At 37.1% G+C, this 41,962-nt stretch carries 39 protein-coding genes, 4 tRNA genes and 1 pseudogene; 36 read left to right on the top strand and 8 right to left on the bottom strand.

Going from position 1 to position 41,962, the window contains the following annotated elements; translation table 11 throughout:
• Window positions 1-392: 392 nt before the first annotated feature.
• The 8 genes from glmS to CP366_RS04865 all read left to right on the top strand — a co-directional run bounded on the left by glmS (window position 393) and on the right by CP366_RS04865 (window position 9,710).
• Window positions 393-2,204 (top strand): glutamine--fructose-6-phosphate transaminase (isomerizing), encoded by a 1,812-nt coding sequence (glmS, locus tag CP366_RS04830; protein ID WP_089147570.1) that lies wholly within the window; start codon window positions 393-395, stop codon window positions 2,202-2,204.
• A 121-nt stretch (window positions 2,205-2,325) separates the two neighbouring features.
• Window positions 2,326-4,398, top strand: coding sequence for a BglG family transcription antiterminator (locus tag CP366_RS04835; protein WP_089147571.1), 2,073 nt, complete (start codon window positions 2,326-2,328; stop codon window positions 4,396-4,398).
• 121 nt (window positions 4,399-4,519) lie between these two features.
• Window positions 4,520-6,301: a PTS mannitol transporter subunit IICBA gene (locus CP366_RS04840; RefSeq protein WP_089147572.1), complete on the top strand. Its 1,782-nt coding sequence runs from the start codon at window positions 4,520-4,522 to the stop codon at window positions 6,299-6,301.
• 15 nt (window positions 6,302-6,316) lie between these two features.
• A complete protein-coding gene (locus tag CP366_RS04845) occupies window positions 6,317-6,769 on the top strand; it encodes a PTS sugar transporter subunit IIA (RefSeq protein ID WP_005720866.1) in 453 nt (150 codons plus the stop codon).
• A 2-nt stretch (window positions 6,770-6,771) separates the two neighbouring features.
• Window positions 6,772-7,941 (top strand): mannitol-1-phosphate 5-dehydrogenase, encoded by a 1,170-nt coding sequence (locus CP366_RS04850; RefSeq protein ID WP_089147573.1) that lies wholly within the window; start codon window positions 6,772-6,774, stop codon window positions 7,939-7,941.
• Between the two features lie 160 nt (window positions 7,942-8,101).
• Complete coding sequence (locus CP366_RS04855) at window positions 8,102-8,833, top strand: carboxymuconolactone decarboxylase family protein (protein WP_089147574.1); 732 nt, start codon at window positions 8,102-8,104, stop codon at window positions 8,831-8,833.
• 86 nt (window positions 8,834-8,919) lie between these two features.
• The gene (locus tag CP366_RS04860) at window positions 8,920-9,147 is read left to right on the top strand and encodes a hypothetical protein (RefSeq protein ID WP_023487899.1); all 228 of its coding nucleotides are present in this window, start codon (window positions 8,920-8,922) and stop codon (window positions 9,145-9,147) included.
• A gap of 149 nt (window positions 9,148-9,296) precedes the next feature.
• Complete coding sequence (locus CP366_RS04865; protein ID WP_089147575.1) at window positions 9,297-9,710, top strand: bis(5'-nucleosyl)-tetraphosphatase; 414 nt, start codon at window positions 9,297-9,299, stop codon at window positions 9,708-9,710.
• Between the two features lie 145 nt (window positions 9,711-9,855).
• On the opposite strand, the gene CP366_RS04870 is transcribed toward CP366_RS04865, so the two are convergent.
• Window positions 9,856-10,710, bottom strand: a complete 855-nt coding sequence (locus tag CP366_RS04870; protein WP_089147576.1) for an Rgg/GadR/MutR family transcriptional regulator — start codon at window positions 10,708-10,710, stop codon at window positions 9,856-9,858.
• A gap of 161 nt (window positions 10,711-10,871) precedes the next feature.
• Between CP366_RS04870 and CP366_RS10695 the strand changes: the two genes are divergently transcribed.
• Both CP366_RS10695 and CP366_RS04875 read left to right on the top strand, forming a co-directional pair.
• The gene (locus CP366_RS10695; RefSeq protein WP_155634313.1) at window positions 10,872-11,042 is read left to right on the top strand and encodes a hypothetical protein; all 171 of its coding nucleotides are present in this window, start codon (window positions 10,872-10,874) and stop codon (window positions 11,040-11,042) included.
• Window positions 11,043-11,106: 64 nt separating this feature from the next.
• A complete protein-coding gene (locus CP366_RS04875) occupies window positions 11,107-12,726 on the top strand; it encodes an ABC transporter ATP-binding protein (protein WP_089147577.1) in 1,620 nt (539 codons plus the stop codon).
• A gap of 88 nt (window positions 12,727-12,814) precedes the next feature.
• Here the strand turns inward: CP366_RS04875 and CP366_RS04880 are convergent, their stop codons facing one another.
• On the bottom strand, window positions 12,815-14,473 hold the full coding sequence (locus CP366_RS04880) for a phosphoenolpyruvate carboxykinase (ATP) (protein WP_054832632.1): 1,659 nt from the start codon (window positions 14,471-14,473) through the stop codon (window positions 12,815-12,817).
• 214 nt (window positions 14,474-14,687) lie between these two features.
• Here CP366_RS04880 and CP366_RS04885 point away from each other — a divergent pair, with 214 nt between their 5' ends.
• From CP366_RS04885 to CP366_RS04910, 6 genes are all read left to right on the top strand, one after another.
• Window positions 14,688-16,508, top strand: coding sequence for a TerB N-terminal domain-containing protein (locus CP366_RS04885; protein WP_089147578.1), 1,821 nt, complete (start codon window positions 14,688-14,690; stop codon window positions 16,506-16,508).
• 4 nt (window positions 16,509-16,512) lie between these two features.
• A complete protein-coding gene (locus CP366_RS04890; RefSeq protein ID WP_061204485.1) occupies window positions 16,513-17,841 on the top strand; it encodes an ATP-binding protein in 1,329 nt (442 codons plus the stop codon).
• Window positions 17,842-17,850: 9 nt separating this feature from the next.
• A complete protein-coding gene (locus CP366_RS04895) occupies window positions 17,851-20,088 on the top strand; it encodes a DEAD/DEAH box helicase (RefSeq protein WP_089147579.1) in 2,238 nt (745 codons plus the stop codon).
• Window positions 20,089-20,133: 45 nt separating this feature from the next.
• Entirely contained in the window at window positions 20,134-20,505 is a 372-nt protein-coding gene (locus CP366_RS04900) for a hypothetical protein (RefSeq protein ID WP_013085917.1), read from the top strand.
• 124 nt (window positions 20,506-20,629) lie between these two features.
• Window positions 20,630-21,388 (top strand): NADPH-dependent oxidoreductase, encoded by a 759-nt coding sequence (locus CP366_RS04905; protein ID WP_054832636.1) that lies wholly within the window; start codon window positions 20,630-20,632, stop codon window positions 21,386-21,388.
• A 74-nt stretch (window positions 21,389-21,462) separates the two neighbouring features.
• Window positions 21,463-21,535 (top strand) — tRNA-Thr (locus CP366_RS04910).
• A gap of 221 nt (window positions 21,536-21,756) precedes the next feature.
• Here CP366_RS04910 and psiE read toward each other — a convergent pair.
• Window positions 21,757-22,164: a phosphate-starvation-inducible protein PsiE gene (gene psiE, locus CP366_RS04915; RefSeq protein WP_013085919.1), complete on the bottom strand. Its 408-nt coding sequence runs from the start codon at window positions 22,162-22,164 to the stop codon at window positions 21,757-21,759.
• Window positions 22,165-22,304: 140 nt separating this feature from the next.
• Here psiE and CP366_RS04920 point away from each other — a divergent pair, with 140 nt between their 5' ends.
• Entirely contained in the window at window positions 22,305-22,907 is a 603-nt protein-coding gene (locus tag CP366_RS04920) for a sugar O-acetyltransferase (protein WP_023487909.1), read from the top strand.
• A gap of 51 nt (window positions 22,908-22,958) precedes the next feature.
• On the opposite strand, the gene CP366_RS04925 is transcribed toward CP366_RS04920, so the two are convergent.
• Entirely contained in the window at window positions 22,959-23,354 is a 396-nt protein-coding gene (locus tag CP366_RS04925; RefSeq protein ID WP_013085921.1) for an iron-sulfur cluster biosynthesis family protein, read from the bottom strand.
• Between the two features lie 96 nt (window positions 23,355-23,450).
• Between CP366_RS04925 and CP366_RS04930 the strand changes: the two genes are divergently transcribed.
• Window positions 23,451-23,681 (top strand): hypothetical protein, encoded by a 231-nt coding sequence (locus CP366_RS04930; RefSeq protein ID WP_089147580.1) that lies wholly within the window; start codon window positions 23,451-23,453, stop codon window positions 23,679-23,681.
• 46 nt (window positions 23,682-23,727) lie between these two features.
• Here CP366_RS04930 and CP366_RS04935 read toward each other — a convergent pair whose 3' ends face one another.
• Window positions 23,728-23,928, bottom strand: coding sequence for a hypothetical protein (locus CP366_RS04935; RefSeq protein ID WP_005720890.1), 201 nt, complete (start codon window positions 23,926-23,928; stop codon window positions 23,728-23,730).
• 141 nt (window positions 23,929-24,069) lie between these two features.
• Between CP366_RS04935 and CP366_RS04940 the strand changes: the two genes are divergently transcribed.
• From CP366_RS04940 to CP366_RS04990, 10 genes and pseudogenes are all read left to right on the top strand, one after another.
• Window positions 24,070-24,942 (top strand): metallophosphoesterase family protein, encoded by an 873-nt coding sequence (locus CP366_RS04940; protein WP_089147581.1) that lies wholly within the window; start codon window positions 24,070-24,072, stop codon window positions 24,940-24,942.
• A 386-nt stretch (window positions 24,943-25,328) separates the two neighbouring features.
• Window positions 25,329-26,145: pseudogene (locus tag CP366_RS04950) on the top strand (PTS transporter subunit EIIC).
• A gap of 367 nt (window positions 26,146-26,512) precedes the next feature.
• Window positions 26,513-27,184 (top strand): SLAP domain-containing protein, encoded by a 672-nt coding sequence (locus tag CP366_RS04955; protein ID WP_005724342.1) that lies wholly within the window; start codon window positions 26,513-26,515, stop codon window positions 27,182-27,184.
• A gap of 161 nt (window positions 27,185-27,345) precedes the next feature.
• Window positions 27,346-28,410, top strand: coding sequence for an SEC10/PgrA surface exclusion domain-containing protein (locus CP366_RS04960; RefSeq protein ID WP_089143386.1), 1,065 nt, complete (start codon window positions 27,346-27,348; stop codon window positions 28,408-28,410).
• Window positions 28,411-28,485: 75 nt separating this feature from the next.
• Window positions 28,486-29,061: a histidine phosphatase family protein gene (locus CP366_RS04965; protein ID WP_005720898.1), complete on the top strand. Its 576-nt coding sequence runs from the start codon at window positions 28,486-28,488 to the stop codon at window positions 29,059-29,061.
• A gap of 6 nt (window positions 29,062-29,067) precedes the next feature.
• Window positions 29,068-29,658, top strand: coding sequence for a histidine phosphatase family protein (locus CP366_RS04970; RefSeq protein WP_089147582.1), 591 nt, complete (start codon window positions 29,068-29,070; stop codon window positions 29,656-29,658).
• A 68-nt stretch (window positions 29,659-29,726) separates the two neighbouring features.
• Window positions 29,727-30,386, top strand: a complete 660-nt coding sequence (locus CP366_RS04975; RefSeq protein WP_089147583.1) for a putative quinol monooxygenase — start codon at window positions 29,727-29,729, stop codon at window positions 30,384-30,386.
• A gap of 47 nt (window positions 30,387-30,433) precedes the next feature.
• The gene (locus CP366_RS04980) at window positions 30,434-31,120 is read left to right on the top strand and encodes a glycerophosphodiester phosphodiesterase family protein (protein WP_057726149.1); all 687 of its coding nucleotides are present in this window, start codon (window positions 30,434-30,436) and stop codon (window positions 31,118-31,120) included.
• A gap of 196 nt (window positions 31,121-31,316) precedes the next feature.
• Window positions 31,317-31,388 (top strand) — tRNA-Gln (locus CP366_RS04985).
• A gap of 131 nt (window positions 31,389-31,519) precedes the next feature.
• The gene (locus CP366_RS04990; protein WP_089147584.1) at window positions 31,520-32,692 is read left to right on the top strand and encodes an aminotransferase class I/II-fold pyridoxal phosphate-dependent enzyme; all 1,173 of its coding nucleotides are present in this window, start codon (window positions 31,520-31,522) and stop codon (window positions 32,690-32,692) included.
• A 54-nt stretch (window positions 32,693-32,746) separates the two neighbouring features.
• Here CP366_RS04990 and CP366_RS04995 read toward each other — a convergent pair whose 3' ends face one another.
• Together CP366_RS04995 and CP366_RS05000 are read right to left on the bottom strand one after the other, a co-directional pair.
• On the bottom strand, window positions 32,747-33,736 hold the full coding sequence (locus CP366_RS04995) for a Gfo/Idh/MocA family protein (protein ID WP_089147585.1): 990 nt from the start codon (window positions 33,734-33,736) through the stop codon (window positions 32,747-32,749).
• Window positions 33,723-34,406: a ribose-5-phosphate isomerase A gene (locus CP366_RS05000; protein WP_089147586.1), complete on the bottom strand. Its 684-nt coding sequence runs from the start codon at window positions 34,404-34,406 to the stop codon at window positions 33,723-33,725. The genes CP366_RS04995 and CP366_RS05000 overlap by 14 nt, the downstream gene beginning before the upstream one ends.
• Window positions 34,407-34,558: 152 nt before the next feature.
• Between CP366_RS05000 and CP366_RS05005 the strand changes: the two genes are divergently transcribed.
• The 8 genes from CP366_RS05005 to CP366_RS05040 all read left to right on the top strand — a co-directional run bounded on the left by CP366_RS05005 (window position 34,559) and on the right by CP366_RS05040 (window position 40,623).
• A complete protein-coding gene (locus CP366_RS05005; protein ID WP_005720908.1) occupies window positions 34,559-35,392 on the top strand; it encodes a MurR/RpiR family transcriptional regulator in 834 nt (277 codons plus the stop codon).
• Between the two features lie 328 nt (window positions 35,393-35,720).
• Window positions 35,721-37,196 carry an SLAP domain-containing protein gene (locus CP366_RS05010; RefSeq protein WP_005727191.1) on the top strand — a complete coding sequence of 492 codons (1,476 nt, stop codon included), beginning with the start codon at window positions 35,721-35,723 and terminating at the stop codon, window positions 37,194-37,196.
• Between the two features lie 152 nt (window positions 37,197-37,348).
• Window positions 37,349-37,669 carry an Rpn family recombination-promoting nuclease/putative transposase gene (locus CP366_RS05015; protein WP_005724328.1) on the top strand — a complete coding sequence of 107 codons (321 nt, stop codon included), beginning with the start codon at window positions 37,349-37,351 and terminating at the stop codon, window positions 37,667-37,669.
• On the top strand, window positions 37,666-37,914 hold the full coding sequence (locus CP366_RS05020) for a hypothetical protein (RefSeq protein WP_005720911.1): 249 nt from the start codon (window positions 37,666-37,668) through the stop codon (window positions 37,912-37,914). Before CP366_RS05015 ends, CP366_RS05020 begins: the two co-directional genes overlap by 4 nt.
• A 206-nt stretch (window positions 37,915-38,120) precedes the next feature.
• Window positions 38,121-39,488 carry an FAD-dependent oxidoreductase gene (locus tag CP366_RS05025; protein ID WP_089147587.1) on the top strand — a complete coding sequence of 456 codons (1,368 nt, stop codon included), beginning with the start codon at window positions 38,121-38,123 and terminating at the stop codon, window positions 39,486-39,488.
• Window positions 39,489-39,610: 122 nt separating this feature from the next.
• Window positions 39,611-39,692 (top strand) — tRNA-Tyr (locus CP366_RS05030).
• Between the two features lie 34 nt (window positions 39,693-39,726).
• Window positions 39,727-39,798, top strand: a tRNA-Gln gene (locus CP366_RS05035).
• A 453-nt stretch (window positions 39,799-40,251) separates the two neighbouring features.
• Window positions 40,252-40,623 (top strand): hypothetical protein, encoded by a 372-nt coding sequence (locus CP366_RS05040; RefSeq protein WP_089147588.1) that lies wholly within the window; start codon window positions 40,252-40,254, stop codon window positions 40,621-40,623.
• 669 nt (window positions 40,624-41,292) lie between these two features.
• Here CP366_RS05040 and CP366_RS05045 read toward each other — a convergent pair.
• A complete protein-coding gene (locus tag CP366_RS05045) occupies window positions 41,293-41,586 on the bottom strand; it encodes a hypothetical protein (protein ID WP_089147589.1) in 294 nt (97 codons plus the stop codon).
• Window positions 41,587-41,962: the final 376 nt, after the last annotated feature.

The raw sequence follows: 41,962 nt of genomic DNA on the forward strand, positions 1-41,962 counted from the left end.
ATTAAAAAATCAATTTACGAGAAAGATCTATTTACACAAAAGATTTGACAGTTTCCCTTTATTGGCTCTGGCTTTTCTTTTTTAATTAGAGTATTTGATTAAAGTGTCGTCAACAATAAAAGCTAAGCATTGTTTCTTAAAGCGTTTAATTGTATCAACTGGACATTACGAAGGAAAAGGCATTCCAGACAGTGATAGATAATTGATAAATTAATAAGAAATAACTATCAGTTGTTAATAACTGATAGTTATTTTTTTGCCGTAAAAATATTATACCAATTTTGAAATATATCGCTTGACCGCTTTATTAAAAAAGGTTATTATTGCACTTGTAACAATAAATATGAACTAGTCCATTAGATAATTATTGAACTAGACCAAAGGAGAAAAATATGTGCGGAATTGTAGGAGTTGTAGGTAAGCCTGCAAAAGATATTATTTTAAGTGGATTAACTAATTTGGAATACCGTGGCTATGATTCAGCTGGTATTTACTTAAACGATTTAAATGGTCATGAATACTTAACTAAAGCTGTCGGCCGTATTTCAAACTTGAAGGAAAAGTTAACTCCAGATGAAGAAGGACTAGTTGGTATTGGTCATACCCGTTGGGCAACTCACGGCAAGCCAACTGTTGATAACGCTCACCCACATTACGATGAAACTAAGCGCTTCTACTTAGTTCACAATGGTGTTATCGAAAACTATGCTGAATTAAAGGAAAAGTACTTACAAGGTGTTAAGTTCCATTCAGACACTGATACTGAAGTAGTTGTTCAATTAATTAGCAAGATTGCTCGTGATAAAGACTTAGATGCTTTTTCAGCATTCAAGGAAGCTTTGAAGCTTGTTAAGGGTTCATACGCATTCTTATTAATTGATAACACTGAACCAGATCACGTATTTATCGCTAAGAACAAGTCACCAATGATGCTTGGTATTGGTGATGGCTTTAACATTATTGCTTCAGATGCTATTTCAGTTCTTGACCAAACTAAGACTTTCGTTGACTTACAAGACGGTGACGTTGGTGACATTACTAAGGATTCATACACTATTGAAACTGTTGACGGCAAGAAAGTTGACCGTGAACCACACGTTTTGAACATTGATCCAAACGCGGCTTCAAAGGGTACCTACGAATTCTACATGTTAAAGGAAATTGATGAACAACCTGGCGTTATGCGTCACATTTCACAAAACTACTTAAACGAAAATGGTGAACCAAAGGTTGATCAAGATATCGTTGATGCCGTTTCTAAGGCTGACCGTCTTTACATCTTTGCTGCAGGTACTAGTTACCACGCAGGACTTGTTGGGAAGTCTATTTTTGAACATTACACTGGTATTCCTACTGAAGTTGGCTATGCTTCAGAAGCAGGTTACCACTTCCCAATGATGAGCAAGCACCCATTCTTCATCTTCCTTACCCAATCAGGTGAAACTGCTGACTCACGTGTCGTTTTGAAGGAAGCTAACAAGCGCGGTATTCCAAGCTTGACTATGACTAACGTTGAAGGCTCAACTCTTTCTCGTGAAGCAAATTACACTATGCTTTTAGGTGCAGGCCCTGAAATTGCTGTTGCTTCAACCAAGGCTTATACCGCTCAAGTTGCTTTGCAAGCAGTTCTTGCTAAGGCATTGGGTGAAAAGTTAGGCGTTCAAGAAGCAAAGGACTGGAACTTGAAGCATGACTTAGCTATTGCTGCTGAAGGTATCCAACAAATTGTTGATGGTAAGGAAAAGCTTGAAAAGCTTGCTAAGAAATACTTAGTTCCATCAAGAAACGCATTCTACATTGGTCGTGGTATTGATCACGCTGTTGCTCTTGAAGGTGCCTTGAAGTTAAAGGAAGTTTCATACATCCAAACTGAAGGTTTCGCTGCAGCTGAACTTAAGCATGGTACTATTTCATTAATTGAAAAGGGTACTCCAGTTATTGCTTTGATTAATGACCCAGTTACCGCTGATCTTACTCGTGGTAACATTCAAGAAGTTGTTTCTCGTGGCGCAAGTATCATCACTATTGTTGGTAAAGACTTTGCTAAAGATGGCGATGATATTGTCTTACCTGACATTAACTACTACATGTCAGCACTTTTGACTGTTGTTCCAACTCAACTTCTTGCATACTACGCTTCAAAGGATAAGGGCTTAGACGTTGATAAACCACGTAACTTGGCTAAGAGTGTAACTGTTGAATAATAACAATTAAAATTACACATATAATAATTCTTTAGAAGGCAGACTAAGGTCTGTCTTCTTTTTTTGCGTTCAAGTATAATCTACTTAAGAAATAATTTATGGATAGATAAAAGGCGATAGTATGTTTTTAACGCAAAGACAGAAACAGATCCTGCAGATTTTACTTGAGAATCAAACGGGTGTGACGATTAAACAAATTGAGGAAAATTTAGGGATTAGTCGGCGGACAGTTTATCGTGAGTTTGGCGATTTAAAGAAAAATAATTTGGAGATCGTTAACCAAAGGGGTAAGTACTATTTATCAGGCGATGCTAAGCAATTGCAAGAAGTTAAGGAGCTGGTGCGCAGCTCGCATAGTCAATCCGTGATGTCGATTGATAAAAGAGAAAAGACGATTGCGGCTACACTTTTAATTAGTACTGAGCCTTGTAAGATTATCCAGTTTGCGTTGGATTTGAATGTCAGTGAAGCTACGATTCAGAATGATTTGAATTCAGTGGAAAAATCGCTCAATCGCTACCACATTAAGTTAATCCGTAAAAAGGGCGTAGGCTTATTGGTTGAAGCGCCTGAAAAGATACGCCGTCAGGTCTTTGTGGATATCATGCTCAACGAAATTAACGAGTATGATTTCTTCAAATATTTGCACAATGATGTTAAAAGCAAAGATCCATTTTTGAATCTGATCGATAAAAAGTTGTTATTGACGGTTGATTCATGTTTGAAGGACAGCATTTTTAATAACATTAAAATTGATACCGATCAAAAGGTGATCGAACTTATTTTGGTCTTTGCGGCTACGCTTAAACGAACCATGGCGGGATGCAAATTAGACTTTATTCAACCTGCAGAAGATACGCTTAAATATCAGGGCTATGTTTATCGATTTATGGCTTTATTTGCCAAAACAGAAACTAGCAGTATTCAGGTGGATCAAAACGACGTTACATATTTGGCTAATAAATTGCTGTCTCGTGACTATCACAACACATATTTGACTTATAACGACCGTGAATTGGCGATCTCTGTTAAAGTGAAGAATTTTGTGCAATCAGTTTCAGAAGAAGTGCGATGGGATTTTCAAAAAGATCCTAACTTTATGACTAAGTTGACTAAGCACATTATCACTTTGGTGCAACATCGAGTTTCTCTTTTGCCGGATACGCCAATTGAGATCCTAGCTGGTTTAAGTCAAAAGTTTGATAAATTGTATGCGGCCATTCAAAGATATTGGAATGTAGAATTTCCTGATAACCATTTGACGGATTCAGAAATGCAGTTGATTTTACTGTATTTTGCCAATGAGTATACCAGTCAAAACAATAGCCGTAATCTTTCAGCACTGGTTATTTGTGAAAACGGGATCGGAACTTCAGCTATTTTAAGTGCCCGTCTTAAAAAAGAATTCTCTGAGATCAAGCAGATCAAAGTTAGCCGGGTTTCGACCTTAAATCAAATCGATCTTTCGCAATACAACTTGATTTTTTCAACTTTAAAGTTAAAGGGCTTTTCAAGAGACTATCAGTTAGTTAGTCCATTACTTTTAGATAATGAAATTGATCGCATCCGAAATTATCTTAAGGATTATGAACAAAAGTATCCGCTTGATGCCGATACACAACCGATGGTCGAAAGTAGCCACAAGCATTCTGCTGCTCGTTTATCTAAATTGTCGATCAGTATGCTATTTTGCTCAGAACTTGTAAATGGCATTACGATTCAGAATCTGGAATACAATTCGCAGGATTTAATCGCAGTAATTCAAGAATGCTTGGCTCACTCGGACTCTACTTTGATTCGCAAGCAAATGCCCGTAGCCAAAAATTTACTTAAAAGAGTAAGGATGGCACCAGTTGGTATCCCTAACAGCCATATTGCACTGCTGCACACTAGAAGCTCAGAAATTACTCGTTGTTCCTTCACTTTGTTTGATTTGGACAATGAAATCTCGCTTTTATCAATGGACCACAACACAATTCAGGTTAAAAGAATCCTGCTAATGCTGGCACCAGACAATTTATCCGACTCAGAGCAACAACTATTAAGCATGGTTTCCAGCATGATCATCATGAGTGACAGCAACTTAAATTTGTTCACCAATGGTGATCAAGAACAGATCAAAGATGCTCTTGCTAATCTGTTTTTGGGCGAAATCAAAAAATCACTTACATCAAGTAAGAACTTAAAAGCCTAATAGAATAGGCAAACTCAGACTCTGGCACAGTTTTGTGCCAGAGTTCTATTTTTGTGTCATTGTAAACGCTTACTGATTGACTTAGGATAAAAATGTAAGTTAAAGAGAGAGGGAGAAGAAAATGGTACAAGCAAAGAGTAAATCTTCCGTTAAAGTGAAGGTTCAAAAATTTGGTACAGCTTTATCCGGTATGATCATGCCGAATATCGGTGCCATTATCGCTTGGGGACTTACCGCTGCATTCTTTATGTATCCACACGGTTGGTTCCCTAACAAAGAAATTAATAACTTAGTTCAACCAATGCTTCATTACCTGTTGCCACTGTTAATTGGTTATACAGGTGGTCGCATGGTTTATGAAGAACGTGGTGCCGTTGCTGGTGCAATCGGTACATTAGGTGTAATTGTTGGTACTGATCAACCAATGTTCTTAGGTGCCATGATTATGGGTCCGCTTAGTGCATGGTTATTGAAGAAACTAGATCAAGTATTCCAGGACAAGATTAAATCTGGTTTTGAAATGATCTACAATAACTTTTCACTTGGTATTCTAGGTATGATCGCTGCGATTTTCGCCTTCTTTATCATTGGACCGATTATGGAAGTCGGCAGTCAATGGGCTAGTGCAGGAGTAAATGCAATTATTAGAGTTCACTTACTACCATTAGCCAACATCATTATTGAACCTGCCAAAGTTTTGTTCTTGAACAACGCTATTGGTAACGGGATCTTAGTTCCATTAGGTATCCAACAAGCTGCACAAGTTGGTAAGTCAGTTTTGTTCTTAATGGAATCAAACCCAGGTCCAGGACTTGGAATCTTGCTTGCCTTTACTTTATTTGGCAAGGGTAAGTCAAAGAGCTCAGCTCCTGGTGCTGCCATCATTGAATTCTTTGGTGGGGTTCATGAAATTTACTTCCCGTATGTATTAATGAAACCATCATTGATTTTAGCCGCTATTGGTGGTGGTGTTACTGGTACTTTCTTATTCACTACTCTTGGTGGTGGATTAAAAGCAGCTGCTTCACCTGGTTCAATTTTAGCTATCTTGCTTGTTTCCGCAAAGGATGCTTATTTCGGTAATATTGTTGGTGTTCTTGGCGCCGCAGTTGTTTCATTCATTATTGCCGCAATTATTCTTAAAAACGACAAGAGTACTGGTGATGAGTTAGAAGCAAAACAAGCCCAAATGCAAGCCATGAAGGCCCAATCTAAAGGTCAATCAATGCCGGAAGCTGAAGATGCACATGAATCAGTTAAGTCATATGCCAATGTTAAGAAAGTTATCTTTGCTTGTGACGCAGGTATGGGTTCATCTGCTATGGGTGCTTCACTTTTGCGTGATAAATTCAAGAAGGCTGGCATTAAGGTTTCAGTAACCAATACCGCTGTTAGAAACTTGAAAGATGAAGATGGTTTGTTGGTCATCACGCAAGAAGAATTAGCTGACCGCGCTTTACAAAAGACTCCACATGCAATGCACGTGGCGGTTGGCAACTTCTTGAGTAGTCCGAAATATGACACAATCGTAGCTAGCTTCAAAGCTTTAACTCAAGTAGAAGATAAGCCAAAGGTTGAAAAACCAGTTAAGAAGGTTGGTTCACTTGAAGGAATCGACTTCAGTAAAGTTAAAGAAGTGGACTTCATCCGTCACGATCAACACTTAGGTACCGCTACTATGGCAACTAGTTTATTCAATGACGCAATTAAGAAGGCTGGTAAGACTACTCCTGTTAAGGCAGTAAGAATCAACGAATTGACTGATGATCCAAGTCACTTAGTAATTGTTACTCCAGCTGCTAATAAGAACTTGGCTGTCAGATACAGTGATATTCAAACCCTAGTTGTTGATGATTTACTTAAAGATAAAAAGCTTGGCGAAGCTATTCAAAAGTTGAATTAGAAAGGGATGAGCTAAATGGCATTACAATTAGATCCAAAAATGATCAAACTTAATCAAGACGTACCAACGCGGGATCAAGCAATTAGAATGGCCGGTCAATTATTAGTTGATGGCGGCTGTGTCGAACCAGAGTATATTGATTCAATGCTTGCCCGTAATGAAGATGTGTCGACTTATATGGGTAATTTCATCGCCATCCCTCACGGAACTGACGAAGGTAAGAAGCACATTAAAAAAACTGGAATTTCGGTAGTCCAAATTCCAATGGGCGTTGATTTTAGTGACCCTAAGGATGATACCGAGCAATTGGTAACCGTTGTCTTTGGGATTGCTGGTTTGAACAATGAACACTTAAATATTTTGTCACAGATTGCTATTTTCTGTAGTGATGTTTCCAACGTTGCAAAGCTTGCAGACGCACAAACACCAGAAGAAATTATTGATTTATTAAAGAACGTAGGAGATTAAACATGAGAGCAGTACATTTTGGCGCAGGTAATATTGGTCGTGGATTTATTGGTGAAACTTTAGCAGATAATGGTTTTGGCATTGACTTCGTTGATGTTAATGAAACTATTATTGATGAATTAAACAAGCGTGGTGAATATGACATTGAATTAGCCGCACCTGGTAAGAAGAGAATTCATGTTTCAAATGTTGATGGAATTAACAATGCTAAGGATCCAGACAAGGTAGTTGAAGCAATTAAATCAACCGATATGATAACTACCGCCATTGGTCCAAAGATTTTGGCAATCATTGCTCCATTAATTGCCAAAGGATTAACTGCTAGAATTCAATCAGGCAACACTACTCCACTTGATGTGATTGCTTGTGAAAACATGATTGGCGGTTCAGAACACTTAAAAGAAGAAGTTTATAAGCACTTGGACGATGACGTTAAGCCTGAAATAGACAAGTACATTGGCTTCCCTAACGCAGCTGTAGACAGAATTGTTCCTATCCAACATAATGACGATCCATTGTTTGTCTCAGTTGAGGACTTCAAGGAATGGGTTATTGACGAAAGCCAAATGAAGAACAAGGATATCAAGTTAAAGGGCGTTGACTATGCACCAGACCTTGAGCCTTACATCGAAAGAAAGTTATTCTCAGTTAACACGGGACACGCAACTGTTGCTTATACTGGCAAGAGCCTTGGCTATGACACTATTGGGGATGCTATTAAGGATCCATTTGTTTTAAAGCAAGTTAAGCGTGTCTTGAGTGAAACCCGTTCACTTCTTTACCACAAGTGGAACAAGGAATTCACCGAAGAAAGTTTGGAAGAATACCACAACAAGATTTTGAGCAGATTCCAAAACCCATATATTTCAGATGATATTGCTCGTGTTGGTAGAACTCCAATCCGTAAGTTAGGCTACAATGAAAGATTTATCCGTCCAATCCGTGAATTGAAGGACAGAGGTTTGGACTACAGTGCCTTAATGGAAACTGTTGGTAGAATTTATCACTTTGATGAACCTAACGACAAGGAAAGTGTTAAGTTGATGCAAATGCTTAAGGATGAAGACTTGAAGGATGTCATTGTTGAGACTACTGGTTTAAATGATGACCCAGAATTAGTTGAAGAAATCGTTAAGTCATACCATGATGCTGAAGAAGATGCTAAAAATTAAATAGCCTAAATCAGAAATACCCTGAAGACAAAATGCCCTCAGGGTATTTTCTATAATGATAAGTTATTTATCGAGATAAATAATAGATATTTTTCTTTTGAACTTAATCGTATTTAAATAGAAGTTGAAGATAAACGTTTAGACTTATAAAGGAAAAAATATGTCAATTAAAGAAGATGCTCAAAGAGCTCATGCAAACTTATTAAAGGTGACCGATCCTGAAGCTTTGGAAAGAATTAATCATTTTGCTTTTGACGAAGTGCAGGCAGACGTTGATTTACCTGATCGTACCAAGATGTTGTCAACTTTAGCTTACTTCTTGGGGATGCAAGGAAAAGAAGAATATGAAGTAATGCTTCCAGTCGCATTGGACAATGGTGTTAGCCCAGTTGAAGCTAAGGAAATTTTATATCAAGCGGTTGATTATTTAGGTTTGGGTAGAGTTTTCCCATTTTTCAAGATTACTAATGATGTTTTAACTAAGCGCGGCGTTGAATTACCTCTTGCGGGTCAAGCAACTACTACACTAGACAATCGCCTTGAAAAAGGTGAGGAAACTCAAATGCGCTTGTTTGGTCCACAAATGAAGGACTTTTCTAAGAAGGGTACTATTAACAAGTGGCTTGTAGATAATTGTTTTGGCGATTACTACACCAGAAAAGGCTTAGATGACAATGATCGCGAAATGATTACTTTCTGTTATATTGCTGCACAATGTGGTTGTGAACCTCAATTAATGGCTCATACTCAAGCAAATATCAAATTAGGCAATGACAAGGAATTCTTGATGAAGGTCATTGAACAAAACGTACCATTCATTGGTTATCCTCGTTCACTTAATGCGGTTAGTGTAGTGAATAAGGCTGATGAAGCAGTTAATGGCAAAAATTAGAATTTAAATAAAAAAGGCTCTTTTTGTTAACAGTTGTCTCTAATAAAACTACAATATACCTGTTATCAGAAAGGAAGCTTTTTATTATGGCAGATGCAAAAGAAATTGAAGAAACTGCATTAATTGATAGAAATATGGATCAAGTTTTTGATTGGGCTAAGGGTAATGAAATGCCTATTCGTGACGCTATTTGGGACCACGAAATGGAAGCAAATGGTCGTGACACGATGAAGACCGAAGAAGCTGTTGAATGGATTCTTAAGGCCGATGATGACAAGGTTAAGGATTACTGCGAAAAGAACTTGAAGAAGTAACTAAAATATTCTATCAATAGACTTAACAATTTCGTCTGCGAGTAAAATGACTAGATCGCCAAAGATCTGGCCATTTTTTTAATTTCAATCGCTTGACCTGCATTAATAAATATTTAATAATTGTTCAATATAAAGGTTGGGTGACAAAAATGAAGATGGAACATTCTGCAGGTGCAGTTATTTACAGAAAGCGTAGAGACGGCGAACTGGAATATTTGATCGTGCAGAGCGTCGTAAATTATAATTGGGGCTTTCCAAAAGGGCATTTGGAAAATGATGAGAATGCTGAAGAAGCTGCTAAAAGAGAAGTTTTTGAGGAAGTTGGCCTAAAGCCGGAATTTGATTTTAACTTTAAGGAAAAGGTCAAATATCAATTAACAGAGAATAAAGAAAAAACGGTTGTCTACTTTATAGCCAAATATCTTGCAGGACAAGAAGTCAAAACGCAAAAAGAGGAAATCTTAGCTAGCAAGTGGGTGAGTCTGGTCGAGGCCCAAAAGTATTTGACTGAGCATGGAAAGATGGATGTTTTAACTAAGGCGCAAAATTACATTGAGCAATAAAAAAGACGCATAAAAGACCTATTAAATCAGGGTTTGTAAACACCTAGATTTAATAGGCTTTTTTATTCTTGCTAAAAATAATTTTGCATATTTGCAAAGAAAAATCAATTAGATAAAAATGAGGGTAATATAATAGGCAAATGAATTAGGAAAGAGGTGAACGATCATTTTTTATACGGTTAAAGAAGAAAGTTAAGTCTTTTGCAATATCTGTTAATCCTAACCACTTTAAATTTTCTAGCTTAATTGAGATAAGCTTTTCATCTGTTTTGCCTAAACGGTAATCTAAAAGATACTTGAGGACATTAGTTCTAATTTTTAAGTAAGAGATTGGTTTAGGAATTGAAACTTTCTCTATTTTAGTTAAAAGCTGTGATGCTAATTTGGGATTTTTGATAATTAGAGCGGTTAGGGCGTTGATGACAGAGGATAAAGCATAAAAATATTCTTGAAAATCATTAAATGTATTAGAATTTAAATTTTTAAGAATTCTGATTGAAATACTATATAGTTCCTTGCTGTCATAGAGAAAAACAGTGTTACCAAAAACATTGATGTACATCTCTGTCCAATATTCAATGTTAGATAAAATGTAGAATAATTTCTTTTGATAGCTCACTGGGAAAACATTGTTATCAGTTAGATCGTAATAACAATTACATGCGATAGCTAGTAGAAGTAAATCAAATTGATTATGTGAATTTTGGTATTCTTTTTTCTTGCTTTGTATTAATTGCAAAATATGACGATCATCGTTGGCTTCATAGTACATAGCCACTTTCGCAACAAATGGATTACTATGATTAATTTTGCAGTAATTAGTAAACTCTTTTAGGTTTATATGAATATTGTCTAAAAGCTTAATAACTAAATTGAAGCGAATATCAATCTTATTATTCTCCCATCTGGATAAAGTCGATGGAGAGATAACTCTGTTAGCAGCTTGCTCTAGTGAAATATGTTGTTGAAGACGAAGTGCTTTAAATTTTTGACCGTACATAATGAATTCCTGGCTTTGAAATTAAAAAATAAGAGAATACTTACTGTTATTATTATAAGCATTTGGGGAATTATGGGAAGCATTGATATCAATCCCATACACAGTAAATTGCAAGTTGAAAATTATGCATTACTTAACGAGAGAAAATAGGATGTATAGTAATGTCTGAAGGTATGAAGAAATTAATTAAGGATCTTTCTGATGGTAAAAATATTTCTTTGGAGAATATTGATGCCTTAGTGAATAAGTATCACTTGTCTCTAGAAGAGCGACAATTGTTAGAAACTAAAGATGAAGATGATTTAAAGCAATTGGGTTTAAAAAGTGTATGAATCATTCTTATAAAAATGATGAAGATTGGCTTGTTGATTATGAGAAATATGTGGGTATTAAACAATGAACACACAACAAATAAATTTTAAATGGGTAGTAAAACATGTTCCAATATATTTACAAATAGTTTTTCTGGTTTTATCGGCCATTTCAGCATTTGAAGGGGTATTAAATGCTGTACTGTTTGGACAATTAACTAATATCAATTTTAGTAACATTGACCACGTTTATAAATTTATTGGCTTAGCCTTTGGCGCATATCTGATAGTCTACATAGCCATGCTCTTGTTTTATTTGGTTCAAAATAGAATTGTGATGCTATTAAATATTGCTTTAAAGCAAGAATATTTTTATTCTAAATTTGCTAATTCAGACATGAAGCAAGCAAGAGGAGCAGATGTAATCAATTCGATTAGTGGTACTGCTAAAGAAATTGAACAAAAATATTTCTTTGGGATAACTGACATAGTTCAGTTTGTATTTAATGTGGTTGCATCGGCAATAGTTGTTGTAGAAACTAATCTGATTTTGGGAATTATTTATTTGCTTCTTTCAGCACTAACCCTGATTCCAAGCTATATTGGCAAGAAGAGGATGAATGAGAAAACCGAAAAATGGAATAAATCTAACTCACAGTTGATTCAGGCAATGAAGGATATATTTGAAGGACGCTTAGAAATACTGAATTTTGGTGTCAGACATCTTTTCTTTAAACGATTTGATCGAATCTTGGTTAATGAGGAAGACAAATATCGTAAGATGAATAATTGTCAATTCCAGGTACAATTCATTGCATGGTTAATCTCTTTAGTTACACTATTGCTACCAATTTTTATTGGCTTGCTTTTTATGCAGAGAGGCTGGTTTAACGTAACGGTAGCGGCCATTATAACTTTAAGTTTGTCAGCTGATAGGGTTGTGGGATATCTAAGAACAATTGCTTTGTATCAGACTCAAATTCATAGCACCGATGCAATTAGAAAAATAAAAAGCTATAATTTTGAAGAAAGTGAAAGTGTTAAACAAGATAATCATGACTCTCAAGCTATTTTGAAAATAAAAGATTTGTCTTTTTCATATAGTGATAAGAAAATTTTAGATGGTATAAATTTAACTTTGCGTGATCATGACAAGATCATTGTTACTGGGGCTTCAGGCATTGGGAAAAGTACATTAATTAATTGTATTGCTAATAATCTGAAGTATAACGGTGAAATCACCTTTGCTGGTCATCAAATTAATCCTGCCGATTTCATCAAGATCTCGCAAAGAATCTGGTTATTCCAAGGTACAGTGAGGGAGAATCTATCACTTCTGCAAAACATACCTGATGATCTAATGCTTCATGAAGCAAAAAAGATGGGACTGATTCATGAGTTTGGCAATGATTTTTTAGATAAATTAATTTCAGATGACGCGAACAATTTATCAGGTGGTCAGGCACAACGACTTGCTTTAGTTAGAGGTCTAATTCGTTCTAAGAAGATATATTTGCTTGATGAGATTTGTTCAAGTTTAGACCCTAAAAATAGTGATGCCATTCATAAGATAATCTACCAATTGCCGGCTATTGTCATTGAAATAGCACATAACTATAATCCACAACTTGCACAAGAGAATAAAGTGCAAGTTTATAAACTGATAGATGCCAAACTACAGAAGCAAAATTACATTGAGCAATAAAAAAGACGGGAGCTTAATCAACTCTCGTCTTTTCGTCATTAAGAAATTAAATTTTAATTGAATGAGACACTAATTTATTTCCTTAATATTAGCTCAATTCCTTGATGATAGCTTCCAAGGTCTTCTTAGCTTCATCTTGGATTGGTGTTTCTGGGTGTTCTTCATCGTACTTGTTGAGCCAGTTCAAACGATCTTGCATTCTCTTAGCTAAGGTCTTTTGGTATTCTGGGTCTTCAAGGTGAACTTCATAACCATCAATAGGTAAGTATGATACACCCTTGAAGTTACCGAATGGCTTGAAGTCGCTATCCTTGATGTTGCCGTTAGCCAAGTCTTCGATTAACTTCTTAGTAACTTCCTTAGGAATATCCTTGCCCATGAATGCATCAGTGTTCAAGCTGTAGCAGCTAGCACCACGCTTAGTGAACAATTCCTTGAAGTCTCTGTAGTCACCTGAAACTGGGTAGGCTCTAAATGGGTCTGCGAATGGTTCGATAACTAAAGTATTCATGTCAAAGCCCTTAGGCAAGTTTTCAGCTGAAGTTCTCTTGGTTGCTAAAGTACAACCCATAGTAGTTGCCAATACTGGGTCATCAATCTTGATAATTGGAGGTAATGAACCGTCCTTCATAATCCAGAACAATGCAGTAATTGGTGACTTTTCGAAGTCTACACGGTGAGGACTAGTGTAGCGGGTCTTGATAACACGACCGTTGTTGTTACGTAAGTCTTCGGTTACGATAACTTTCTTGCCGTCTTTGTCTAAGGTTACATCACAGTTCATAATAGTGGTGTAGTACTTAGTCTCGTGGTGGCCTGCTGGGTAGTCGTGAGTCTTGTCAAAGTATGAAGGCTCTAAGGCTACTGAAGAACCATCTTCACGTGAAATAATGAAGGCATCATCGTGCAAAACAGTGATGTCATATTTACCATCGTACATTTCGTGAGTCAAAGTTGACTTACCTGAACCTGACAAGCCGTAGAAAGCAAAGGTCTTATCATCTTTATCGTCAAAGTGGAATGACTTTTCACCACCGTGACATGCAGTGTAGCCATGACGGTGAGCAATTGCCCAAGCTAAGGTCAAAGTACCTTTCTTAAGTTCACCGAAGTAGCGTAGGTTGAAGACAGCAGCACAGTTATGTGGAGCGTCAAATACGCCTAAGCCCTTAGGGTAATCTTCGTCTTGAACATTTGGATCGAAGTAGAAGTAAATATCTGGTTCATCATAGAATTTTGATTTTTCGTATAATTTTTCAGCTTCATCGTCAAAGAAGTGGAAGTTAAGGATGTATGAAAGAAGGTTAAAGGCTTGATCTTCGGGCATCATGATGTGAGCTTTTACAGTGAATGATGGGTCAAGACCTACTAAAACAGTAGCCTTTAAGTATTTTTGTTCATGTCCCTTGTAAATATCTTCACGTAAGTTGCCGTCTAATGCTTCAGCATCTTCATTAGGATTGTCAACGAAGTGACGAGCACTGGCAGTTCTACCTAAAATCTTGCCGTGGTTGTAAACCAATTGAGTTGCACCATGTGGCAAACCTAATTCCTTAGTGTGTAAGATTGGCAAGTCAGTAACAATAACGCCTGATTGCTTCTTAGCTAAGTTATAAGCTTCTGCAACACTGGTTACTTCGTGGACATTGTTGCCGTAAAATGCACTTTCAATAGTGGCACGAGTGCGGCTAAACATTGGATTATCTTTTCTTAATTCATCTTGAGAATAACGTTCTTTTGTACTCATATTAAGTTTTTGTCCTCTCTAGGAAGCTTTTATAAAAACGCTTTCAATAACTTACATAAACTATAGTAACATAATTGCTTGTTAATAACCACACAAATATAAAAATATAAAATTTATGAAACCTAAAAATATACATGAGGAGCTGACATGCGTGACTTTGGTAAAAAATAAATCGATGATATAATGAACGTACGTGCGAAAAAAAGGAGACAAAATGGATTCAAATCAACTCTTCAAATATGTCTATGCCAAATATGGTTTGAAATTTAAGCCTGCTGTACCAGGTTCCACTAGCGTTTACGTTTTAATGTCACCAGTTGATAGTGGTTATTTTGCGATGTTATCACGTGGGCAAGGTCAGAGTATATTGGACCTGAAATGTGGTGCAATGGCTGCACTAATAAGAGATTTGCCTGGCTTCACTGATCCAATGAAGATCAAGGCGGCAGATTGGGTTGGGGCAATATTAGAAAAAGTTAGTGAAGATTCACTCAAAAAAGCACTTGATTTTGCTTTTAAACTGGCGATGAATGGTGATGAAGTAAATATCGCCCAGAATCAATATTTTTATATTGCACCAGATAAAGTAGATGACCGCTATCAAGCCCAAGCAATTAAACCAAGTGAAAATCTTCGCAAGAAGCATAACAATAGTCTGGTTCCAGATAGAATTAGAAAGATGCTAGAAATTTATGACTACAGCATTTTGCCCAGTCGTGGCCGAGCTAAGAATTTTTATCAACAGGCTAGGATGATGGCCGACTATGATGATGATTATCCTGAATTTTTTGCCTTTAAGCGTTTTTATCCAACTTATCACGATATGAATACTGGGCAGCTTAGAAGTTACTTTACTTGGCGTAGCAAGATTCGCCAGCATGTTTTTGAAAAAAAGAGTACATCTTATGCCTTTGTTTATATTTATGAATTACTGAACAATATTGGTGTTGATGACGCACAAGATGGATATGAAAAGCTGTTAGAATTTGAAGGAAAATATGTGCGACAATTTGACATTAGTATTGATGTATATTTACAAGACTGGCTCAAAGATTATGTTCTTTATTATGATTTAGACGAAAAAATTATTAAGCAGCGCTTTGCATCTGAGATTAAGCGTGATCATGATTATGAGGTTTTACACCATCCAGAAAAATTTACTGCGCAAGAGTTAGCAGCAGTCTTTGCAAAGAAAACGACTTATTGGAATTCATCTAAAGTTATTAATAAGAATGAAAAGTTATTTGTTCAACTGTTGCGTTACGTGTGGCTGGAGCTGCTGGATGCTAAAAAATACGGCATTGCATATTACAGTGCGTTTGTGGGCAAGCCTGATATAATTGAAAAGCCAATCTTTGCAGGCAGTGTTTTTTATCTGCGAAAACAACAAGTAGCTGACCATCAGATTGATGCAGTAAGAAAGTATCATTTTTACCAAGGAAAATGGCAAATTCATTGTGATCAACAAATCAGCCGTCAGCGGGTTAATTTAAATAATTTTCTCCATGAATTAGATAGAGTGGCGCGAACAGAATTTAAACTAGGTCGGTCGATTAAGCCGCGATTTATTGATCAAGCTGTACTTAAGGCAATTAACGCGGGGGTTGCTGAATATCACATTCAAGAAAAAAAGGCGCAGATTGATCAGATTAAGATTAATTTTTCCGATTTGGATCAAATTCGGGCCAATGCTTCGAAGACGCGTGATAGTTTGTTAACGGATGAGGAAAAGCAGCTAGAGCAGGCAGAAGCGCAAGAAGAAGTAGAAAAACAAGCAGATGAAACTGTCAAAGTTGATAATGAATATGGCTTAGATGAAAATGAAATGTTTTTCTTAACTGCATTGCTGATGCAGCAGCCTTGGCAGACCTATTTGAAGCAGCACCACTTAATGGCATCAATTTTGATGGATAATATTAATGAAAAATTATTTGATGAATTCGGTGATGTGGTTTTAGAAAATAACGAACAGGACCAACCACAAGTAATTACCGATTATGTAGATGACTTAAAAGATATGTTTTTGAAGGGATGAAATCATGCCACAAAAAAGAAGAGTACCAAAAAGAATTGCGCAAACTGTCCTTAATTCATTAAAGGGTGGGGTAGTGCCAAGAATAGGGTTACCTTATATTACCGTGGGGAGAAAGGCCGAGATTGAGGCCCTATTACACGATGTGGATGTTATTCAAGAAGGCGGAGCAAGCTTTCGTTTTATCGTGGGTCGTTATGGCTCAGGAAAAAGCTTTTTACTTCAAACGATCCGTAACTATGTGATGGATAAAAATTTTGTTGTTGTAGATGGTGATTTATCACCTGAACGTCGGCTGCAAGGATCAAAAGGACAGGGTTTAGCAACATACCGTGAATTAATTCAGAACTTATCAACTAAGACTAGGCCTGAAGGTGGTGCCTTGACTTTGATTCTAGATCGCTGGATTAATTCAGTGCAGATGCAAGTTTCGCAAGAAACAGGCTTAAATAATGATGATCCTAAATTTGAGCAAGCAGTTGACCAGAAAATCTATGGCGTCATTTCTTCATTAAACGAATTAGTTCATGGTTTTGATTTTGCTAAATTGCTGAACATGTACTATCACGCTTATATGAGTGGTGATGATGAGACTAAGGCTAAAGTAGTCAAGTGGTTCAGAGGAGAATATAGCCATAAGACTGAGGCTAAAAAGGAATTAGGCGTTGATATCATTATTAGTGATAGTGATTGGTATGAATATTTAAAGTTATTTGCGACTTTCTTTAGACAAGCGGGCTATGCTGGTTTAATGATCATGATTGATGAATTGGTTAATATCTATAAAATTCCGAATGCAATTAGCCGCCAGTACAACTATGAAAAGATTTTGACGATGTATAACGATACCTTGCAGGGAAAGGCAAAATACCTGGGAATCATCATGTGTGGTACACCGCAAGCAATCGAGGATCGTCGCCGTGGCGTTTATTCATATGAAGCTTTGCGTAGTAGATTAGCAACTGGAAAATTTGCTCAAGCAGGTGCGCGTGATATGTATGCGCCAGTGATTAAGCTGGAACCACTAACCGCAGAAGAGATGTTGGTTTTAACGGAAAAATTGGCTGACATGCATGCGGGACTTTATGGCTATGAACGGACAATTACGGATGATGATTTAGCGCAATTTATCAAGATTGAATATGCGCGGGTTGGTGCGGATACTAATATTACGCCGCGTGAAATTATTCGTGACTTTATTGAATTGTTAGACATTGTTTGGCAAAATCCACAGACAGATATTCAGACTTTGCTTAATTCAGACCAATTTTCATATGCTAAGTCTGAAGCAGTATCTGATAATCAAGAAAAAGATTACACTGAATTTCAAATTTAAGGATTAATTATGGACTTTTTTTCACATTACGCGCCTTTTATTCAAGACTATATTTATGAACATGGATGGCGTACCTTGCGCCCGATTCAGGTGGCTGCAGCTGAGGAAATTTTTGAAACTGAGGATAATGTATTGCTCTCAGCTTCAACTGCATCAGGAAAAACAGAAGCGGCCTTTTTCCCAATTTTGTCGGATATTTATCAAGAGCCAGAAGATTCTGTTAAGGTGCTGTATATTGCACCATTAAAAGCTTTGATTAATGATCAATATGATCGATTGATCGAGTTGTGCCAGGATGTGGATATCCCTGTTTGGCGCTGGCACGGTGATGTGGCTCAAACGCAGAAGAGAAAGCTGCTCAAACATCCCTCGGGAATTTTGCAGATTACCCCAGAATCACTCGAGAGTTTTATGATTAATAAGCATATGGATATTCCGCATTTATTTGGCGGGTTGAAGTATATCGTGGTTGATGAATTGCATTCGTTTTTAAGAAGTGATCGCGGCGGGCAGACCTTCTGCTTGATTGAACGTTTGAGCAAGTTAGCTGATGTCAATCCTAGAAGAATTGGGCTTTCTGCTACGATTGGCAATTTAAGGGATGCCAGTAATTTTTTAGGTGCCGGATCTAGTCGGGAGACAGTAGCGCCTAAAGTGCAAAATCAGCCGCAAATCTGGCACTTATCGATGGAACATTTTTACCAAACTGATCCACAAGCTAGCAGTAAAGATTTTGATCCAAGTCAAGTTGAACCAAAAACTGACAAAGCACCTGAGTTAGCAGACCCCGGAATTGGTTATATTTTTGAGCATACGCGTGGCAGAAAATGTTTAGTTTTTACCAATAGTCGAGAAGAGTGTGAGGCAGTTTGTCAGGAGTTGCGGGCTTATTGTGCATATAATCATGAGCCTGATCGTTTTATGATTCATCATGGAAATTTGTCGCCAGCCTTGCGTGAAACAGCAGAAGCAGCGATGAAAGATGAGGATGTTTATATGACAACCTGTGCGACAGCAACGCTTGAACTAGGGATCGATATAGGACAATTAGAATCAGCCTTTCAGATTGATGCACCATTTACTGTATCGGGCTTTTTGCAAAGAATGGGGCGGACGGGTCGACGCGGCAATCCACCGGAAATGCACTTTGTCATGCGCGAGGAGCATCCTGAATCGCGGGCAATGTTACCGGAATTGATTCCATGGCCACTGTTGCAAGGGATTGCCTTAGTGCAGCTTTATGCAGAAGAAAAATGGGTTGAACCGCCTGCACCTAACCGACTTCCCTATAGTTTACTCTATCATCAAACTATGAGTACGCTGGCATCAGGCGGGGAAATGACACCAGCAGAATTAGCTTCAAGGGTATTAACTCTATCGTATTTTCATAATGTTTCGCAAGAAGACTATCGCGTCTTATTAAAGCATCTGCTTAAAACTGGTCACATTGAATGGACTGAAAATCATGGCTTAATTGTTGGTCTTGCTGGTGAAAAAGTTGTGAATAACTTTAAATTTTACGCTGTTTTTCAGGAAAATGAGGAATTCAGTGTGCATGCCAGCAGTGAAGAATTAGGAACAATCGTGAAGCCCCCTCCCGTTGGGGATAAGATTGCAATTGCTGGTCGCGTTTGGGTAGTTGAAGATGTTGATCGTAAGCGCCATCAAGTATATTGCCATGAGGTGAAGGGAAGAATTCCTGCTTTCTTTGGGGACGTGCCGGGGGATATTCAGCCGAAAATTTTGCAAAGAATGAAAAAGGTGCTGACTGAAAAGGGGATGTATCCGTATTTAATGCAGAATGCTCAAGCAAGATTAACCCAAGCACGTGACACTGCCGCCTTGGCTGAGTTGCCAAAGAAGAATCTGATCAAATTAGGTGGCAATATGTGGTGTCTTTTTCCTTGGACAGGGACTTACGCATTTTTAGCATTGGAACGGTTAATTAGAATTAAATGCGGTGAAAAACTAAATATTCGTGGCTTTAATTCTTCCCGTCCATATTTCATGTACTTTGCAATGGATGCCGATGAGGATGACTTCTGGCGGATCATTAATGAAGAAGCACAAAAAGACTTTGATCCCTTAGACCTGGTTTATCCTAAGGAAGTTCCTGGAATTGATAAGTATGATCAATATTTGCCAGATGAATTACTTAGAAAAGAATTTGCGCAGAGCGTTTTGGATATTCAAGAAATGAGACGGTGTGTTAAGGCAATGGCAGAGGACTATCAAGAGAATAAGTAGAATTCTGTTATAATAGAAAAAAACTGATTAGAAAAGAGAATAAAAATGGCTTTAAAAATTAATCAATCTGTTTCTAAAGATGCCCAGGCACGTGATTTGCTTAAGGAATTAATCAAGGTGCACCAAGTTCATCAAGCTTATAATGTGCGTGATTTGACTGATGCCGATGAACAGATTTTGGAGAAAGCATTTAACAAAACACGTCAATTAATGCCAAGAATTACTGCTAAGAAAATTAAGTTTGATGATAAGCAATGGGATTCATTGTTCAACTTATTGATGGCAGAACAAATTGCTTTTGCTCGAGTATTGAGTGAAGGCGATGAAAATTTGACGACTTATGCTCAAGCTAAAAATCAAGCTGAGCAAGCTGCAGCCTTAGTTAATGCACAAATGGTTAAATTGGATAAAAAGTAAAGAAATTCCTGCTCAATTTGGCGGGAATTTTTTGTTAGGCTTAATTTTAAATAGTAACTTTACAAAGGAGACCATAATTTTGTACACTACTTATTAAAAAGAAGTAAGTAGAAAGAGGAGCGCAATGCTACATAATTCAACAGTTGATGCACAAATCAATCATAGATCAATTAGAAAATTTAAAGATGAAGTGCTGAATAAGGAACAATTGGAAACTTTATACACAGTTTTTCAACATACTGCAACGAGCATGTTTATGCAAAATGCCAGTTTGCTTCATGTAACTGATCCTGAACAGAAAAAGAAAATCCAAGAGCTTTGCAATCAGAAGTATGTTGGCGCCGAAGGTGACTTATTTATCTTCATTGTTGATTTGTACCGTAATCAACAAATTCGTCAACAACTTGGCAAAGATGATGGCCGTGTTCATACGACTGATATCTTTTTCCAAGCTATGGAAGATACACTGCTTGCTTTTCAGAATGTGGCTAATGCGGTAGAAAGCATGGGATTAGGCTATGTGCCACTTGGTACGGTGAATGATCATCCTTTGGAGATGCTTAAGACTTTAGATTTGCCAAAACTGACTTTTCCAGTGTTGGGGATGCAAGTTGGTGTGCCAGATCAAGAACCACAATTGAAGCCGCGCTTGCCACTTGAATTTACCTGTTTTGAGGGCAGTTATAAGAAGGATTTTGATGTGAAGGATCTTAAGGGATACGATGATGTAGTGACGACTTATTATGATTTGCGGGATGCTAATCGCCGGATTGATTCATTTACCAAGCAGATTACTGGTAAAAAGCTTGATGATCATGAGACCGATCGGGATCAATTGCCGGAAGAATTGCATAAACAAGGCCTTTGTTTAGATTGGAAATAGAATTGCAACAAGAATAATGCTGTGGTGATTGCACCCAGTGAATTGTTTTGGTATAATTCATTTGTTGTGAGGTCGCTGAATTAGCTCAGTTGGTAGAGCATCTCCCTCGTAAAGAGAAGGTCGCCAGTTCGACTCTGGCATTCAGCATCAGAGTATTACTAAAAAGCATTATTTATTTTCAATATTGTTAATAAATGATGCTTTTTTTGGTTGTATGAATTACGTTCAATAATGAAAGGAAACGTAGTATGCAGATATGGCAATGTTTTTTCTAAGAAACAACTTAATGAGTTCATGGTGCAAAGTTAATTAGTAAAACAAAAAACTGTATCACTCCAATGACATTAGCCTAGAGTGATACAGTTTTTTTACATATTACGCAGATTTTTATTGAAAATAATCATTGCGATTACTAGTACTAAAATTGAAGCAGAAGTGGCAAGCGTACTCCAAATGTTACTATGAGAAGTAATCAGACTGCGAATTAGCGCAGTAACACCTAAGCCCAATAGAAAATTGATGCTAGTGTGACCGTGATGACGCAAGGCTGAAATAATCATTGCAGTAAATTCAAAGAAGAGGAAGAAAACGATAATTTCTGACATAATCTCGGAGTTGCTTTCTTCGATCTTAGTTGAAAATAATGATTGGCAAAGTGGAATTAGATCGCGGAATAAGAGTATGATCAGAATAATCCCGAGTAAACCAATTGCGACTACTAGTAGATTCTGTAAAAGGCGAGCAAATTTAGCGGTAAATTTGTTGAAGTTTTTCATGGCTTTAATCCTTTCTTTTTTACCATTATAGAATAAGCAATAAGATTAGGGCTAGGGTGCTAAATATTATGCGTCAAACATGCGAAAGCGCTTTTTCTTTTCTATAATAAAAATAGAAGAACTAATGAAAGGAAAGAATCATGTCGCTTAGAACAAAATTTAATTACATGGCAACTGGTCGTCCTTATAATGATGCGGATCCTCGCCTTGACACCTTGAGAGACCTTGCTACCTTGAAGACCAATAATATTAATAATGAGAATGATCACGCTAAAAAAGAAATATTAATCAAAGAACTCTTTGGTTCAACAGGTGAGCATCCCTTCGTAAACCCTAATTTTCGTTGTGAATTCGGACAAAATATTCATGTTGGGGATAACTTTTATGCCAACTATGATTGCACGATTTTAGATGGCGCGCCTGTTTATATTGGAAACAATGTTTTGTTTGGTCCTAAGGTTGGCTTGTATACCAGCAACCATTTATTTGATCCAGCCGAACGAAAAGCCGGTGGCTGTGTTGCACATTCGATCGGCATTGGTGATAATGTCTGGCTAGGTGCAGGGGTTAGCGTAACTCCAGATACAATTATTGGACGTAATTCAATTATTGGTGCAGGCAGTGTAGTTGTGAATGACATCCCAGATAATGTAATTGCAGCGGGGAATCCATGCAAGGTAATTAGAAAGATTACCGCGACAGATCGTACTGGATTCGATCCTAATAGTGGTCAATTTCTATAGAAAAAAGACAGTAGTTGATTTCAAACTACTGTCTTTTCTGATCATCTTAATCTAGCAACGCCATTCAACGCCGGTCATTTTTACATTCTTTTGAGCTTTAATTAACTCGGCGCCATTGCCGATATCAACGCCGCCATCAAGCAATCCTTCGTCACTCTTTAAGTTGAGGGATGCATTGGCGTAGTCAACCACTAAATTTGGTCCCATCATTGTGGTGTCGTATTTAGAAGTGTAAATATTGATTCCTTGGTTATTTTCAAATTTGATTGGATAATCAGGATCAACTTTGTCTACATAAATAATGGAAAAGTGACTGCCAATTGCACAACCGCCGCCTTTGATAGAATATTTACCACCACCATCGTCGGCGATTAAAATTAGAATTTTATTCAAGATTTCGCGTCTTTTTAAGTAGTCAAGCGCCTTGTCAGTGAATGTAATTTTCATTTCGAACACTTCTTTCTTGTTTCATCTTGTTAACTCAATTATAGTCAAAAAGAATAGTAAATAAATTAATTTAAATCAAAAATGGAGGAAAAATAAATGACTGATAAGAGCCATGATCCAGATAATTTTGATTGGCTGGATTCCATTATTAATGAAGAAACTGACAAACGTGTAAAAAATGAAGGTCCTCAAAAGAAGGATCAAACAAGCGATGATTCTGATAATCATTGGTTTGATTCGATCATCGATGCAGCAGTTGAAAAACGTACTAAGGAAAATAAACGGATTCTGCACAAATTGAAGGAAAAAGAAAATCAAAATAAGTAAAAAGGTGGAAGAAACACACTAGGCTTGGGGTTCTTCCACTTTTTATTTATTCAGTGTAGATAATGATCATTTCCTGCCATTCATTGCTTTCGCCGATGTTGCGAAATTCAAGCTTGAATACCCTGGCGTTTGGATGTTTTTCTTCCCAGCTAGAATAAGCATCAGATGGCATGTCTTCAGTTGATTGATATTTGAAAGAATCAACATGTAAGTCCTTTGCATCAATTGCATTTTCTTCATTAAACATTGCAATCACTTCTTTTCATATCTATTGTAGCCTTTTTTTGCCGGAGGTTAATTTTAGGATTACATAGAAAAAGAACCAGTGTACATCTGCTATAATTAAGAAAAGAATGTTAGTTTAATTTAGCCCATGGGGTAGTATGAAATGAAAAAAATTATCAATCGAACGCTGTTGGATGATCGAGTGAAGGAGAACTATATCTTCATTTCTGATATTCATGGCAACTTAGAAACCTTAGACTTAATCAAGCAGGCAACAGCAGATTTTCCAGAAGCACAATTAGTTGCGGGCGGTGACTATGTTGATGGCCGCGAGCATGTGAAGGAAGTATTGGATTATTTAATTGAACAAAAAAGCGAAGGAGCAATCGTACTACTGGGTAATCATGAGCAAATGTTACTCAATTTTGCGGAGAAGCAGGAACATCAAGATGGCATTTGGTTTTATAACGGTGGTGGCAAAAGCCTAGTTAGTCTGTTTGGCAGTACAGTTTTGCCTGATGAGTTGCGCGATAGTGAGTATTATCGCTTTCTAAAAGGCTGTCCTATTATGTATGAAACGCCACACTTGATTTTTGTTCATGCGGGTGTGCGGCCAGATGAACAGTATAATGATCTGGAAACTTACTCTGAGATAGAGTATGGCTTGAAATTTGACTATGATTTTTACCGTATTTGGGCACGAGATAAGTATTGGTATTCCGATTCCTTATTGAAAATGATGGCTCATAACAAAACGGGCAAAACAATTGTGACTGGTCATACGCCAACAGCTGCTTTAGAAGGAAAATATGATGATGGTCGACAAATGAGGCGGCTATCAATTGATGATTGTATCGTTAGAACAGTGCAATACCCAGGTGAGCCAGCAAGAATTTTTACTGACGGTGGTTCACATTCTGATCCATTGATCTATCCACATAATGATGGGAATGTTGTAGTGCTAGATGGCATGGGTAAAATAGTCTGTGTTTATAACTGGAAGCATCCCCACGGCACAAGATTTGAAAACCAATAAAAAAGGCATCCTTTGCGGACGCCTTTTTTCGATTTAGAGATCAAAATTTGCTTAATCTTCGACTTTCTTTGCTTCGTTCATAGCCTTCATGATTGAAGGGTTTTTTGAATGACAATCTTTGATCATTTGTAAATCTTCTTCGCTTAACTTTACTTCGTATTTAGCCATAATTTTATTTCCTCGCTTTATTTTTATGATTACATGTAAACTATAGCACTTACAGCCATAACTGCAATATTTTGTTAATCAAACTTTGGTTAAAAATATAAGCAAAAAATTATCTTTGAAAATAGTGGTAATAAAATCGCTTTCAGAATATTATTATATTACAAAAGGTATATACCAAATAAACACGAGCTCATTTTTAGATTGAAGAGGGATTTATTATGGCTAATAGTAAATCCAGCGGAGGTTTGAATGCGTTTGTTAACAAACACATTATGCCTGTAGCCGCTAAAATAGGCAGTTTTAAACCTTTAATTGCTGTTCGTGACGGTATCGCCATGGCTATGCCGTTAATTATTGTAGGATCATTATTCATGATCATTAATTCATTTCCAGTTGCCGGTTGGTCTGATTGGCTATCAAAAACTGCTGTTCATGGTATAAGCCTGGCACAGATTTTAGCCAAGATTACTAATGGCTCCTTTGGGATCATGGGCTTAATTGCAGCTTTTGGAATTGCTTGGAGTTATGCTAATCAATATAAGACAGATGGTGTTTCTGCCGGAATTGTTTCTGCATCTGTATTCTTCATTTTGACGCCAAGTATTATGAGTGGAGATAAAGTTCCAGTTGAAGGCTTCCCTTACACTTACTTAGGTAGTAGAGGATTATTTGTAGCTATTATCTTTGGTCTCCTAAGTGCATGGATTTTCCAATGGTTTATTAATCATAATATCCAAATTAAAATGCCAGCTACTGTGCCACCTGCTGTAGCTAAGAGCTTTTCAGCTTATGATTGCGCCAATGGTAAATGCGATTACCACTTATTGTGCAATGAACCTAGGCTTAGTTCCATTATGTAATGGGACTGTAATTCCTTGGACAATGCCGCCAATTATTTCAGGTTTTTTGGCAACAGGCAGTATTGCGGGCTCAATGTTGCAAGTAATCAATATTATCTTAGACATTTTGATTTACCTGCCATTTATTGTGGCACTTAATAAACGTCAACTTATAGAAGAGGATAAGGCAGAATAATAGAATAAATTAATAAAAAATTTGTGAGAATTAAAAAAGAAAGAGGAAACTCTTTCTTTTTTCGTTTTGCAAAAGTGTTTCAATATATTAAATGCGAACAAGCTTTTGCACATAGCAAATAAAAATTAAAAATCGCGTTAAATGGCGATCTGATGCGGTTTTGTATCATCTAAATAAATTTACATAAATATTACAATTGTTACAATTTTGTCATACTTTGCAATAGTTTCTTAATCTGCAGGTGATATTCCTGTTATAGTTCTGCAATTTAAGCAAGGTAGTATATGCTGTGTCAATTGAATGAGACGGACGAATAAGGTGAAAATTCGTTACTTATGACTTTTAAAATTTTAAGGAGAGAATTTTTTTGAAAATTAAATCTATCTTAGTTAAGTCAATTGCAGTAACTGCTTTATCAGTTACAGGTTTAGTAGCAGCTAATAACAACACTAATACTGCTCAAGCTGCTATTGTAGAAAACGATACAGATGTTGTAACAGTTAAGAACGTTTCAGACAACGCAATCACTGTTTACAACAGCTACAAGAATCCAGAGGCTACTGGCCAAACTTTGGCAAGCAACACCTCATGGAAAGTAATTAAGACTGCTTACGATGCCAAAGGTCACAAGTGGTATGACTTAGGCAAGAACCAATGGGTTCGTGCTAAGTATGTAACTCGCGGCTACCACACTCAAGCTGCTGTGACCCAAGCTCCAGTACAACACCAAACTCAAACTGAAAATACTAATTCTGCAGCAACTACTACTGTAGCAAATAACACTAACACTCAAACTACTACTTCAACTGTAAGTGGTTCAGAAGCTAGTGCTAAGGAATGGATTGCCGGTAGAGAATCTGGTGGCTCATACGGTGCTTCAAATGGTCAATACGTTGGTAAATACCAACTTTCAGCTTCATACTTGAATGGTGACTATTCAGCAGCTAACCAAGAGCGAGTAGCTGATAACTATGTCAAAGGTCGTTATGGCTCATGGACTGCTGCTAAGGCATTCTGGCAAGCAAACGGCTGGTACTAAAAATAAACCTCTTTTCAAAACTAAATAAAATCAAACTAACTTAAAGGAGGCATGCTGTCAAAATGATAGTGTGTCTCTTTTTGATTTTTTTAATTAAATAGATACGATATAATTTAAATAACAAATATTAATAATCAAAACATACAGAAAGTGGAACAGCTATGAAGCAAAAATTAATTGTGACTTTGTTGACTAGTGTTTGCCTGATGGGGACGGCTAGTGTAATACACGAAACGACACCACAAACGGTTCAAGCAGCAGTTAAGGGAAAAGTTCAGGTTAAAGGAACTAAGAAAGTTAGACTTTATACAAATAAGGGCAAGAAGTCTAAGTATTATGCTGTAGCTAAAAGAGAGTATTCTTATTCTGCTAAAAAGTATTTAAAGCTGGGAAAGAAAAAATATTTGGCTTATAAGATTGGAAATAACTCTCAATGGCTATTAGCTAAAAATGCCAAACTCGTTAAAAAGACTGCTGCAACGCAGAATTATGTAACAGCTACAATGAAGATGCCGAGCGGCTATACGAAAGCTAGTTTATTGCAAGCATATAAGGGGAAGCCAAGTGCTAGTTTTATTCAGGCTTGCATGAAAGGAATGGAGCAAAACAACTTTTCACGTGTTAGCTCAGGTGAAAGCAAAGCCGATCAAAAGATGATTAATCCTGCTGATCTTTCCGCTAGTGAGCAAAAAGAACTGGCAGAATTCTCTTTGCGCCTAATTAATAGTGCTCGTAGTCAATTAGGTTTGAAGCCGTGGGTTTATAGTTCTGGAGTAGAGTCCTTAGCTAATTCAATTGCGCAAGAATACGAGCAAAATGGCAAGAGTATCAAAGATGGCGATCACTATGTTGCCGGAATTGTACGGGCTTGCAAAAAACATGGCTTAGAATTAAACGATAATTATGTCGAAGATATGGCTGGTTTTTCTACTAATAAGAAGATTATGTCTATGGCTGAAATGAAGCGGAATATTTACTTTGGCTTGAAGCAAATGATCTTTGGCTTTGCAGGAGCTGGGGAAAATCAGCGTAATGATAAGAGCCTTTACCGCGAATGGGAGCATGCCGGTGATTTATTTAATACACAGGGCTCACGTCATGATGGGGACTACAATTATTATGGCTTTAGCATTTCCAAGACTGGCAATATTTACTCAATGCACTTCATTAGTGTGCCAAGTTTTGTTGTAAATTCGAGTGAATACAACAAGAACTTCAAAATTTAACGAAAAAAATATGAAAGCACGCACGACGCGTGCTTTTTTGATAAGATAAAGGAAAAACGATTTAGCGAGGAAAATATGACAAAAACTTTATATTTAGTCCGCCATGGACAAACTTATTTTAACTATTACCATAAAGTTCAGGGACGTTGTGATTCACCATTGAATGAAAGAGGCATCCGCCAGGTTGAAATGGCCCGCGATTATTTTAAAAAGCAGGGTATTCATTTTGACAAAGCTTTTTCATCAACCCAAGAGCGTGCTTGCGATACTTTGGAAATTATTACTGATCATCAAATGCCTTATACGCGTTTAAAAGACCTGCGAGAAAAATGTTATGGCATTTTTGAAGGTCGTGATGAGTTCTTATTGCCTTGGAATTATAATAATCCTAACGTAGACCCAACTATGGAAAAAGACGAAGACGTTGTTGCTAGAATGCACCGTGCGGTAGTCGAGATTTTAAGCGGCTTAGAGGATGGTCAAACTGCTTTAGTTGTAGGACATGGTGATATTTTAGCTAAGTTTGTGCGCGATGCTACCGAGAATAAGAACTTTGGCGGTTTTGGCAATGCTTCAATCGTGAAGCTAACAGTTGATGGTAAAAAGATCCATTTTGATTCATACGTGTGGCCAGCAGAGGGTTTAAAGTAAGACGAAATGGCAATTAATTTATATTTAGTCAGACATGGTCAAACTTGGTTTAATAAAGGACACCGCATGCAGGGAAGCTGTGATTCAGCGCTAACACCATTAGGCATTAAGCAGGCGGAAGCCGTACGGGATTATTTTCAAGATCAGAGAATTAATTTTGCTAGAGCATATTGCTCACCCCAAGAAAGGGCAAGTGATACTTTAGAGATTATTGCTGGGCCTGAGATGGAGTATGTTCGATTAAAGGAATTAAAAGAGAAAAGCTATGGCGCTTTTGAGGCACGCAATGTGCTACTTTGGCCGCTGCATCGTTTGGGCAAATTTCGCGTAGAAGATAATCGTGAAGTGGTCGAGCGGATGGAGCGCGGCATTAACTTGATTATGCGGGATGCGCAGGATGGCGATAATATTTTGGTTGTCGGTCATGGCGATAGTTTGTCGCAGTATATTAATGAAAAAGCTAATCACCGTGAATTTCTGGGTTTGCCCAATTGCTCATTTGTGCAGTTAACTAGCAATGAAGGCAGTACATTAGAATATGTACGGACTGAATGGCCAGCTAAAGCGGTTAAAATTGATCAAATAACTGGTGAATAGGGGCTTTTATTTTTCTGCATTAGTTTATAATGATAGGTGTGGAAAGATTATAGTACGAGGCAAGAAAAATGGATGAAACACCAATTTTTAGAATTACTAAATTAAATATCAAGGAAAACGATCGCGGTGAATATATCCGTGAAGTTGAAAATAACATGCACAACTCAATTCCAGCTGAAGAAGGAACTTTGTTAATTGGAAGCGCACATGACGATGCTCATGGTGAAGACAATTACGAAATCGAATTGTTCCGGAATAGCTTGGCAGAAGATTTGCACATTGCAGCAGATCATGCCGACAATTTTGCGGAAACTATTAACAAGATTTCCACTGACAAGGAAATTATTGAATTGAAGCCTGAGGTAATTACTACCAAGGCTCATGATGCTTTGAATGACCATGCCGACAACTTTGTTATGCGCTTGGTTAAGGTTGAAGTTAAGCCTGAAGACGCAGAAAAGTTTGCACATGAAGTTAAGAAAGAAATGACCACCAGCATGGCTGCTGAACCAGGCATGGAAATTATGATGTCTGGAGTCAATAAGAAGAACGAAAACGAATGGTACTTCGTTGAAGTTTACTTTGATGACAAGGCTTATGACGCTCATATCAAGTCACCACAATATGTTGAATACATTGAAAATACTGATGGAATGGTGGCTAGAAGAGATGTTAAGGATCTTGTACGTGGTACTTTAGCAACTCAAGGTGCAATCGTATTAGATTAAGTTATAGAAGGGATGCCGCGAGAGCGGTATTTTTTTATAGGTGAAAAATGGGTCAGACAATTGTATTTGCTCATAGAGGACTGCCGGTGAAATTTGCGGAGAATTCTTTGCAAGGATTTAAATATGCGGTAGAGCATGGCGCAGAAGGCGTGGAATTTGATGTGCATTTAACTAAAGACAAGGTGCCAGTAGTAATGCATGATGAAAAAATTGACCGCACAACTAATGGCACGGGTTACATTAAGGACTATACCTTAAGTGAAATCAGGCGATTTCGTTTAGCTAACGGTGAACCGGTACCGATGTTAAGTGAATTATTTGAAATTCTTCAGGGACAGGATTTGTATGTTAACTTGGAATTTAAGACTAACAAGATTCATGATGAGGGGATTGAAGCCATCGTTTTAGCGTTAGCACAAGAATACCATTTTGTGCATCCCATTATTTTCTCTTCCTTCAATTATCAAACCTTAAAAAATTGCCAGCGAATTGATCCCCACCAACAATATTGCTTTTTAACCAAATGGCCGGTGCCGTTTCCTGAACAGTTTGCGGCTAAGAATCATTTTGCAGCGATCCATCCGCATTGGTATTTACCTAGCAAAGTTACGCAAAGAATTTGGACAGTAGATAAAGTAAGCATAGCAAAAAGGTACTTTAAACTTGGTGTAGCTGGAATTTTTACCAACGACTTTGAATTAATGAATAAGGTTAAGAAGTCACAAAAGTTATAATCGTAAAAAAACAAATTAATTTTATAATTCATAAAAGAAAGATTCAGTATCCTTCGAGCAAATGTAGGTATTTTTAAAAAAACAAAACTTTTTTGAATTTTTTCTTGCTATTTTTTCTTCATTCCCCTATACTAATATCTGTTGGGTGATCGAGAGGTCATTCAAATAGAACCAATCAAGTAAAAGGTTTGAAGATTGGGTTATAGCCAAGTGGTAAGGCAATGGTTTTTGGTACCATCATGCGCTGGTTCGAATCCAGCTAACCCAATAGGTGAGATCAAGCGGTGAGCTTGATCTTTTTTGTATTTAAAATTGAAAATGCTTTGACAAGAAACGAATAAGTGCTTATATTTAAGCTAACTTTAATTTTGCTCTTATTTACATTATGAGGTGACTAGTATGGTTGACTTAACAAAGCATATGAAAAAGGGATTAGTTGAACAAAAGCCAGGACAAATTTTAGCTTTTGCGGCTTATACCAGTAAGATACCAAATATTGTCAAGTTTACGGTGGGTGAGCCAGATTTTAATACGCCTGAGCATATTAAAAAAGCTGCCCAAGAAAGCATCGCTAACAATCATTCCCACTATGCACCGTCTAATGGTACACCGGGATTGCGTCAGGCTGCAGCAAAGTTTTTAGCGGAAAAATATGGTCAAAAATATGCTGCTGATGAAATTTTGATTACGAACGGGGTTACGGAATCTATCTATGATTTTTTAACTGCAGTCATTAATCCGGGCGATGTAGTTTTAGTACCAACGCCGATTTTCCCACTGTACATTGGTGATGCACAATCGATGGGAGCTGAAGTGGTACAGCTTGATACTTCAGCTGATGATTTCAAATTAACGCCGCAAAAATTGCAGGCAGCATTGGACAAGTATGGTGATCGCGTTAAGGCGCTTGTCATGAATTATCCTACCAATCCAACAGGTGTGATGTATTCACAAGATGAACTTGATGCCTTAGCAGATGTTGTTCGAGATAAGCCGGTTTTTGTTCTTTGTGATGAAATTTATAGTGAGCTTAATTATGATCAGCCACATGCTTCGATGGAAAAGACTTTACATGATCAAGTTGTTTTAATGAATGGCGTGTCCAAAGCATGGGCGATGACGGGTTACCGGATCGGTGTGGTTGCTGCACCTAAGCCGATTTTGGATCAACTGGCTAAGATTCACCAAGCAATCACAACGACGGAACCAACGCCAATGCAGGATGCAGCTGAAGAAGCACTAGGCAATGGAATGAACGATGCACAGCCGATGAAGAAAGAATTCCAAAAGCGGCGTGATGTGCTTTATGAAGGATTAACCAAGTTAGGCTTTGAATGCGTTAAGCCTAAAGGTGCCTTCTACATTTTTGCCAAAATTCCAGCAGGCTTGGAACAAGATGATACCAAGTTTATTTATGATTTGGCTGAAAAGGGGCATGTTGCTGTAATTGCGGGCTCATTTTTTGCTAAAGGTGGAGCAGGATATATTCGTTTGTCTTACGCAACGTCGATGGATCAGATCAAAGAAGGCTTGAAACGACTAGAAAAATATGTCGCAGAAAATAAGCAATAAGTGCAAATAAAAGGGACCGATGTTATGTATCGATCCCTTTTGAAATCCAACTAATTATTCCTCGTTATCAAATGGATAAGTCATGCCCCAGGCAGTTCTAATACTGGTTAAAATATGGGCGATCATGCGAGATTTTTCTAATTCGCCTTCGTCATGGCCTTGTTCAATATACTTTTGAAAATCAGTGACTTCATATTCAAGCGCCTGATCAGCATCCCCGGCAGTAACCTTATCATAGCTTTCCTCATGAGCACTCTGGGTGTAAGTAATATAAGCTTCAGTGCCGCGAGGATATTGATTGATTTCGAAATAACCTTTGGTGCCCGAAACCAGTCCGCGCTTAGGCTGCTTGGCCCGCATCGATAATGACATCACTGCCATTTGGCCTTTCGAATTTTTTAAAATAATGCCGCTTTCTTCGTCAACACCAGTTTCAAAGAATTTTACCGTGGTATTGATACTTTCAGGATATTCATCCATGAAACTAATGGCAAAAGCAGTTGCGTAGCCGCCGATATCCAGCAATGCACCACCAGCGAGATCTTTATTAAAGAAACGATTTTGCGGGTCATAGTCCTTCAGTGAACCAAAATTAATTTGGATCATTTTAATATCGCCAAATTTGCCGGTCTTAATCATATCTTGCATCTTTTGGTAGATTGGCATGTGATAAAGGGTAAAGCCTTCCATTAAGATTAGTTGTTTCTCTTTGGCTAATTGAGCCACTTCATCAAATTGCCGCGCATTGACAGTAATTGCCTTTTCGCAAAAGACATGCTTGCCGGCATTGAGGGCCTTTTTGATGTAGTCGTAGTGGAAAGTGTGTGGGGTAGCAATATAGATGATATCAATGCTAGGATCCTTAATCATTTCATCAGGATTAGTGAAAGCATGCTGTACATGTTTTTCTTGGACAAAGGCACGGAGTGCTTCTTCATTTGGATTTGCGGCAGCATAAATTTCGCCGTTGACTTTGTTCAAAGCATCAGCCATATCATGTGCAATCCAGCCAGTACCAATAATTCCCCAATTAAATTTTTTCATGATCATTACCTCTCTTAAGTTCAATAATTTTTCCATCTTTTTCAGTAATTAATGAAGTAGTTAAGTTTTCAAATAGTGAAGAGCTGACTACGCCATTTTGTAAACAAAGTTGACGATTAAGTTCAGTGATATTGTGCCAATCTTCGTTAAAAACATCGATTAAGTAGTTGCCCAAAGGCGTACGGGCAAATGCAGCTACTGAACTATCTTGTCGAATCTTACTAGTTAAATGTAAACTGCTTAAATACTTCTGTACTTGATTAACACAAGGCGGTGCCACTTCAAGACAAAGTGGAATTTTAGGATTCAGAATCGGTTGTATCCTTTCACTGGGTAAGAGTAGGATAAACTGTTTGGCAATTTGTGCTGCCTGTTTTTCAAAAAGATGAATTCCACCCAAACTTTTTAGAACATTAAAATTCTTATCAATACTATCACAACCATCAAAAGCAATATCGATTTTGGTTGCTGCAGTAGAAGGAAGAAGCTCTAATCCGAGTTCTTGGCACCTAAAGCGAGTAAGTTCGGATGGAGAATATAATGTGATGTCTAAGTTATGCTGTGCAATAGCTTGAGCTAACTTAAATACATTGCTTCCGCCGCCAAGAGAAATAGTCATTTTCGGCTTGATTTTACTTAAAGCGAGGGCACTTATCGAATTAATTTTCATTTTATTTTCTCCTGTGAAAATTATTTACAAATACATACTACCTTGGTAAATGATTTTCGTCAATCAAAATATAAATTTATTTTCTTTAAAAATAAAATTGTGAAAATTAATTACATTGATGATATAATTTTGGCACAGAAAAGGTGAGAATAATGACTAAAATTATCGATACAATCTATAGTAAATTAGCGACAATGTCAGCCAGTGATCAAAAGATTGCTCAAGTGATCTTAAAACAGCCCGAACAGGTGGTAAATTATACAATTTCAAAATTAGCAACTGAAGCTGAGGTGAGTGATGCTTCGGTGACGCGTTTTTGTCATAATTTAGATTTGACAGGTTTTCATGATTTAAAAATTCAACTAGCTCAGAATGCAACTGAAAGTGTGTCACTTCAAAATATGTCACGTGATGATGCTAGTGCTAATTTGGAATTGATTGAAAAAAATAAAGTCGCCGAGATTAAGGCGACTTTGGAGAATGTGACTGAAGCCAAATTAGATCAGGTGCTGCATTTTTTGACTGAAAGCAGAATTGTGCAGGTTAGTGCGGAGGGCGATACTTATCCGGTGGCCGCTGATGCAGTGTATAAGTTTAATCAGATTGGCTTGTTGGCAATTGATTCGGGTGGCACGATTGAAACGGCAATTGCGCAGACAATGAACCTGAGTAAAAAGGATTGCTTGTTGGTGATTTCGAATTCAGGTGAAGCAGCGGGAATCATTAAGCAAATTAAGGTAGCCAAACAAAAAGGGATGCCGGTGATTGCGATCACCAATCGCGATGATTCACCGATTGCGCTATTAGCTGATGTGCATTTAAAGACAGCAGTGCGGCAGACGGTGATGCAATCGCAGTATTATTTCTCACGCGTGGCAAGTATGACAATGATTGAGGCATTATATTTGTTACTTATTGCGGGGGATGCAGGGCGAGTTGAGCATATTAAAGAACATGAAGCAATTATTTCTAATCAAAAAATCTAAGAGCTTTAATTTTTTTAAGCGAACAAGTGTTAAAATTACCTTTTCTTAACACACATAAGTTCTGTCATAAATCAATAACTTGTTTAAAACTTCACAAAAATGTAATGTTTTGAATCTTAATTGTAAAAGTCCGGTAACTACAGTTTAACAAATAAAGGGTAGGGTATTACTGGTGATTTTAGGAGGTATTCTTAAAATCACACACACGAGTCGATCCTGTTTTTAGTAATCGGGTTCGTAACATGCTATAATTATTTCACAAGCAGAAGAAGATATAACTTACTGCTTAGGATGAATTTCTGTTTCAGAAAGGAAAGGCCACATAATTATGAGAAAGAATACAAGAATTGTAAGTATGGCTGCTGCCGCTTTGTTGGCAGTTGCTCCTGTAGCAGCTTCAGCTGTTCCAGTTAACGCTGCTATTAGTTTAGGTACAGTAACTAACACTACTGGTACTACAAGTACTACTACAGCAACAACAGCAAAGCCAACAGATAGATCATACTTTACATATGGCAATCAAGTAATTGATGCTGCAAGTACTACCGATAAAACAGCTAATGTTGTACCAACTACTATTTCTATTAAGGCTAAAGATACTGTAGCTAGTGTTACTAAGGCAATTAATGATTTAGGATTAGTTTTCTTTAGTACGAATAATGCCAGTGGAGAAAAAGTTAACCTTAAAGATAGTGAAGTTGCTGCTATTCTTAAGAATGCAGGTGTAACTCTTGATAAAGATAACAAGAATATTACTGCGGTACCAACTAGTGATTTCAATCTTACTTTAACTGGTACAGGTTCTACTTCTACGCAAACAGCTACTGTTCAAATCCCAGTTGTAGTTTCAGGTTCAAGTTCAACTACAGATACTACTCAAAATCCAGTGATCAATTGGTCATTGAATGGTCAAAGCAAGGGGAGTGTTAATGGTCAAATATTCCAAGTAGCTGTTGGTTCACAATTTAATCCAACTAATTTTGTAAATAGTAATGGTGAGCCAGTTATTATTTCAGCTGTACAAAACAGCAATAATAATACAGCTGCTTCACTAGAAGCAACTTCAAATCCTGTTAATACTTCAGAAGCAGGACGTTACTATAATGTAACTTTAACTGCTACTGGTTTAACTGGTAAGAAGACTACTGCAACATACACTGTTTTAATTACTTCAAGCCACAAACAAGCTCTATATGCTAATGGCGCAAGCTCAATCGCAACTTACCACATTTATGGCATTAATGTAAGACCAGCTTCAACTACTTTCAAAGATGGTGACACTGTTTACGTTGCTGATCAAACTAGAACCCTTAACAATGTATCATACTCACAAGTTTCAACTAAGTCTAAGTCAGATGCTAACTCAAGCAACATTTGGGTTAAGACTTCATCACTTGTTAAGCCAGCTGGTGACACTAACACCAAGACTTTGCCAGTAATGGTTGATTCAAGAGCTTATGACAAGAACGGTAACTACTTAGGTCACATGTACTACGCTTACAACGACATTGAAATCGTTCCAACTGTTGTAACTATCAACGGTAAGACTTACTACAAGGTGGCTAACAAGGACGAATACGTTCGTGTAACCAACATTACTGGTAACCAACGTACTTTGAAGCACAATGCCTACATTTATTGGTCATCATACCGTCGTACTCCAGGTACTGGTAAGATGTACAGAGGTCAAACTGTAACTACTTACGGTGGTCAAATGAGATTTAAGAACGGTAAGAAGTACTACAGAATTGAAGGCTGCAGAAACAACAACAAGCGTTACATCAAGGCTGTAAACTTCTATTAAAAAGTAGAATAATTTAACTGAAAGAGTCGATGCATTTGCATCGGCTTTTTTCGTGTCTAAATTTTTAAATTTCTGAAAAAAATTTGCACTTTTTTGCGTAATAAATAGTGGAGGGTAATTTTCCTACTTAAGAAAAAGAAAAGAGGTAAAATATGAGGAGAAGAATTAATCGATATCCTCGAATTACTAACGACTTGGTATTCGGTCATGTTATGAGCAATAAAAAGAATTGTCTGGAACTGCTACGTCGGATGTTTCCTGAATTAAAATTGACAAAAGTTAATGTCATTACCCAGTATGACGGCAACATTGGACTAGAATCCAAAAACATTCGCTTAGATATCTGGGCACAAGATGATCAAAGTCGAGTGTATGATATTGAGATGCAAACAACACGTAAAAATGATCTAGAAAAACGGATGATGTACTACGCAGGGATATCAGCCTGCAGAAGGATATCGACTACTACGTGAATAGCGGAAAATGGGTCGAAGACATGAATAAGCTAGAATATGAGATGAATGAAGTTGCTAAAAGAGCTGCAGAAAAAGCGATTAAAGAAGCTAAAATAGTAGATGCAAAAAAGTTTATTGGCTATGCCAAAAATCATGGTACTAATTTAGAAAATACAATCCAGGAAACAATGGATATGTATGATGAAGTTCTTAATCGTAATGAAATCACTAAATTAGTGAACGAAATCTATCAGCAGAATTAGCTAAATAAGATAATTTTGGAAAATTTCCCTCTAGAGTACTACTATCAGTAGTGCTCTTTTTTATATAAAAAATATATTGCTGCTTCGCACTAATCAAAAGCAAATTAATTGAAATATCTTATTAAAAGATAAATAATGTAACCAGTTACAATAACTGCTATTACTTAAAAACGACAATTATTGCTGCATTATTAGGAGGTCAGGCTATGTCAAAAAAGAAAATCATTATTGTAGGTGCATCCCACGGCGGCCAAGAGGCAGCTTATGAAATTTTAGATCGTTATGATGATGTAGACGTTACGATTTATGAAGCAGGCGACTTCGTTTCCTTTATGTCTTGCGGAATGAAGCTATTCCTTGAAGGAAAAACTACAGGCCAAGACAACGTTAGAAACTTTACTCCTGAAGATCTAGCTGAACGGGGTGGTAAAGTTGTTAATAACACAGCAGTAATAGCTCTTGATCCAGCTAAAAAGACGGTTACTGTCAAAAACGTAAAAGATGGTACAACCAAAGAAGTTAGTTATGATAAGCTAATTATTTCTTCAGGTGTTAACCCCGCAAGTTTGCCTCTTCCTGGAGCAGACCTGAAAAATATTATGTTGATGAGAGGCTATGATTGCGCTACAGAGATCAATGCAGCTGCTCAAGATGAAGCTATTAAAAATGTTGCAGTTATTGGTGCTGGTAACGGAATTGCAGCTGCCGAGGTTTTCGCTAAAGCAGGCAAGAATGTTACTTTAATTGATGGTGGGCAAAAACCACTAGAAAATTATTTGAATGATACTTATACTAGCTTATTTGAAAAAGAATTGACTGATCATGGTGTTAACCTGGCTATGAACACTAAAGTTACTGGCTTTGTTGGCAATGGAAAGGTCAATGCAGTTCAGACTGATAAGGGTGATATTACTGCTGATTGTGTCATTATTACAGTTGGTATTAAGCCAAATACTGATTGGTTGAAAAACACGATCGATCTTTATGACAATGGCTACATTAAGGTAGACAATTACTTTAGAACCAATGTAAAGGATGTCTATGCAATTGGGGATGCAATCTTCCCATTTAGCATTCCAGCTAACAGAAGAGTACCGATGCCATCTGCCATTGCTGCACGGCATGAGGCTCAATATGTTGTTGAGCACTTATTTGAAGACAAGCCAGAACGTGTCTTTAAGGGCTTAGTTGGTGCACAATTGCTTGAAGCCTTTGATTTACATGCAGTAACAACAGGACTCAGTGAAAAGAATGCCAAGCGAGCAGGAATTAATGCAAAAGAAACAGTCTTAAAGAGTTATCTTCGTCCAGACTATATTCCTGAAAAAGATAATCCTACTTGCTATATTGCTGTTGTTTATAATGAAGACAGCCACCAAATCTTAGGCGGTAGCGTACTTTCATCATATGACATTAGTGGCCAAGCCAATGTTTTGAGCTTAGCTATTAGAAATAAGTTGACACTGGAAGATTTAGCAGAAGCAGATTTCTTCTTTTCACCAACTTATGACAAGCAATGGAGTCTGGTAAATCAAGTAGCACAAAAGGCATTAGGCTTAAAATTAACTGTTTAGATATAAATCAATTTTTAAATTTTGAGAAGAGGTCGTCATGGCTTCTTCTTTTTTTTGAAAAAAGTTTCAAAAAAGTCTTGCATTTGATTTGGATTTTCGTTATTATAATTAAGTCAGCTAACGGAGGAGTAGCGAAGTGGCTAAACGCGGCGGTCTGTAAAACCGCTCTCTCTGAGTTCGGCGGTTCGAATCCACCCTCCTCCATTGTTGAACGACAAGTAAAAAGTTCAGCTGGTATTGGGTTATAGCCAAGTGGTAAGGCAATGGTTTTTGGTACCATCATGCGCTGGTTCGAATCCAGCTAACCCAATAGTTCTAAAAGAACACCCAACCCGAATTAAAAAAGCGCTAATGTATCTAAGTGGTGTGAACACTTGATATAATGCGCTTTTTTGTTTTTCTAAATTAAATGAAATTGCTTGAAAATGAATTAAAAGAGCAATATTAGAAGTGATATCTTGAAAATTTAACCGCAAAAATGGATAAAAAGTGAATTGGTCTAGGAGCAATATTTAGACCCGAGAATTATTGGAGATGAAACGGCAAAAAACATTAATATATAGGGCTATACAGTGAATTCACTAACCTAAATAGTTAGGAACAATATTTTTAACGTGTAAGTGGGTTAATCTTAAATATTTAACCATGGTATAATTAAGTCAATATCATTGTTCATGTAAACCAGCTCAATTGTGAGTTGGTTTTCTTTTTGAGTAAAATATAACTAAAAGGTATTGAATTAAGGCAAGGATGAATATTAATTATGATTAAGCACAACAAGGGAGTAAGGGACTTCTTTAAAAATGATTATCCTAAATTATATTTGTTGTCTGGCAGCCAGATAACCACCGAAATAAATTTAAACGATGAAAGCCGTATGGGGTATTATTGGAATATTTTCGCTGTAACATGGTTAGCTATTAATCAACTTGAAGATACGCCACAGCATCCCTATAGAACGATTATTGTAGAACATTGTATTAACCATGTAACTATAAAAGACATAGTAAATACGTATAAACACAGTGGATTTTGGGGATCGAATAGGAAAAATGAAGCATTAAAAAAGTTTGCTGAAATATTTAAGCAAGAACAGATTAAGAATAAGGTCTATCCGCTGTTAGAATTTGAGTAAAAAATAAGCACCAGTAATTAGGTTTACTAGTGCTTTTAGTATGCTGTCAGATTGATTTTAAGAGGGTATAGAGCGGTTTTATTAGTGGCTGAGTATGACTATGCTTAATAGCGCAAAAACGGTTCAGGTTTGAAATTTAATAGACAAGGTTAAAAGCCACACAACACAAGGGATGAAACCAATTTTCTTGATCTGAAAAAAGCCCCGAAAACTGAACTTTTCTGCACCTTAAAAAGTTAAGTAAATGTTTCATAATGTTTCACTAAAAGCCCATGAAATTACGTTTTTTTACGGTTTAAGCATGACACATTAAGTTAGGATTGGTCAGGTTTTGTCAGGTCGTAAAAGCCAAAATCTTAACAATTTCTCCCAATCAAAAAGCCCCTAAATGTCTACTTTTGTCTACCCTAAATTGTGCCGAATTCGCCATTAATCAAAATCGCCCTAACCATTGATATGACTTAATTTACATGAGGTTTTCTAAGTAAGTAAAAAGCCCCTAAAACGGTCATTTTAAGGGTAGAGTTTTTATTTATGATTTATGTTTGAAAATGATTAATTAAGATAGATATGGTCGTTACTGGTGTAGGGCGTTTCATTTCGTTACTACCTCACTTAACATCATGATAACAAAATAGGCGCATCCCTGAAATGGGACACACCATATTATTAATAAACCATAGCTGTTCTAGTAACTTTGTCATTGATAACCGTATAACGGTAACCTTTCATTTCATCGTTGATTGTCTCCGCAATTAGCCGACCAGTGAGGGGATGCAACTTAAATCTAGCCACGAATCTAGGTGAATTTAGTTCGTCTAGATAATCGTTGGTTTGGGCTATAGTGGCTAGCCGTGTAAGGTCACTTGCCACTTTACTAGCCACAGTATGACCGTATTTTCTTTCAATGGTTTGTAATAACTTAAATAAATCAAAATCATTCAAGTTAATTCTGTTGTACATTTTGTAATTCCTTTCTAGCAGACCACCGCTATTGGCGTAGTAGTGGTTTATTTTGGCGGGGCAGTTAATTCAAATACATTAGCCGACAAAAGAGACGGCAAGGAGACAATAATAAAAGTGGCATAAACCGTTGGGGCTGTAAGGATAAGTAGTGGCTAGGCGACAAGCGACATTTTTTTAAGTCCGTTTTACATATATATGCTTTTATTACTATTTTTTTCTTATATATATTAATATTTAATATATATTGTCTCTTTGTCTCTTAATAATAAATAAAGTATTGATATATAAGGGTTTATAGCAGGCGACATTTTGGGCGACAGAAACTGTCAAATCTTTTGTGTAAATAGATCTTTCTCGTAAATTGATTTTTTAA

This window comes from Lactobacillus sp. UMNPBX15 (assembly GCF_002553785.1).
Lineage (GTDB): Bacteria > Bacillota > Bacilli > Lactobacillales > Lactobacillaceae > Lactobacillus > Lactobacillus crispatus.

Coding starts and splice junctions, on each gene's coding strand:
- CP366_RS04885 (WP_089147578.1), top strand. CDS start 14,688: ATGGATTCAAATCAACTCTTCAAATATGTCTATGCCAAATATGGTTTG.
- CP366_RS04990 (WP_089147584.1), top strand. CDS start 31,520: ATGGTTGACTTAACAAAGCATATGAAAAAGGGATTAGTTGAACAAAAG.
- CP366_RS04835 (WP_089147571.1), top strand. CDS start 2,326: ATGTTTTTAACGCAAAGACAGAAACAGATCCTGCAGATTTTACTTGAG.
- CP366_RS04905 (WP_054832636.1), top strand. CDS start 20,630: ATGCTACATAATTCAACAGTTGATGCACAAATCAATCATAGATCAATT.
- psiE (WP_013085919.1), bottom strand. CDS start 22,164: ATGAAAAACTTCAACAAATTTACCGCTAAATTTGCTCGCCTTTTACAG.
- CP366_RS04975 (WP_089147583.1), top strand. CDS start 29,727: ATGGATGAAACACCAATTTTTAGAATTACTAAATTAAATATCAAGGAA.
- CP366_RS04980 (WP_057726149.1), top strand. CDS start 30,434: ATGGGTCAGACAATTGTATTTGCTCATAGAGGACTGCCGGTGAAATTT.
- glmS (WP_089147570.1), top strand. CDS start 393: ATGTGCGGAATTGTAGGAGTTGTAGGTAAGCCTGCAAAAGATATTATT.
- CP366_RS05040 (WP_089147588.1), top strand. CDS start 40,252: ATGATTAAGCACAACAAGGGAGTAAGGGACTTCTTTAAAAATGATTAT.
- CP366_RS04865 (WP_089147575.1), top strand. CDS start 9,297: ATGAAGATGGAACATTCTGCAGGTGCAGTTATTTACAGAAAGCGTAGA.
- CP366_RS04870 (WP_089147576.1), bottom strand. CDS start 10,710: ATGTACGGTCAAAAATTTAAAGCACTTCGTCTTCAACAACATATTTCA.
- CP366_RS04880 (WP_054832632.1), bottom strand. CDS start 14,473: ATGAGTACAAAAGAACGTTATTCTCAAGATGAATTAAGAAAAGATAAT.
- CP366_RS05025 (WP_089147587.1), top strand. CDS start 38,121: ATGTCAAAAAAGAAAATCATTATTGTAGGTGCATCCCACGGCGGCCAA.
- CP366_RS04875 (WP_089147577.1), top strand. CDS start 11,107: ATGAACACACAACAAATAAATTTTAAATGGGTAGTAAAACATGTTCCA.
- CP366_RS04965 (WP_005720898.1), top strand. CDS start 28,486: ATGACAAAAACTTTATATTTAGTCCGCCATGGACAAACTTATTTTAAC.
- CP366_RS04970 (WP_089147582.1), top strand. CDS start 29,068: ATGGCAATTAATTTATATTTAGTCAGACATGGTCAAACTTGGTTTAAT.
- CP366_RS05000 (WP_089147586.1), bottom strand. CDS start 34,406: ATGAAAATTAATTCGATAAGTGCCCTCGCTTTAAGTAAAATCAAGCCG.
- CP366_RS04850 (WP_089147573.1), top strand. CDS start 6,772: ATGAGAGCAGTACATTTTGGCGCAGGTAATATTGGTCGTGGATTTATT.
- CP366_RS05005 (WP_005720908.1), top strand. CDS start 34,559: ATGACTAAAATTATCGATACAATCTATAGTAAATTAGCGACAATGTCA.
- CP366_RS10695 (WP_155634313.1), top strand. CDS start 10,872: ATGTCTGAAGGTATGAAGAAATTAATTAAGGATCTTTCTGATGGTAAA.
- CP366_RS04930 (WP_089147580.1), top strand. CDS start 23,451: ATGACTGATAAGAGCCATGATCCAGATAATTTTGATTGGCTGGATTCC.
- CP366_RS05015 (WP_005724328.1), top strand. CDS start 37,349: ATGAGGAGAAGAATTAATCGATATCCTCGAATTACTAACGACTTGGTA.
- CP366_RS04860 (WP_023487899.1), top strand. CDS start 8,920: ATGGCAGATGCAAAAGAAATTGAAGAAACTGCATTAATTGATAGAAAT.
- CP366_RS04925 (WP_013085921.1), bottom strand. CDS start 23,354: ATGAAAATTACATTCACTGACAAGGCGCTTGACTACTTAAAAAGACGC.
- CP366_RS04890 (WP_061204485.1), top strand. CDS start 16,513: ATGCCACAAAAAAGAAGAGTACCAAAAAGAATTGCGCAAACTGTCCTT.
- CP366_RS04935 (WP_005720890.1), bottom strand. CDS start 23,928: ATGTTTAATGAAGAAAATGCAATTGATGCAAAGGACTTACATGTTGAT.
- CP366_RS04960 (WP_089143386.1), top strand. CDS start 27,346: ATGAAGCAAAAATTAATTGTGACTTTGTTGACTAGTGTTTGCCTGATG.
- CP366_RS04995 (WP_089147585.1), bottom strand. CDS start 33,736: ATGAAAAAATTTAATTGGGGAATTATTGGTACTGGCTGGATTGCACAT.
- CP366_RS04845 (WP_005720866.1), top strand. CDS start 6,317: ATGGCATTACAATTAGATCCAAAAATGATCAAACTTAATCAAGACGTA.
- CP366_RS04940 (WP_089147581.1), top strand. CDS start 24,070: ATGAAAAAAATTATCAATCGAACGCTGTTGGATGATCGAGTGAAGGAG.
- CP366_RS05010 (WP_005727191.1), top strand. CDS start 35,721: ATGAGAAAGAATACAAGAATTGTAAGTATGGCTGCTGCCGCTTTGTTG.
- CP366_RS04840 (WP_089147572.1), top strand. CDS start 4,520: ATGGTACAAGCAAAGAGTAAATCTTCCGTTAAAGTGAAGGTTCAAAAA.
- CP366_RS05045 (WP_089147589.1), bottom strand. CDS start 41,586: ATGTACAACAGAATTAACTTGAATGATTTTGATTTATTTAAGTTATTA.
- CP366_RS04855 (WP_089147574.1), top strand. CDS start 8,102: ATGTCAATTAAAGAAGATGCTCAAAGAGCTCATGCAAACTTATTAAAG.
- CP366_RS04900 (WP_013085917.1), top strand. CDS start 20,134: ATGGCTTTAAAAATTAATCAATCTGTTTCTAAAGATGCCCAGGCACGT.
- CP366_RS04895 (WP_089147579.1), top strand. CDS start 17,851: ATGGACTTTTTTTCACATTACGCGCCTTTTATTCAAGACTATATTTAT.
- CP366_RS04920 (WP_023487909.1), top strand. CDS start 22,305: ATGTCGCTTAGAACAAAATTTAATTACATGGCAACTGGTCGTCCTTAT.